General features: G+C 32.8%; 52 protein-coding genes, 1 tRNA gene and 4 pseudogenes (2 of these 57 cut by a window edge). 31 read left to right on the top strand and 26 right to left on the bottom strand.

Annotated features, from left to right (window positions below):
- From AC0L3M_RS15140 to AC0L3M_RS15110, 7 genes are all read left to right on the top strand, one after another.
- On the top strand, window positions 1-318 hold the 3' portion of the coding sequence (locus tag AC0L3M_RS15140) for a hypothetical protein (protein ID WP_145006546.1). 27 nt of this gene lie to the left of the window's left edge; the window shows 318 of its 345 coding nt (coding positions 28-345); its start codon lies beyond the left edge, outside the window; it ends in the stop codon at window positions 316-318.
- 129 nt (window positions 319-447) lie between these two features.
- Window positions 448-1,017, top strand: coding sequence for a hypothetical protein (locus AC0L3M_RS15135; protein WP_473431288.1), 570 nt, complete (start codon window positions 448-450; stop codon window positions 1,015-1,017).
- 109 nt (window positions 1,018-1,126) lie between these two features.
- Window positions 1,127-2,074 (top strand): nucleoid-associated protein, encoded by a 948-nt coding sequence (locus AC0L3M_RS15130; protein ID WP_473431287.1) that lies wholly within the window; start codon window positions 1,127-1,129, stop codon window positions 2,072-2,074.
- Window positions 2,047-2,175: a hypothetical protein gene (locus tag AC0L3M_RS15125; RefSeq protein ID WP_473431286.1), complete on the top strand. Its 129-nt coding sequence runs from the start codon at window positions 2,047-2,049 to the stop codon at window positions 2,173-2,175. The genes AC0L3M_RS15130 and AC0L3M_RS15125 overlap by 28 nt, the downstream gene beginning before the upstream one ends.
- A 17-nt stretch (window positions 2,176-2,192) precedes the next feature.
- A complete protein-coding gene (locus AC0L3M_RS15120; protein WP_473431285.1) occupies window positions 2,193-2,918 on the top strand; it encodes a glycosyltransferase family 2 protein in 726 nt (241 codons plus the stop codon).
- A gap of 2 nt (window positions 2,919-2,920) precedes the next feature.
- Window positions 2,921-4,378, top strand: coding sequence for a hypothetical protein (locus AC0L3M_RS15115; protein WP_473431284.1), 1,458 nt, complete (start codon window positions 2,921-2,923; stop codon window positions 4,376-4,378).
- Between the two features lie 78 nt (window positions 4,379-4,456).
- Window positions 4,457-5,098, top strand: a complete 642-nt coding sequence (locus tag AC0L3M_RS15110) for a hypothetical protein (RefSeq protein ID WP_339809535.1) — start codon at window positions 4,457-4,459, stop codon at window positions 5,096-5,098.
- 2 nt (window positions 5,099-5,100) lie between these two features.
- Here AC0L3M_RS15110 and lipB read toward each other — a convergent pair whose 3' ends face one another.
- Both lipB and AC0L3M_RS15100 read right to left on the bottom strand, forming a co-directional pair.
- Window positions 5,101-5,799: a lipoyl(octanoyl) transferase LipB gene (lipB, locus tag AC0L3M_RS15105; protein WP_473431283.1), complete on the bottom strand. Its 699-nt coding sequence runs from the start codon at window positions 5,797-5,799 to the stop codon at window positions 5,101-5,103.
- A 29-nt stretch (window positions 5,800-5,828) separates the two neighbouring features.
- Window positions 5,829-5,987, bottom strand: a complete 159-nt coding sequence (locus AC0L3M_RS15100) for a YqaE/Pmp3 family membrane protein (protein ID WP_084553703.1) — start codon at window positions 5,985-5,987, stop codon at window positions 5,829-5,831.
- 102 nt (window positions 5,988-6,089) lie between these two features.
- Here AC0L3M_RS15100 and lysS point away from each other — a divergent pair, with 102 nt between their 5' ends.
- The 4 genes from lysS (at window position 6,090) to AC0L3M_RS15080 (ending at window position 9,996) form a co-directional block, all read left to right on the top strand.
- Window positions 6,090-7,784, top strand: coding sequence for a lysine--tRNA ligase (gene lysS, locus AC0L3M_RS15095; RefSeq protein WP_473431282.1), 1,695 nt, complete (start codon window positions 6,090-6,092; stop codon window positions 7,782-7,784).
- 142 nt (window positions 7,785-7,926) lie between these two features.
- Window positions 7,927-8,802: a hypothetical protein gene (locus AC0L3M_RS15090; RefSeq protein ID WP_473431281.1), complete on the top strand. Its 876-nt coding sequence runs from the start codon at window positions 7,927-7,929 to the stop codon at window positions 8,800-8,802.
- A 226-nt stretch (window positions 8,803-9,028) separates the two neighbouring features.
- Window positions 9,029-9,523 carry a hypothetical protein gene (locus AC0L3M_RS15085; RefSeq protein WP_145006460.1) on the top strand — a complete coding sequence of 165 codons (495 nt, stop codon included), beginning with the start codon at window positions 9,029-9,031 and terminating at the stop codon, window positions 9,521-9,523.
- Between the two features lie 131 nt (window positions 9,524-9,654).
- Window positions 9,655-9,996 carry a hypothetical protein gene (locus AC0L3M_RS15080; protein ID WP_145006457.1) on the top strand — a complete coding sequence of 114 codons (342 nt, stop codon included), beginning with the start codon at window positions 9,655-9,657 and terminating at the stop codon, window positions 9,994-9,996.
- Between the two features lie 91 nt (window positions 9,997-10,087).
- Here the strand turns inward: AC0L3M_RS15080 and hemL are convergent, their stop codons facing one another.
- The 4 genes from hemL to AC0L3M_RS15060 are packed head-to-tail and all read right to left on the bottom strand — an operon-like array spanning window position 10,088 to window position 13,426.
- Window positions 10,088-11,365, bottom strand: a complete 1,278-nt coding sequence (gene hemL / locus AC0L3M_RS15075; RefSeq protein WP_145006454.1) for a glutamate-1-semialdehyde 2,1-aminomutase — start codon at window positions 11,363-11,365, stop codon at window positions 10,088-10,090.
- A 5-nt stretch (window positions 11,366-11,370) separates the two neighbouring features.
- Entirely contained in the window at window positions 11,371-12,183 is an 813-nt protein-coding gene (locus AC0L3M_RS15070) for a glucosaminidase domain-containing protein (protein WP_473431280.1), read from the bottom strand.
- A gap of 3 nt (window positions 12,184-12,186) precedes the next feature.
- Window positions 12,187-13,098 (bottom strand): 1-aminocyclopropane-1-carboxylate deaminase/D-cysteine desulfhydrase, encoded by a 912-nt coding sequence (locus tag AC0L3M_RS15065; RefSeq protein WP_473431279.1) that lies wholly within the window; start codon window positions 13,096-13,098, stop codon window positions 12,187-12,189.
- On the bottom strand, window positions 13,088-13,426 hold the full coding sequence (locus tag AC0L3M_RS15060; RefSeq protein WP_292947324.1) for a hypothetical protein: 339 nt from the start codon (window positions 13,424-13,426) through the stop codon (window positions 13,088-13,090). The genes AC0L3M_RS15065 and AC0L3M_RS15060 overlap by 11 nt, the downstream gene beginning before the upstream one ends.
- A gap of 47 nt (window positions 13,427-13,473) precedes the next feature.
- Here AC0L3M_RS15060 and AC0L3M_RS15055 point away from each other — a divergent pair, with 47 nt between their 5' ends.
- The 3 genes from AC0L3M_RS15055 to AC0L3M_RS15045 are packed head-to-tail and all read left to right on the top strand — an operon-like array spanning window position 13,474 to window position 16,204.
- Window positions 13,474-13,641 carry a DUF5522 domain-containing protein gene (locus AC0L3M_RS15055; protein ID WP_292947327.1) on the top strand — a complete coding sequence of 56 codons (168 nt, stop codon included), beginning with the start codon at window positions 13,474-13,476 and terminating at the stop codon, window positions 13,639-13,641.
- Window positions 13,642-13,655: 14 nt separating this feature from the next.
- Window positions 13,656-15,635, top strand: a complete 1,980-nt coding sequence (locus AC0L3M_RS15050; protein ID WP_473431278.1) for a urocanate hydratase — start codon at window positions 13,656-13,658, stop codon at window positions 15,633-15,635.
- Between the two features lie 23 nt (window positions 15,636-15,658).
- Entirely contained in the window at window positions 15,659-16,204 is a 546-nt protein-coding gene (locus AC0L3M_RS15045) for a DUF4136 domain-containing protein (protein WP_341588953.1), read from the top strand.
- 57 nt (window positions 16,205-16,261) lie between these two features.
- Here AC0L3M_RS15045 and AC0L3M_RS15040 read toward each other — a convergent pair whose 3' ends face one another.
- The 6 genes from AC0L3M_RS15040 to AC0L3M_RS15015 form a co-directional block, all read right to left on the bottom strand.
- The gene (locus AC0L3M_RS15040; protein ID WP_473431277.1) at window positions 16,262-17,161 is read right to left on the bottom strand and encodes an ExbD/TolR family protein; all 900 of its coding nucleotides are present in this window, start codon (window positions 17,159-17,161) and stop codon (window positions 16,262-16,264) included.
- Between the two features lie 82 nt (window positions 17,162-17,243).
- Window positions 17,244-17,573, bottom strand: coding sequence for a thermonuclease family protein (locus tag AC0L3M_RS15035; RefSeq protein ID WP_227471000.1), 330 nt, complete (start codon window positions 17,571-17,573; stop codon window positions 17,244-17,246).
- Window positions 17,574-17,662: 89 nt separating this feature from the next.
- Entirely contained in the window at window positions 17,663-19,972 is a 2,310-nt protein-coding gene (locus AC0L3M_RS15030) for a M1 family metallopeptidase (RefSeq protein ID WP_473431276.1), read from the bottom strand.
- A gap of 63 nt (window positions 19,973-20,035) precedes the next feature.
- On the bottom strand, window positions 20,036-20,536 hold the full coding sequence (locus AC0L3M_RS15025) for a DUF6702 family protein (RefSeq protein ID WP_473431275.1): 501 nt from the start codon (window positions 20,534-20,536) through the stop codon (window positions 20,036-20,038).
- 124 nt (window positions 20,537-20,660) lie between these two features.
- Window positions 20,661-21,473, bottom strand: a complete 813-nt coding sequence (locus tag AC0L3M_RS15020) for a peptidase associated/transthyretin-like domain-containing protein (RefSeq protein ID WP_473431274.1) — start codon at window positions 21,471-21,473, stop codon at window positions 20,661-20,663.
- 68 nt (window positions 21,474-21,541) lie between these two features.
- Window positions 21,542-22,156, bottom strand: a complete 615-nt coding sequence (locus AC0L3M_RS15015) for a carboxypeptidase-like regulatory domain-containing protein (RefSeq protein ID WP_473431273.1) — start codon at window positions 22,154-22,156, stop codon at window positions 21,542-21,544.
- A 109-nt stretch (window positions 22,157-22,265) separates the two neighbouring features.
- On the opposite strand from AC0L3M_RS15015, the gene pepE reads away from it, so the two are divergent.
- Window positions 22,266-22,973, top strand: coding sequence for a dipeptidase PepE (pepE, locus tag AC0L3M_RS15010; protein ID WP_473431272.1), 708 nt, complete (start codon window positions 22,266-22,268; stop codon window positions 22,971-22,973).
- Window positions 22,974-23,097: 124 nt separating this feature from the next.
- Here the strand turns inward: pepE and AC0L3M_RS15005 are convergent.
- Window positions 23,098-23,170: transfer RNA gene (locus tag AC0L3M_RS15005), tRNA-Gly, on the bottom strand.
- Between the two features lie 171 nt (window positions 23,171-23,341).
- Here AC0L3M_RS15005 and AC0L3M_RS15000 point away from each other — a divergent pair.
- The 7 genes from AC0L3M_RS15000 (at window position 23,342) to AC0L3M_RS14970 (ending at window position 35,909) form a co-directional block, all read left to right on the top strand.
- The gene (locus AC0L3M_RS15000) at window positions 23,342-29,428 is read left to right on the top strand and encodes a hypothetical protein (protein ID WP_473431271.1); all 6,087 of its coding nucleotides are present in this window, start codon (window positions 23,342-23,344) and stop codon (window positions 29,426-29,428) included.
- Complete coding sequence (locus AC0L3M_RS14995) at window positions 29,421-30,569, top strand: gliding motility-associated C-terminal domain-containing protein (RefSeq protein WP_473431270.1); 1,149 nt, start codon at window positions 29,421-29,423, stop codon at window positions 30,567-30,569. Before AC0L3M_RS15000 ends, AC0L3M_RS14995 begins: the two co-directional genes overlap by 8 nt.
- A 202-nt stretch (window positions 30,570-30,771) precedes the next feature.
- Window positions 30,772-31,245: a GNAT family N-acetyltransferase gene (locus AC0L3M_RS14990; protein ID WP_473431269.1), complete on the top strand. Its 474-nt coding sequence runs from the start codon at window positions 30,772-30,774 to the stop codon at window positions 31,243-31,245.
- Entirely contained in the window at window positions 31,242-31,970 is a 729-nt protein-coding gene (locus tag AC0L3M_RS14985; RefSeq protein WP_473431268.1) for a M15 family metallopeptidase, read from the top strand. Before AC0L3M_RS14990 ends, AC0L3M_RS14985 begins: the two co-directional genes overlap by 4 nt.
- Before the next feature lie 22 nt (window positions 31,971-31,992).
- The gene (locus AC0L3M_RS14980) at window positions 31,993-32,760 is read left to right on the top strand and encodes a M48 family metalloprotease (protein WP_145006400.1); all 768 of its coding nucleotides are present in this window, start codon (window positions 31,993-31,995) and stop codon (window positions 32,758-32,760) included.
- Between the two features lie 80 nt (window positions 32,761-32,840).
- Complete coding sequence (gene gpmI / locus AC0L3M_RS14975; protein WP_473431267.1) at window positions 32,841-34,358, top strand: 2,3-bisphosphoglycerate-independent phosphoglycerate mutase; 1,518 nt, start codon at window positions 32,841-32,843, stop codon at window positions 34,356-34,358.
- A 1,086-nt stretch (window positions 34,359-35,444) separates the two neighbouring features.
- The gene (locus AC0L3M_RS14970; protein WP_473431266.1) at window positions 35,445-35,909 is read left to right on the top strand and encodes a BT0820 family HAD-type phosphatase; all 465 of its coding nucleotides are present in this window, start codon (window positions 35,445-35,447) and stop codon (window positions 35,907-35,909) included.
- Here AC0L3M_RS14970 and AC0L3M_RS14965 read toward each other — a convergent pair.
- Window positions 35,842-37,113: an acetyl-CoA hydrolase/transferase family protein gene (locus AC0L3M_RS14965; RefSeq protein WP_473431265.1), complete on the bottom strand. Its 1,272-nt coding sequence runs from the start codon at window positions 37,111-37,113 to the stop codon at window positions 35,842-35,844. The two genes, AC0L3M_RS14970 and AC0L3M_RS14965, sit on opposite strands and share 68 nt — an antisense overlap.
- 121 nt (window positions 37,114-37,234) lie before the next feature.
- On the opposite strand from AC0L3M_RS14965, the gene map reads away from it, so the two are divergent.
- The 4 genes and pseudogenes from map (at window position 37,235) to AC0L3M_RS14945 (ending at window position 40,003) form a co-directional block, all read left to right on the top strand.
- Window positions 37,235-38,053: a type I methionyl aminopeptidase gene (gene map, locus AC0L3M_RS14960; protein WP_341587443.1), complete on the top strand. Its 819-nt coding sequence runs from the start codon at window positions 37,235-37,237 to the stop codon at window positions 38,051-38,053.
- Window positions 38,054-38,059: 6 nt separating this feature from the next.
- Entirely contained in the window at window positions 38,060-38,842 is a 783-nt protein-coding gene (locus tag AC0L3M_RS14955; protein WP_473431264.1) for a DUF3050 domain-containing protein, read from the top strand.
- A gap of 5 nt (window positions 38,843-38,847) precedes the next feature.
- Window positions 38,848-39,613, top strand: a pseudogene (locus AC0L3M_RS14950) (class I SAM-dependent methyltransferase).
- Window positions 39,614-39,633: 20 nt separating this feature from the next.
- Window positions 39,634-40,003 (top strand): annotated as a pseudogene (locus AC0L3M_RS14945) (DUF423 domain-containing protein).
- Window positions 40,004-40,006: 3 nt separating this feature from the next.
- On the opposite strand, the gene AC0L3M_RS14940 reads toward AC0L3M_RS14945, so the two are convergent.
- From AC0L3M_RS14940 to AC0L3M_RS14895, 10 genes and pseudogenes are all read right to left on the bottom strand, one after another.
- Window positions 40,007-40,990 (bottom strand): FAD:protein FMN transferase, encoded by a 984-nt coding sequence (locus AC0L3M_RS14940; protein WP_473431263.1) that lies wholly within the window; start codon window positions 40,988-40,990, stop codon window positions 40,007-40,009.
- Window positions 40,991-41,032: 42 nt separating this feature from the next.
- Complete coding sequence (locus AC0L3M_RS14935) at window positions 41,033-41,407, bottom strand: Na(+)-translocating NADH-quinone reductase subunit F (protein ID WP_186439233.1); 375 nt, start codon at window positions 41,405-41,407, stop codon at window positions 41,033-41,035.
- Between the two features lie 53 nt (window positions 41,408-41,460).
- Window positions 41,461-42,222 carry a DUF4846 domain-containing protein gene (locus AC0L3M_RS14930; protein ID WP_473431262.1) on the bottom strand — a complete coding sequence of 254 codons (762 nt, stop codon included), beginning with the start codon at window positions 42,220-42,222 and terminating at the stop codon, window positions 41,461-41,463.
- A gap of 174 nt (window positions 42,223-42,396) precedes the next feature.
- Window positions 42,397-45,267, bottom strand: coding sequence for a T9SS type A sorting domain-containing protein (locus tag AC0L3M_RS14925; protein WP_473431261.1), 2,871 nt, complete (start codon window positions 45,265-45,267; stop codon window positions 42,397-42,399).
- A gap of 157 nt (window positions 45,268-45,424) precedes the next feature.
- Window positions 45,425-46,738 (bottom strand): NADH:ubiquinone reductase (Na(+)-transporting) subunit F, encoded by a 1,314-nt coding sequence (gene nqrF, locus AC0L3M_RS14920; RefSeq protein WP_473431260.1) that lies wholly within the window; start codon window positions 46,736-46,738, stop codon window positions 45,425-45,427.
- A gap of 1 nt (window position 46,739) precedes the next feature.
- A complete protein-coding gene (gene nqrE / locus AC0L3M_RS14915) occupies window positions 46,740-47,453 on the bottom strand; it encodes an NADH:ubiquinone reductase (Na(+)-transporting) subunit E (RefSeq protein ID WP_473431259.1) in 714 nt (237 codons plus the stop codon).
- A gap of 7 nt (window positions 47,454-47,460) precedes the next feature.
- On the bottom strand, window positions 47,461-48,105 hold the full coding sequence (locus tag AC0L3M_RS14910) for an NADH:ubiquinone reductase (Na(+)-transporting) subunit D (RefSeq protein WP_339809152.1): 645 nt from the start codon (window positions 48,103-48,105) through the stop codon (window positions 47,461-47,463).
- A 2-nt stretch (window positions 48,106-48,107) separates the two neighbouring features.
- On the bottom strand, window positions 48,108-48,869 hold the full coding sequence (locus AC0L3M_RS14905; protein WP_473431258.1) for a Na(+)-translocating NADH-quinone reductase subunit C: 762 nt from the start codon (window positions 48,867-48,869) through the stop codon (window positions 48,108-48,110).
- A 2-nt stretch (window positions 48,870-48,871) separates the two neighbouring features.
- Window positions 48,872-50,086 carry an NADH:ubiquinone reductase (Na(+)-transporting) subunit B gene (locus tag AC0L3M_RS14900; RefSeq protein ID WP_473431257.1) on the bottom strand — a complete coding sequence of 405 codons (1,215 nt, stop codon included), beginning with the start codon at window positions 50,084-50,086 and terminating at the stop codon, window positions 48,872-48,874.
- Window positions 50,086-51,440 (bottom strand): annotated as a pseudogene (locus AC0L3M_RS14895) (Na(+)-translocating NADH-quinone reductase subunit A). Before AC0L3M_RS14895 ends, AC0L3M_RS14900 begins: the two are co-directional and overlap by 1 nt.
- Window positions 51,441-51,599: 159 nt before the next feature.
- Between AC0L3M_RS14895 and AC0L3M_RS14890 the strand changes: the two are divergent.
- The 3 genes from AC0L3M_RS14890 (at window position 51,600) to pruA (ending at window position 55,097) form a co-directional block, all read left to right on the top strand.
- Window positions 51,600-52,850, top strand: a complete 1,251-nt coding sequence (locus AC0L3M_RS14890) for a type IX secretion system plug protein (protein ID WP_473431256.1) — start codon at window positions 51,600-51,602, stop codon at window positions 52,848-52,850.
- 88 nt (window positions 52,851-52,938) lie between these two features.
- Window positions 52,939-53,325 carry a Co2+/Mg2+ efflux protein ApaG gene (apaG, locus tag AC0L3M_RS14885; protein ID WP_145006328.1) on the top strand — a complete coding sequence of 129 codons (387 nt, stop codon included), beginning with the start codon at window positions 52,939-52,941 and terminating at the stop codon, window positions 53,323-53,325.
- Window positions 53,326-53,468: 143 nt separating this feature from the next.
- Complete coding sequence (gene pruA, locus AC0L3M_RS14880; RefSeq protein ID WP_292947142.1) at window positions 53,469-55,097, top strand: L-glutamate gamma-semialdehyde dehydrogenase; 1,629 nt, start codon at window positions 53,469-53,471, stop codon at window positions 55,095-55,097.
- Window positions 55,098-55,181: 84 nt separating this feature from the next.
- On the opposite strand, the gene gldC is transcribed toward pruA, so the two are convergent.
- Entirely contained in the window at window positions 55,182-55,514 is a 333-nt protein-coding gene (gldC, locus tag AC0L3M_RS14875; RefSeq protein ID WP_090841916.1) for a gliding motility protein GldC, read from the bottom strand.
- Window positions 55,514-56,475: pseudogene (gene gldB / locus AC0L3M_RS14870) on the bottom strand (gliding motility lipoprotein GldB). Before gldB ends, gldC begins: the two are co-directional and overlap by 1 nt.
- 91 nt (window positions 56,476-56,566) lie before the next feature.
- Between gldB and nadE the strand changes: the two are divergent.
- A complete protein-coding gene (nadE, locus tag AC0L3M_RS14865) occupies window positions 56,567-57,355 on the top strand; it encodes an NAD(+) synthase (RefSeq protein WP_473431255.1) in 789 nt (262 codons plus the stop codon).
- A 102-nt stretch (window positions 57,356-57,457) separates the two neighbouring features.
- On the top strand, window positions 57,458-57,671 hold the 5' end (the start) of the coding sequence (locus AC0L3M_RS14860) for a response regulator (RefSeq protein WP_145006316.1). Its footprint extends 410 nt past the window's final position; 214 of the gene's 624 nt are visible here — the first part of the coding sequence; its start codon is at window positions 57,458-57,460; its stop codon lies off the right edge, out of view.

The following is a 57,671-nucleotide window of genomic DNA, read 5'->3' as shown; positions in this document are numbered from 1 at the left end:
ACTTACAAAATGGCTTTGGGTTATCAAAATTCTGCAACATGGAATGGTAAAAAAATTAAAATCCAAGGTTACATTACTTGTTATGACAAAGACCACAGATTTATTATGTACTTCTTACATGACTCAAGTCCTGTACCTGATCCAACTTATATTCCTGCCAACAAAGTTGGAGCCATATTTTTACCATTTAAAGACATGCCAATGTATGTTGATATGGTTAGAAATGAAAAACCAGTGTATGCATACTTAAATTCTACTCACCCTGAATGGAATAGCATAAAAACCTCTAACGAGCCTGTTGGTGAAGAAGAAAGCTAGAATTAGTCAATTTAGTTAAAAAGCCGAAAAAAATATTTTTCGGCTTTTTTTTATCTCTTATGTTAACCTTTACATTTTTGATCTATTAATAGGAAAACAAAAACTATTAATCATTTAAACAAAAACACAATGAAACATTTATTATTAAAATCAAAATTTGTCCTATTAGCAATTATAGTTGCTTTTAACTTTTCATGCTCAACAGAAGATGGTGCAGATGGTCCTGCTGGTGCAGACGGTATTGATGGAATTAACGGAACAGATGGTATGGACGGAAATGCTAATGTACAAAGCATTACTCTTGATGCTTCAACCTTTGCAGGTAATTACACCTCTGTAGCCATTCCAGAAATAACACAAGACATATTAGACAATGGTGTCATACTTACTTATTTAAATAACAATCCAAATAATTGGGTACCTGTACCATGTCCATTTGATACCATTGCATTTGACTTTTCTGTTCACGTAATACACTATCTTGGCGGTATTGATTTTGATTATGGTGACGCTTCAGGATCAAGCTATACTATAGCTGCAGGAGACTTAAATTCTTTAAGAGTTATTATAATTGAGTCTTCGTCTAGTGCAAGATTAACAGCCAACAGTAAACAACAAACTTACAACCAATTAAGTCAAGCTGGAATTGACATTACTAACTATTATCAAGTATGTGATTATTATGGTATAGCTTATTAATTTTACATTATAACACAAAAACAACCGAAGCAAAGTCTTCGGTTTTTTTGTGTTGTATTTAGGCTATATTTAGTAACATTGTATTTTAAAACAAACACCATTTTTAATAATGATTAATCGTAACAAAGCCTCTATTTTAAAGTGTATTATTCACAAAGTAGGAAACAAACATAACGACACAAAAAATGCCTTTTCTGAAAAAGAACTTATTTTTGATGAAGCCAGTTATGAGTTAATGGTTCCTTTTTTACTAAGACCATTTACAAGCTTAGTCCAAAGTCACAGATTTAATCATCATGCCAATATCGAGCTAAATGAAATTAATGCTTACACTAAAGAAATTTTTGCAGATGACGAAACTTTTGTGGACGTCTCCAAAAATGTAGTTAAACATTTATATGAGCAATCAACCTCTGCACAAATTAAAACTGGAGACGTAATTGTTGCCTATTTTGATGGTATTGAACATAATGAAATGGTTGTGGACGCTATTGGAATTTTTAAAATAGAAAACAAAACCAACTTTTTTCAGACCTATTTAGAAGATAACAGTTACGACGTTTTAGTCCAAAAAGGGATCAATGCTAAAAAAGTAGATAAGGGTTGTTTAATTTTAAATACAGGAGATGCCGAAGGTAAAGTTGTGTTAACCGTAGACAACAATAATTATGATGCTGCGTATTGGATAGATAAGTTTTTAAACATAAAATATGCAGATGACTACAATAGTCATACACAAAACTATCTTGAGTTGTGTAAAGAATTTTCGACAGAAATAATTAAAACAACCTATGGAGCCCAAGAACATAACACCTTTTTAGCTAAAACTATTGACTTTTTTAAAGAAAATGAAATAGTAAATGTCGAGCGATTTAAAGACGAAGTGTTTTTGGAAGACAAACACATGGATTTATTTGAAAGCTATAAAAAAGATTTTGAATCCGAACAGAATGTGTTAATCAGAAATCAATTTGATGTCTCAGAAAAAGTTTTAAATAAAGAAAAGAAAAAATTAAAACCGAAATTAAATTGGATACAAACATCCAAATTAAACTAGACATAGACGCTCCAGATGCAAGTGCAGAATACCTTGAACGTGGTTATGACGAAGAGAAAAAAATGCATTATTATAAAGTGTTTTTTAACGTCGAAGCCTAAAACCAAACGCTATAAACATGTCTATTAAAACCTTGTCTATTATAATTCCTGCTTATAATGAAGAAAGCACTATCACACCAATACTGGACAAGATTAATAGTGTGACATTGCTATTTGGTATAAAAAAGCAAATTGTAATTATTGATGATTGCTCTACAGATCAAACAAAAAAAACCATTGAAACTTTTATTGCTAATAATCCTAATTTAGATATTAAGTTTTTTAAGCAAAAAGTAAATCTAGGTAAAGGTGCAGCACTCCATGAAGGCATTAAACAAGCAACTGGAGATTATATTATAATCCAAGACGCAGATTTAGAATATGACCCAAACGAGTATAACGTCCTATTAAAACCAATCACAGACGGATTTGCGGACGTCGTGTATGGTTCAAGATTTATGGGTAGTAATCCACATCGTGTATTGTTTTTTTGGCATACTATAGGAAATAAGTTTTTAACCTTTTTCTCTAATGCAGTAACCAATTTAAACCTTACAGACATGGAGACTTGCTATAAAATGTTTAAAAGCGAAATTATTAAATCTGTTAACCTCAAAGAAAAACGCTTTGGTTTTGAACCCGAAGTAACTGCTAAAATTTCTAGGATACCTTACATACGTATTTACGAAGTCGGTATTTCATATTATGGAAGAACCTATCTGGAAGGCAAAAAAATATCATGGAAAGACGGTTTTAGAGCCTTATATTGTATTACTAAATATGGGCTATTAAAAGGTAAATAGTGATGACAAAAAAATTAATCATTTTAATTTCTATTGCATTCACCTTACTATTCGCTTATTTTAGTTGGCCTTATAAATTAGGTGTCACGCCAGACTCTGTGTCCTATATTCAAATAGTAAAAAGTATTTTACTAGGTAATGGTATCGTAAACGAAAACGGAATACTAATTACGCATTGGCCTCCACTTTATCCATTATTAGTAGCTTTAACGACCAAGCTATTTAATTGCAGTATACTTACAGGCGCCTTTATATTAAATGTAGGACTGCTTTCTACAATTTCATTAATTTTTTACAACCTTTTAACAACACTAAAAATTGACAAAAAAGTCATTCCTTTTATTGTTATTTTACTTTTAACCTCCTACACATCGCTAGTCTTTATTTACTTTTTAAGCGAAGGGTTATTTATGGTTTTACTACTGTTAGTAACATTGCTTTTTATTAAATGGGTTAATACTAGTAGCTACAAATATCTTATTTGGGCTGGAGTAATATCTAGCGCGTTATTATTAACTAGATATGCAGGCTTAGGATATATTGGTGGTTTTGGGTTTTATATTTTAATATTCCATAAATCTAAAATTAAACCAAGATTAAAAGCGGTTTTAATTTATACAATCTCTTCGTTAAGTCTATTTATTCTCTGGCTTATTTACTGCTACTATTTTAACAATTCTAACACCATAAGAAATATCGATTTCTTTGGTTTCAGATTTAGAAGATTATTATCGTTAACCAAAACAATAATTTACTGGTTTTTATATAATGGCTATATAGCAACAATCATTTTAAGCGTCATAGTTATTAGTTTTTTTAAATTTAAAACCATACAAAAAATAATAATAGTACAAGTTAAATCCTTTACACCTATCATTTTATTATTGGTAACTTTAATGTGTTCTTATACAGTATTTATAGTAATTTCTATTTCTTTTTTTGATGAAAACGTGCCTGTTAACACCAGAATATTCTTTCCCTTTTATTTTATCATACTAACACTAGTCGTTTTAATTTTAAACCCAATTCTAAAACCGAAACAATATCAGCCAATAACCATAGTCCTTTTTATAATACTATTACTATCCAATATTTTAAACACCTACAAATTAAGAGTCAATCATTATCAAAACGGTACGCAGTATAGTGCAGAAGTATGGAAAAACTCCCAATCTATTAACTACATAAAGTCCCAAGACACATTAAATCTTTATACCAATGCACACGATATCATGCGTTTTTATAAAAATGTAAATAACCATAAACTTCCATTTGTAAATACAAAAACTTACGATAGTACTTTACAAAAAATGACCCAAGATATCAAACAAGGTAAAGCTCAAATCTTGTTTTTTAATAATATAAATCGACGCTATTTTATATCTAAACCGGATGTATTAACCCATTTTAAAGATTTTAAAATTCACTATTTTAAAGATGGTATACTAATCAAAAACTGATAGACCATTTTTAAATGTAAATACTTTTAACTAAATTGATTGCTAATTAAGCTAATAATCAATAACTAACCGTTTTACATGAAATCCCTTTTATACCTAGCCTTTATTTTAAGTTCATTTATTGCTAACGCACAATATCACACTGCCAAAATACTAATGACAAATGGAACCGTTAAAGATGGCTTAGCTAGACTACCTTCTAATAAAATGTTGGATGGTAAAGTAGAATATAAATCTAGTGCAAAAGCAAAAGTTTTAAAAATTGACGAAGACACTATTTCTCAAATTTTATATACAGCTAAAAACGGAAATAAATTTTTGTTTGTCAGAAACACTGTTGTCCATTTATTTAAATCCTTTGGAAAAGAAATAGTATCCGAAAAAAAGAATAAACATTGGATGTTATTAATATATGCCAATGATGCTATTAAAGGATACTCGCTTGCACAACGCTATAAGTTGGATAAAAAAGGAATCATGAAATCCATAACTGGAGCACACTCTATTTGGGAATTTGTTTACTTTTTATACCAACGTCCAACAGAGGACAAAGCCTATATAGTAAGTGGTAAAGGGTTTACTAATGGTCAAGTAAAAAAAGCAATGGGTATTTATTTTAAAGATTATCCTGCACTTGTAAAACGCATACAAAACAAAGAGTGGAAACACTTTAGTTTAACAGAGATTGCAGAGGCTTACCTAGACTATGTTAAGGACTAAATTTATATAAAGTTAGCTTCAAACATAGCGCTAAAATGCTTTAATATTTTAGATTTCACTTCTGCTTCATCCACAGACTTAACACCTAATTCTACTTGCATGGAAGTTACTGCTTTACCTTTAATTCCGCATGGAATAATATTATCAAAGTAACCTAAATTAGCATTGACATTAAGTGCAAAACCATGCATTGTAACCCAACGACTAGCTCTAACTCCCATTGCACAAATTTTACGCGCAAAAGGGGTTCCTACATCTAGCCAAACACCTGTTTCTCCTTCACTACGTGTTGCTTTTAAACCATATTCATCTAAAGTTAAAATAATAACTTCTTCTAAAAAACGTAAATATTTATGGATGTCTGTAAAAAAATTATCTAAATCTAAAATAGGATAACCTACCAATTGTCCTGGACCATGGTATGTAATATCTCCTCCTCTATTAATTTTATAAAACGTTGCACCTTTCTCTTTTAATTGGTCTTCGTTTAGTAATAAATTAGACATGTCACCACTTTTTCCTAAAGTATAAACATGAGGATGCTCCACAAACAAAAAGTAGTTATTAGTTTCTAAACCAGCAGCTTCTCTTCTATTTTTAATTTTAGTATCTAAAATACCTTTAAACAATTCTTCTTGATAATCCCAAGTCTCTTTAAAGTCTTTAGTCCCTAAATCTTGTATTTGTACGTTCTTATTCATTACAAAGTTTAATACTGCAAAGATACAATTTATCTTTCAGGGTTATTCAATATTATTAAAGCTGCAATGACACCTGGTATCCATCCTAAGCACCATAAAATAAACACAATTAAAATCGAGCCACAACCCTTACCAATTACTGATAGTGGAGGACAAATTATACACAATAAAACGCGCCAAAAAGACATGATTAAAAATTTAATAGATTGATGATATACTTATTGGACGTTAACTCTTATTTTTTGTTACAAACCATTATCTTTGCGTCTTAAATTTATTACAATAAAACTATGTCACAATTATCTGAGCTAGAGCTCGTACGTAGAGAAAAACTTGCAAAATTACGTGAGTTAGGTATCAACCCTTATCCAGCAGATTTATATCCTGTTTCTAACAATTCCAAACAAATTAAACAGGAGTTTAAGGAAGGTAAACAGGTTGTTATTGCAGGTCGTTTGATGTCTAGACGTATTCAAGGTAATGCTAGTTTTGCAGAGCTGCAAGATAGTGAAGGTCGTATTCAGGTTTATTTTAACAGAGACGAAATCTGTACAGGTGAGGACAAAACAAAATACAACACTGTTTATAAAAAACTTTTAGATATTGGAGATTTTATTGGTGTAGAAGGTGAGCTTTTTACCACTAAAGTTGGCGAAAAAACAGTAATGGTTAAAAACTTTACCGTTTTAAGTAAAGCTTTAAAACCCTTACCGCTGCCTAAAACAGATGCCGAAGGTAATACATTTGATGCTTTTACAGATCCCGAACAACGTTATAGACAACGTTACGCGGACTTAGTTGTAAACCCTAAAGTAAAAGAAGTTTTTGTAAAACGTACTAAGTTATTTAACGCGATGCGTGACTTCTTTAATTCGTCTGGATATTTTGAAGTAGAAACACCAATATTACAACCTATTCCAGGTGGTGCTGCTGCACGTCCTTTTATTACACACCATAACAGTTTAGACATACCATTATATATGCGTATTGCTAACGAGCTGTATTTAAAACGACTTATCGTAGGTGGTTTTGAAGGGGTTTATGAGTTTTCAAAAAATTTCCGTAACGAAGGAATGGATCGTACACATAATCCAGAATTTACAGCAATGGAAATTTATGTAGCTTATAAAGACTACAATTGGATGATGGATTTTTGCGAACAATTACTAGAGCATTGCGCAATAGCTGTAAACGGAACATCTGAAGCTACATTTGGTGAACATAAAATAGATTTTAAAGCGCCTTATGCTAGAGTCACTATGGCAGATTCTATTAAACACTTTACAGGTTTTGATATTAATGGTAAAACAGAAGATCAAATACGTACTGCTGCCAAAGACATGGGTATTAGCGTAGATGCAACCATGGGTAAAGGTAAATTAATAGACGAAATTTTTGGAGAAAAATGTGAAGGTAACTACATACAACCAACCTTTATTACAGACTATCCAAAAGAAATGAGTCCTTTATGTAAAGAGCATAGAGATAATCCAGAATTAACAGAACGTTTTGAGTTAATGGTTTGTGGTAAAGAAATAGCAAATGCATATTCAGAGCTAAATGATCCAATTGACCAACGCGAGCGTTTTGAGCACCAATTAAAATTAGCTCAAAAAGGAGATGACGAAGCTACCGAGTTTATAGATGAAGACTTTTTACGTGCATTAGAGTACGGAATGCCTCCAACATCAGGAATGGGAATTGGTATGGATAGATTAATTATGTTTTTAACCAATAATAAATCAATACAAGAAGTCCTGTTTTTTCCACAAATGAGACCTGAGAAAAAAGCAGTTCCAATGACAGAGGACGAAAAAGCACTATTCGCATTAGTAAAAGCAAGTAGCCCAATAGACCTTAATACACTTAAAGAACAATCTGGTTTAAGTAACAAAAAGTGGGACAAAACTATTAAAGGATTAACCAAATTAGGTATCGCTAAAGTCAATAAAACAGACGATGGATTATTTGTTGAAACTATATAAATACAGCATTACAAAACACCACTTTTAAATATATAAAAAGGAATTACATACATGTAATTCCTTTTTTTATTCCCAACATTTAAACTTACAGACATTATAATTCGTTCATTTTCTTTATTTTCACGATTCAAAACCACTAACAATGAATAAATTAACCACATTAGTACTAACACTATTACTTTGTTTTTCCTGTAGCAAAAATGAAGATGTTGACACCATAGATATACCAGTAACGACTACTCCACGACCTATTGCACAATTATTACCTAACCTATCACAACTTAATCTTTTTGAAGGACCACCTAAAGATTTAACACCATCTCCTTATAGTTTTACATACACTTTAAACACACCACTTTTTACAGATTATGCACATAAAGCACGTTTTATTGTATTGCCTGAAGGCGAAACATTAGCAGCTGTAGGCAATGGAATGCCAGAGTTTCCAGACAACTCGATAATAGTAAAGTCTTTTTATTACAATTTAGATGAAAATGATTTAAGCCAAGGCAGAAAAATTATCGAAACCAGGTTACTAATAAAACAAAACGGAACATGGATCGCTGGCGATTACCACTGGAACGAAGCACAAACCGAAGCAGTTTTAGAAAACAACGCTGCAACAGTACCAGTGTCTTTTATTGATAAAAATGGAACAACTGTAGCAGTAAATTATCAAATTCCATCAAACTTAGACTGTGTAACCTGCCATTCAAACAATGACCAAGTAAAACCATTAGGACCCAAATTACGCTCCATTAATTACAATAATCAACTACAAAACCTAATAAACAACAATCAAATTACTGGTATATCAGATATTTCCACAATAACAACTTTACCAAATTGGGAAGATGATGCCACCTACTCCTTACAAGATCGTGCTAGAGCATATTTAGATGTTAATTGTGCCTCTTGTCACCAACCAGGAGGTTATTGCGATGTACAAACCACTTTAGATTTGAGATATGAAACCCTTTTTGAAAACACATCCATATTAGAAAAAAAGGTGAAATAAATTCTAGAATGGTCAACTATCAAGAATTGTTTAGCATGCCATTATTGGGCACTACCTTTGTCCATACAGAAGGCTATTTCTTGATTAAATCCTATTTAAACACATTGTAATTAACTGTCGACCAATCTTTTTAAACTGTTAATTAAAGATTAAAAAAACTAAGGCGTTTAAACCATTCTCAAATTTGCACGTCTTAGTAGTATAACAATTTAAAAAACAAAAAAAGATGAAAAGATTAGTAATACTAGCATTAGCTTTAATAACATTTCAAGCAAATGCACAAGACAACAAAAAAGAAAAGCGTCAAGAAAATAAAAAAGAACGTTTAGAGCAACGCCAAAACTTAGACCCTCAAGATATGGCACAGTTACAAACAAAAAAAATGACGTTACATTTAGATTTAACAGAAGCCCAACAACAAAAAGTGATGGCTTTAAATTTAGAAAGTGCTAAAAAACGTAAAGAAAACTTTGATAAGCGCTTAGCTGAAAAAGATAATAAAGAGCGTGTAAAACCTACTAAAGAAGAAAAGTTAGCACGCATGAATGCTAAATTAGATGCACAAATTGAAGCTAAGAAAAAAATGAAAACAATCCTTACTGCTGAGCAATACACTAAGTGGGAAAAATCTTTATCAAAAAGAGAACATGGACGTAAGCACATGAAAAAGGGTTCAAAAAACAAAAAAGATCATAAAAAAGAGGATAAATCTGACAATTAAATCTATGATTTAGTATCAAATATTAACTTTTAAAGGTAAAAAAGCACTGATTGTCTATTCAGTGCTTTTTTATTTGTAATTATTAATCAAATAGTGTTACTTTGAGAGTATAATTAAATAACACTTACACAATGAAAAAAATAATTACACTTTGTCTTTTCGTTTTTGGTTTAACACTAGCAACAACAACTGCTAATGCACAACAAAAATTTAGTGCAGAAATAAATAATGCAGCACAAGCAAAAACTGCAGAAATTGGAAGACTTGTTAAAGCTTATGAGCCAACTCAGGAATTAATGTTTGTTGCTTATCAAGAATTTTACTCAAAATCGGAAACATTAAACAACTCATTTGAAGTTGGTACAAGTGAATATAATACGTTTAGCAAAAAAATTAACGAGCGTTTATCACTTCAACTTAAAGAAATTTTAAATGACGAACAGTACACTAAATTTTTAGAGTTGTCTAACTAATAAAACAACAGAGTAGTAATACACTTATATAAAAAAAGCCGATTATAAAATAATCGGCTTTTTTATGTTTTATAGTTATTGTTTAATGCTGTTAACTAAATACTGCTTTACATGCTGCAATAGTTTTATCTAAATCTTCATAAGATAAAGCATCATTTAAAAACCAACTTTCAAAAGCACTTGGTGCCAAATAAATACCTTGGTTAAGCATGCCATGAAAAAAGGTTTTAAACGTGTCGTTATTTCCTTTAGCAGATGTTTCAAAATCTACAACCTCATCTTCACAAAAGTGAACAGAGATCATAGAGCCAACTCTGTTTATTGTATGAGTAATGTTTAATTCTGTTAAAACGGTTGCAATACCTTTATGTAAATAGGCTGTTTTTTTTGCTAAACTTTCAAAAACATCACCAGAATTTAACTCGGTTAACATAGCTAATCCTGCTGCCATAGCTAATGGATTACCACTTAATGTTCCGGCTTGATACACTGGACCTAAAGGTGCTAGATGATTCATTATTTCAGCTCTAGCTGCAAAAGCACCAACAGGCAATCCTCCACCTATCACTTTACCAAAACATACAATATCTGCTTTAATACCTAGTAATTCTTGTGCACCACCTTTGGCTAATCTAAAGCCAGTCATCACTTCGTCAAAAACTAACAGTATGTTATTAGCATCACAAAGGTCACGTAAACCTTCTAAAAACCCAGCTTTTGGAGGAATACATCCCATATTTCCAGCAACAGGCTCGATAATTATACAAGCTATTTCGTTTTTATTAGCATTAATTAAAGCTTCGACATTTGCCAAATCATTATACTTTGCTAATAAGGTATCTTTTGCTGTACCTTGGGTAACTCCAGGACTATTAGGTGATCCAAAAGTTACTGCTCCACTTCCTGCTTGAATTAAAAATGAGTCTGAATGACCATGATAACAACCAGCAAATTTGATTATTTTGTCTTTGTTTGTATATCCTCTAGCCAATCTAACAGCACTCATGCAGGCTTCTGTCCCAGAATTAACAAAACGTATTTTGTCAATATTTGGTACCATTGACACAGCTAACTCTGCAATTTGAGTTTCAATTTGAGTTGGCATTCCAAAGGATGTTCCTTTTTTTGCTTTATCAATAACTGCATCTACCACTGGTTTGTGTGCATGACCTAAAATCATTGGTCCCCAAGATGCGATGTAATCTATTAATTTGTTATCATCTTCATCATATAAATAAGCACCTTTAGCTTCTTTAACAAAAATAGGTGTTCCACCTACTGCTTTAAATGCTCTTACAGGTGAGTTTACTCCTCCTGGTATTACTTGCTCTGCTTCTGCAAACAAAGCACTACTACGTTTATAAATCATAGACTTTAAAAATCTTTTGGAATTGGTTTTACAAATAACACTTGACCTACAAATAGGTTATCGCCTTCTAAACTATTTAAAGACTTAATAGTATCTATAGTTAGGTTATATTTTTTTGATATCGAATATAATGTATCGCCTTTTACAACAGTATGCTTGTCGTTTGCTACATTTTGCTTACCTAAAACTACAGCATCAAAACGATATAATTGATAACGCTCTATTAGGCTTATTAATTTATCTGGATATTTTCTATCTGTAGCATAACCTGCAGCTCTAAGCTCTCTGGCCCAACCTTTATAGTCATCTTTTTCTAGCGTAAATAGTTTTGAATACCGTTTACGTTCTGTCAAAAATAGTGAGTGATCTCTAAACGAGTATTTAGAGTTTTTGTACTTACGAAAACACTCTTGAGAGGCATCATCATCATGATAAATTTTTGCACCTGTCCACTCATGACATTTAATTCCAAAGTGGTTATTAGCTTCTACAGACAAACGACCTTGTCCAGAAGCAGACTCTAATATTCCTTGTGCTAAAGTAATACTTGCAGGTATATTATAATTACGCATTTCATCTTGAGCTATATCACTATAAATTGCAATATATTCGTCCGTTTTACTAGCATACACTTCAGGTGTTTCTTTTATTGGAGTGGCTACTACAATAACATCTTCTTTGGTGTCTTTTTTAGCATCCTTTTTATTTCGTACAACCCTAACTGTTTTTTGTCTACCTTTTTTTGTAGTCACTTTTTTTGAAGAGCCACAACTTACAATTAATAAAGTAAGACAAAGCATGGTAATTATTTTTTTCATCAATTATAAAATTAACTGTTGTTGTTTTTGTTTTAATCTTTTATTCATACCTACAATACCTTGCAAACCTCCAGTATGAATCACTAATATTTCAGAATTTGGCTTAAAATAATCACGTTTAATTAAATCGTAAATACCAAACATCATTTTTCCTGTGTAAACAGGGTCTAATGCAATATTATTTTGCTTTTTAAAGCTATTAATAAACGTTACTAATTCTGCATTTATTTTAGCATAACCACCAAAATGGTAATCTGTCATTAATTGCCAATTATCTTGTTTTGCAAATTTACTAATATCTTCTTTTAAAAAGTCACCTTTTAAAGCTGAAAAACCTAAAACTTTTTGTGCTGTGTTTGAATTATTAATCAAGCCTGATAAGGTACCTCCTGTTCCTACGGAAGCACATATGTAATTAAATTTACGGTCTGTTTCCGTCAAAATTTCTTCGCATCCTTTAACAGCCAAATCATTGGTTCCGCCTTCAGGAATTAAATAAAAGTCACCAAATTCTTTTTTAATTTTTTCGTAAAAGGACTGTGTTCCTTTTAGTCTAAATGCTTCACGACTTATAAATTTAAATTGCATACCACAAGACTGTGCAAACTTTAACGTTGGACTATCCAAGACCTTGTCGTTAAGCTCTTCACCTCTAATAATTCCAATTGTCTTTAAACCATAAACACGTCCAGCTTCTGCTACTGCAGCAATATGATTAGAAAATGCACCACCAAAAGTCAGTAATGTATCATGATTAAGCGTTTCCGCGAAAGCGATATTATATTTTAACTTTCTATATTTATTACCAGATATAATTGGATGAATTAAATCCTCTCGCTTTATATATAACGAAACAGAACTTTTAAATGGAAGTTCTATTTTTTGATTAACACTAAGTTCTGGTTTAAATTTCATGCTTGCTAAGATACTTTAAAAATTGCCAAAAACGTCTAGTTTTTAGATACTCAAGATTTAAGTCATTACAATAGGCTTCTCTTTCAAAGCTTATATTTTTGTAAGCTAAATACCAATTTTTGTGTTGGATATACCTAAAAACAAACTCTAAACCATACCAGATATAAAACGGTAATATTAATAACTCTAATTGCTGTTTTAAGTGAATTTTTTCGTGATTGACCAAGGTCTCACTCTGTTTTAAAACTTTAGATTTTAAAAATATAAACGGAAAAACAGTCATACCTGTATAACCTTTAGGTACTAAATATTTAGATACTATTATCATGATTACTGTCTTTCAAAATATATTCCAATTTACGTTATCTTTGTGATATGAAGAAGATAATTCCAGTTGAAGAAGGCGATTTTTACCTTACACCTGAAGGTTACCGCTGTTTTACAGAACAATACCATTTAAAACGTGGGTACTGCTGCCAAAGTGGTTGTAGACATTGTCCTTACGGATTTGACGCCAAAACTAACGCAATTAAAAACAAGTAAAGTAACTAACTACTATGACATTTAAAGAGCAAATATTACAAGGAATTCCTGATAAATTACCCAAAGCAAAACCTTTTGATCCCTCCATAAATCACGCACCTAAACGAAAAGCAATATTAAGTAGTGAGGAGACAAAATTAGCTTTACGAAATGCCTTGCGTTATTTTGACAAAAAACATCACGAAACACTATTACCTGAGTTTAAAGCAGAGCTAGATACTTATGGTCGTATTTATATGTATAGATTTAGACCAGACTATAAGATGTATGCTAGACCAATATCTGAATATCCTGCACAATCCAAACAAGCTGCTGCTATAATGTTAATGATTCAAAATAATTTGGATTATGCAGTTGCACAACATCCACATGAGTTAATTACTTATGGTGGTAATGGTGGTGTATTTTCCAATTGGGCACAATATTGCTTAACCATGAAATATTTGGCAGAGATGAATGATGAGCAAACTTTAGTCATGTACTCTGGTCATCCAATGGGATTATTTCCTAGCCACAAAGAAGCTCCAAGAGTTGTGGTTACTAACGGAATGATGATACCTAACTACTCCAAACCAGATGATTGGGAAAAATTTAATGCTTTAGGTGTTACGCAATATGGTCAAATGACTGCTGGAAGTTATATGTACATTGGTCCACAAGGTATTGTGCATGGTACCACTATTACAGTTTTAAACGGATTTAGAAAAATTAAAAAAGAGCCTAAAGGTAATTTATTTGTAACCTCAGGACTTGGCGGAATGTCTGGCGCACAACCCAAAGCTGGTAACATTGCTGGCTGCATTACTGTTTGTGCAGAAGTCAATCCAAAAATTACACAAGTACGTTTAGATCAAGGTTGGATTGATGAGAAGATTACAGATTTAGACCAATTAGTCTCTCGTGTTAATAAGGCTAAAGCCGAAAAAGAAACCATTTCTATTGCTTATTTAGGAAATATTGTAGAGGTCTGGGAAAAATTTGATAAAGCCAATATACATATTGATTTAGGTAGTGATCAAACCTCATTACACAACCCTTGGGCTGGAGGTTACTATCCTGTAGGTATTACTTTTGACGAAGCTAATATTATGATGGCCAATCAACCTGAGTTATTTAAAGAAAAAGTACAAGAAACATTGCGTCGTCATGCTGACGCAATAAATAAACACACCGCAAAAGGCACTTACTTTTTTGACTACGGAAATGCCTTTTTACTAGAAGCATCAAGAGCAGGAGCAGATATTATGGCTAAAAACGGTATTGATTTTAAATACCCTAGTTATGTACAAGATATTATGGGTCCTATGTGCTTTGATTATGGTTTTGGCCCATTTAGATGGGTTTGCGCTTCTGGTAATCCTGAAGATTTAGCAAAAACGGATGCTATAGCTTGTCAAGTTTTAGAAGACATAAAGCAACATTCGCCAGAACAAATACAACAGCAAATGGCTGATAACATCCAATGGATAAAAGGTGCACAACAAAACAAACTTGTAGTAGGGTCGCAAGCAAGAATATTATATGCAGATGCAGAAGGTCGCATGAAAATCGCTGAAGCGTTTAATCAAGCTATAGCAAAAGGCCAAATTGATACCGTTATATTAGGTCGTGATCACCATGATGTTTCTGGTACAGATAGTCCTTATCGCGAAACCTCTAATATTTATGATGGATCACGCTTTACAGCAGATATGGCTATCCAAAATGTTATAGGAGACAGTTTTAGAGGTGCCACTTGGGTAAGCATCCACAATGGTGGTGGTGTTGGTTGGGGTGAAGTTATAAATGGTGGATTTGGTATGGTTCTTGATGGTAGTAAAGAAGCATCAAAAAGATTAAAACAAATGTTGTTCTGGGATGTAAATAACGGAATATCAAGACGAAGTTGGGCTAGAAACGAAGAAGCTATTTTTGCTATTAAACGCGCTATGGCGTCTGAGCCAAACCTAAAAGTAACTTTACCTAATCTTGTTGATGATGCTTTATTAAATTAAGTTAAACTATAAATATTATCGCCATGAACAAAACATTACGAATTTTACCAGCATTGCTATTACTTATAGCATTTACTTCATGTAGCTCAGTAAAAGTAGCAGCAGATTATGATAAAGCTGTAGATTTTAACAACTACAAAACTTTTGCTTTTTTTAAATCAGGAATTGATAAAGCCGAAATTAATGATATTGACAAACGTCGCATCCTTAGAGCTATTGAATCTGAGTTACTAGCTAAAGGGTATACTAAATCTCAAAATCCTGACTTACTAGTTAGTATTTTTACTAAATCCAATCAACGTGTTGATGTTTACAACAACAATTGGGGAGTTGGTGCTTGGGGTTGGGGTGGACCTCGTTGGGGATGGGGTTGGAATATGCAACCTACAGTATCTACTACTACTCAAGGTGTTTTGTATGTTGACTTAATTGACGCTAATAAAAAAGAATTAGTTTGGCAAGGTCAAGGTACTGGATACTTATCTAAAAATGTAGATAAAAAAGAGGAACGTATTAAAGAGTTTGTAACTAAGATTATGGAAAAATACCCTCCAGGAATGGAAAAATAATAATAGTTTAAAATATAAAAAAGCGACTACTTTAAATAAGTAGTCGCTTTTTTTAACCTACAATTTAATATTAGCTTTTTTGTGAATTTTGATTATCTCATTGGATAATTCCAAATAGGGTTTGGTAACCCATCCTTTTTTTGATAATTGTCTATGAAGCGTGATAAACTTAAAATAATTTGAATAAGTCAATGCTGGATCAAAACTAATAAAAGCAAAATCTTTTGCATTTAAGGTTTCAATAAACTGAGCGTTATCGGTTATTTTAATAATATTCTTTCCATATTTTAAACCACTGTTAGATAACACTAATTTATTATAGCTTTTCCCTTCTAAAACCTCATCAACAACCTCTTGTTGATTAGTATAAACTCTATAACCTAACGCAAAAATCTCATCAACAGGTGGTGGAGGTGGTGGCGGAAACATTAAAAAAGAATCTGATTCATCTTTACTTAGACTAGCGATACTATCGTTATAGCGTTTATTTTTAGCTTCTTCTTTTTTAGTAAGCACCTTTTTTATTTCTTCTAAATGAAAGAAGGACTGATGATTCTTTATTGAGAAACCAGATACTATATCTTTATCTTTTATGGTATTAGTTTTAAAAACTAAATTGTAAAAATTAGCAGAAGCTAACTCGGTTTTAATTTTATCTAAAATACTGTATTTAACAGATTGATCAATATATAAGAATACTTTGACTTGAAATTTTTGCAACCCCTCTAATTGACTTCTATTATACGATAAGGTTTTTGCTAAATCAGATAATGCAATCGCTTCATCTTCTAAATAAATGGATTCATGTTTATCTACATAAAGACTATAGATTGGTGTGACATTAGTTTTAGATATACTAATTGCTTCTTCGCCTTTAGGCAACTGTATGGATTGTATTTGTGCGTTTAAACCAAACACGCAAAATAACATTATACTAATTGTTATTTTTAACTTCATAATAAACTTACTACAATTTATAAATAAATGGATAGGTTGTATTTAATACTTTATCAAATACTAATGACATTTAAATTAAAGATTACAACAAATAAGGTTTGGCATGACCATTATCTACCAACCACTGATTTAGTTCTAATCCATCTTCTAATATAATATTAGCTAAATAACGTCCATACTTACCTTGCTTATCTTTATAGGATCGAATAGTAACTTCTTTATCCAATATCATACTTCTAACAATATCTCTAACCTTCCTCCCTTCTTCTTTTTCTGCTCCTCTCATTTCCGGTGTGTCAATACCGTACAGACGTAATTTCATTTCTTGAGAATGTAGAAACCCTAAATCTACAACTGCTGTTACGGTGTCACCATCGTAAACTGCTATTATTTTCGCTTTGTATGTGTACATAATATTATTTTATAATGCTAAATATACAAAATAAAAAAGCCCTTAAAACTTAATTTTTAAGGGCTTACAATAGTATAACAAACTAGTACTTAGTTTTTGTTTTGCTGTTTAAAGTTATCAAACTCACTAGCCTTCATTTCTCTTGGCCAAGAATTGTTAGACGTGTCAACATCTGCAGTTTCTAATTTAGGGTCTACAGTAATGCTTACAATCTCTTTTTCTGTTGCTAAGGTTTTGCTTACTTCTTTATCATTAAGTCTCCAGATTTGTGCTGGATACGTTTCTGTTTTAGATGTACCATCAGCATAAGTATACTCAACTATAATTGGCATCACTAATCCTCCTGGCTTTTCAAAAGTTACTTTATAAAAGAATTTTGGTTCTTTTATTTTAGCACGCTCTTCAGCTGTAAAGTTGTCCATTACATACTCATTTAAAGTAGTAGAGTTTTCCAAAGCAGACTTTCCTTTTAAGTTAGTATCAAAATCATCCGCACCTTCTTCTACAAAAAATACTAAAGGTGGTAAGTCACTTAACTTCATCCCTCTTTGTTCAGCCATTTTTTTAATTTCAGCATTTGGCTCGTTAGATACAAAGTATTTTTTAACTTCTTTAACACCTATGTCTACGTAGTCTGTTGTATAAAACCAACCTCTCCAGTACCAATCTAAATCAAAAGCTGAAGCATCTTCCATTGTACGGAAAAAATCTTCTGGTGTTGGGTGTTTAAACATCCATCTGTTAGAGTATTCTCTAAATGCATAATCAAATAATTCTGGTCCCATTACAGTTTCACGTAAAATATTAAGTGCTGTTCCTGGCTTACCGTATGCATTATTACCAAATTGGTAAGTATTTAATCCTTTAGTCATAATTGGAGCAATGTAATCTTGATCTCCACCCATGTATCTTACAATGTTTGCTGCTGGTCCACGACGTGATGGATATGCTGTTTGTCCTTCCGATAAAGCATCTGGATACCATTTTCCAAAATCTTGTTCTGCTACATATTGTACAAATGTGTTCAAACCTTCATCCATCCAAGTCCATTGACGCTCGTCACTATTTACAATCATAGGAAAAAAGTTATGTCCTACTTCATGAATAATTACAGACATCATTCCAAATTTAGTTCTGTCACTATAATTTCCGTCTTTATCAGGACGACCATAATTCCAACAGATCATTGGATACTCCATTCCTTGCTCTTTAGCATGAACAGATATTGCTTTGTGGTAAGGGTAATCAAAGGTCATACGAGAGTAAGACTTTAATGTACTTGCTACTGCTTTAGTTGACCAGTCTTCCCATAATGGGTTTCCTTCTTTACCATATAATGATACTGCCATAACGTCTTTATCACCAATCTTAACACTCATCATGTCCCAGATGTAACGTCTTGATGTAGCAAAACCAAAGTCACGTACATTTTCTGCATATAACTTCCATGTTTTAGTTTTAGTTGCTTTTGTACTTAGTTTAGCAATTGCTTCATCTTGAGTTACAATTACTACAGGCTCATCATAAGATTTTTGTGCTTTTTCATAACGTTTCATCATTTCTTTTGAAAACACATCTTTTCTATTAGTCAACTTTCCTGTACCATCTAAAATATGATCTTCTGGAACTGTAATGTTTACTTCAAAGTTTCCGAAAGGTAACGCGAACTCATCACGTCCCCAAAACTGAGAATTTTGCCATCCTTCGACATCATTGTAAACTGCCATCCTTGGATAAAACTGAGCGATAACGTATGCTCTGTTATCATCCTCAGCAAAATACTCGTAACCAGAACGACCTCTACCATTTACGTGGTCATTAATATTATACCACCATTTGATTGAAAACGAAAAAGATTCTCCTGATTTTAAAACTGAAGGCATCTCTACACGCATCATCGTTTGATTAATCATATGCGCTAATGCGTTACCTTTAGTATCTTTTACTTCTTGGATGTTAAATCCACCATCAAAAGACTCGGTTAAGTATTTATTAGCAAAATTACCAGGTGTATCAGCTGGTTGCGCAGCGTCATCTTGAATTAAAGGTGTTAAAGATGTTTTAGCACGCATGTTTTGATCCAACTGTACCCATAAATAATTTAAATTATCTGGTGAGTTATTGGTGTAAGTAATGGTTTCAAAACCATAAAGCTTTGCGTTTTTATCATCCAATTGGATGTCCATTTTGTAATCTGCTTGTTGTTGGTAGTATGCAGAACCTGGAGCACCTGATGCTGCTCTGTACATGTTTGGTGTTGAAAACTCGTCATACAACTGTTTAAACTTGTTGTTGTTGGTATGACCTGGTTGACGTTCTTTCTTTTCATTTTGGTCCTGTGCAAAAGCACTTACGGACAAAAATAAAGCTGAAAGAAATAAATACTTTAGTTTTTTCATTGTGATAGTTTGTTACTTTAAGAACGTGAATTTAACAAAAATTAACGTTGTTTAAAATCTTTGTTAAAAGTTTAACAAACCTTTATCTTTCTCTGCTATCAACACAAAGGTTTTATTTTTGTCGTTAATATTGGTGCGTACAATGTTTTTTTGATCGTCAAATAGATCAAACAACACTTTATTTTTTATTTGAAAGTTCTTGATTGATGGAATGTTTTCTATTTCTAGATAACAATACATTATATCGTCATCGTATTTTTTTCCTATAAATGTTATTTTTTTTGGCTCATCATTTATCGAAATTTCCATTTTTTCTAACAAATACTTTTTCACGTATTGATCTATAACCTCCTCGTTACCACCATTATTTAAAGTAATATTACTATCGTAACGTTTACGTATTAATTTTTCAAAATCGTCTACAAAAATTCTTGAAATAATTTGAAGTGATTGTTTCTCTTTTACGTATTCAATTTGCGTGATACTTACATAGTATTTGTGCACTGATGTAAATGATAATAGCGCAAATGCGGTTATAAATAAAAGCTGTTTTAGTGTTTTCATAAGTATAATGTAGTTACAAATCTAATGGATTAATGGCAAAAAGTATTCCAAATAATTATTTATTCTTTAGTGTTTAAATTTGTTTTGTATTGGTCTAATTTCTTTTGAAAAAAAGCTAAAGCATCTAAATTACTTTTGCTACAAACACTTCTAAAGTCTGGATCTTCTTGTACAAAGTAAAAAAATCTATGTGGTGTTTTTGATCTAAAGGATTGTCTTTAAAAAAAGCTTCTTTCAGGTCGTTTTTAAGTCTTACTAATAAGGCTTCATCATTTTCTAATCTTACAATTTCTTTTAGCTTTTTGGTACGACCTGATATACCGTTTAATAAAGGATTTAATGGTATAAAACCTCCTCCTGTTGTTGCTTCATGTAAGACTCTTTCGGCAGATGTTTTTTGTTTTCCTTGGTATCCAGGTATGCCTACATCATAAAAATTGATTACTGGTTTAGCCTCTAAAAGCAACAAATCGTCTTCTAGATCTCCTGATAAAGACCTTTTTAAAAACACTTCATCTAATTGATTGGTTTGTAATTTTAAAGTGACTGCAATTGTTTTTGAAGTTATATCTTCTTGATTAACCACTTTGGTTAGCAATGTATATTGTACTGCAGAAAATATAATGGTATCGTTTAATTTAGCCTTGATAACAAAGCTTCCGTCTTTGCTTGATGTTGCATTAGTTAAAGACGTTTTATTTAATATATGAATACTTTCAATATCGTCTTCAGCAGTGATTGTCCCATTTAGCTCAACAGTCTGAGCGTGTATCATTTGAACACTTACAAATAACAAGAAACATAAAAAAAGCCTACTTTTTTCAACTTTCTCTTTTAAAAAGTTTTTGCTTTCTGTATTAAGATGCTCTATTAATTGCATTTCGTTACCTTTATTCAATAAATTAACATCAAAATTATTACTTTCAACATAGGCCATAAAGGCTTCTACTTTAGCTTCGGGAATATCAAAATTGTCTGTAAAATATTTATGATCATAAGTATCACTTAAAGTTGAAGATTGGTATAAAACCTCTTTGGTCTCCTTTTTATTTTTATTTTTTTACTAAAAATCAAATCCACTAAGCTACCTAAAATTAACATTCCGTTGGCTTGGTATCGCAACCTATCGTTCTGACTCATAGCTGCCAAATTTTCTACTTTACTATATTCATCATCAGCAAACTCGTAAAGACTGATATCACCAATTCCAAAATAAATAGCATCTAAATCTGGATTAAAGGTTTCAACGTTTGCAATGTCTTCATCTAAAACTCCGGACAAATCGTATGGTAAAATAACAACCTCATCTAGCTTATTAATTTGTTCTACTAAAAAGACATTCATTTGTTTAGAGTCTAACACCTCCTGAGCGACTAATACCGTAAAGTCTTTAAATTGTAAAGCCGAAATACTAATTTTATCATTAAGTTTTGCACTAATAGTAAACTCTCCATCTACATTAGTTACTGTTCCTTTATTTGAAGACGAATTATAAATGGTTATGCCTTCTAAATCTGGAGACGCGACAATAACTTTACCTTTAAGCTCGACTCTGGTGCTGTCTTGAGCATTAGCAAAACTAAAAGTTAAAAGAAAAAATGCAATAATATATGATTTCATGTTGGTTGATTTTAGGTAAATTAAAAACTTTTAGACTAAATTATTATGTTAAGCAGCTATAATCTTTTGTTAAAAGCTTCTAATACCTAAATTTACAAAAACTAAAATTATGAAGCAATTAATTATCGCAAGTACTTCAACCCTTCATTCTGGTCATTATTTAGACTATTTATTAGACAATTTAAAAATTCATTTTAAAAATACAGACGACATTGTTTTTATACCTTATGCTAGACCAAGTGGTATAACGCATGATGAATACACTAAAAAAGCAGCAAAAGCTTTTGCTAAAATTGGTATTACAGTAAAAGGATTACACGAATTTAAAAATCCAGTAGAAGCTATTACTAATGCTAAGGGTATTTTTACAGGTGGTGGAAACACCTTTGTTTTAGTTAATGCGTTGTATAAATTTAAGTTGATCAACCCCTTAAAAGCTGCTGTTAAAAACGGAATCCCTTATTTAGGTACAAGTGCTGGAAGTAACATATGTGGTCTAACCATGTGTACTACCAATGATATGCCAATTGTTTATCCGCCAAGCTTTAAAACGCTAAGCTTTGTACCATTTAATATTAACCCTCATTATTTAGATCCAGATCCTTCTAGTAAACATATGGGAGAAACTAGAGAAACTAGGATAAAAGAGTTTCATAAATTTAACACACAACCAGTTGTTGGACTTAGGGAAGGTAGTTGGTTAGAAGTAAAAGGGCAGTCTATTCAATTAAAAGGTGTATTAAATGCTAGAGTTTTTGAACATGGAAGTGAGCCTTATGAAATTGAAACAGACACTTTTTTAAATGAATTAAAATAAAACTAAAGGATGAGCTTTATTGAAAGCTAATTTTAAACCTTACAGAATATAGTTAGATGATATAGGATTAATAACATCTGACTGTATTCCAAAAAAAAGCTCCATCGTTATGATGAAGCTTTTGAGCGAGAGACCAGGTTCGAACTGGCGACATTCAGCTTGGAAGGCTGACGCTCTACCAACTGAGCTACTCTCGCATTTCCGGTGGCAAAAATAGTACTAATTGTTAGATTAACAAGTATTATTTCAATTTTTATTTTGTTTTTTATCGATTATTTTAAACACTTCATCGATACACAAAACGTAAAGGACTGTTTTTACGTAGATATAGAGTTATAAAACATATGTTTACATAAAAAACCCCTTAGATGAAAAAAATTCTACTAATTCTGACAATCCTAATCACGACAAATGCTTTAGCCCAAGTCAAGATTGGTGATAATCCTCAAAACATTGACCAAAATTCAGTACTTGAATTAGAAAGCACAACCAAAACGCTTGTCGTTACAAGGATTACAACTGCACAAATGAATGCTATCACACCTCTTGAAGGCGCAATAGCCTATAACACTGACGAAGATTGTTTATTTCAGTTTAATAATAATGCATGGAATAGTCTATGTGTTGATGTCATGGCTAATGAAACGGTTACTTCTATTGTATCTAATAACGATGGCACACTAACTTATACAGACGAATCTGGAACAAACACTATAATTTCTTTAAGTGATGCAGATGCAGATGCAACTAACGAATTACAAACGGTAGAATCGACTGATGGTTCTGTTGCTGTAACTGCTAATGGTAATGACTTCGATTTAAGCGTTACTCCTTTTGATGATACCGCTTTACAATCTCAAATCACAGAAAACGCTGATGATATTGATGCTATTGAAGCAGAACAGATTACTCAAAACACAACTATAGCTGACAACACTGCAAACATTACAACAAATACTGATAGTATTGATACTTTAGAGGCTGAACAAATCACGCAAAACACAGCTATTACTGCTAACGAAACTGCAATAGCGGATCATATTACTGCTGATGAAGATACTGATGCAACTAACGAAATTCAAACTGTAGAATCGACTGACGGTTCTGTTGCTGTAACTGCTAATGGTAATGACTTCGATTTAAGCGTAACTCCTTTTGATGACTCAACATTACAATCTCAAATTACAGAGAACGCTGATGATATTGATACTTTAGAAGCTGAGCAAATCACGCAAAACACTGCTATTACTGCTAACGAAACTGCAATAGCGGATCACATTACTGCTGATGAAGATACTGATGCAACTAACGAATTACAAACTGTAGAATCGACTGACGGTTCTGTTGCTGTAACTGCTAATGGTAATGACTTCGATTTAAGCGTTACTCCTTTTGATGATACCGCTTTACAATCTCAAATCACAGAAAACGCTGATGATATTGATGCTATTGAAGCAGAACAGATTACTCAAAACACAACTATAGCTGATAACACTGCAAACATTACAACTAACACAGATAGTATTGATGCTTTAGAAGCTGAGCAAATCACGCAAAACACTGCTATTACTGCTAATGAAACTGCTATTGCTGACCATATCACTGCTGACGAAGACATTGATGCAACTAATGAGTTACAAACTGTAGAATCTACTGATGGTTCTGTTGCTGTAACTGCTAATGGTAATGACTTCGATTTAAGCGTTACTCCTTTTGACGATGCTGCATTGCAATCTCAAATCACAGAAAACGCTGATGATATTGATGCGATTGAAGCTGAACAAATCACTCAAAACACAACTATAGCTGATAATACTGCAAACATTGCAACTAACACAGATAGTATTGATGCTTTAGAAGTTGAACAAACATCGCAAAACACAGCAATTACTGCTAACGAAACTGCTATTGCTGACCATATCACTGCTGATGAAGATACTGATGCAACTAATGAATTACAAACTGTAGAATCTACTGATGGTTCTGTTGCTGTAACTGCTAATGGTAATGATTTCGATTTAAGCGTTACTCCTTTTGATGACTCTGCATTGCAATCTCAAATCACAGAAAACGCTGATGATATTGATGCTATTGAAGTAGAACAGATTACTCAAAACACAACTATAGCTGACAACACTGCAAACATTACAACCAACACAGATAGTATTGATACTTTAGAAGCTGAGCAAATCACGCAAAACACTGCTATTACTGCTAATGAAACTGCTATTGCTGACCATATCACTGCTGATGAAGATACTGATGCAACTAATGAATTACAAACAGTAGAATCTACTGATGGTTCTGTTGCTGTAACTGCTAATGGTAATGATTTCGATTTAAGCGTTACTCCTTTTGATGACTCTGCATTGCAATCTCAAATCACAGAAAACGCTGATGATATTGATGCTATTGAAGTAGAACAGATTACTCAAAACACAACTATAGCTGACAACACTGCAAACATTACAACCAACACAGATAGTATTGATACTTTAGAAGCTGAGCAAATCACGCAAAACACTGCTATTACTGCTAATGAAACTGCTATTGCTGACCATATCACTGCTGATGAAGATACTGATGCAACTAATGAATTACAAACAGTAGAATCTACTGATGGTTCTGTTGCTGTAACTGCTAATGGTAATGATTTCGATTTAAGCGTAACTCCTTTTGATGATACCGCTTTGCAATCTCAAATCACAGACAACGCTGATGATATTGATGCTATTGAAGCAGAACAATTAACTCAAAACACAACTATAGCTGATAATACTTCAAATATTACAACAAATACTGATAGTATTGATGTTTTAGAAGCTGAGCAAATCACGCAAAACACAGCAATTACTGCTAACGAAACTGCTATTTCTGGCCATATCACTGCTGATGAAGATACTGATGCAACTAATGAATTACAAACGGTAGAATCTACTGATGGTTCTGTTGCTGTAACTGCTAATGGTAATGACTTCGATTTAAGCGTTACTCCTTTTGATGATACCACTTTACAATCTCAAATCACAGAAAACGCTGATGATATTGATGCTATTGAAGCAGAACAGATTACTCAAAACACAACTATAGCTGATAATACTTCAAATATTACAACTAACACAAATAGTATTGATGCTTTAGAAGCTGAGCAAATCACGCAAAACACTGCTATTACTGCTAATGAAACTGCTATTGCTGACCATATCACTGCTGACGAAGACATTGATGCAACTAATGAATTACAAACTGTAGAATCGACTGATGGTTCTGTTGCTGTAACTGCTAATGGTAATGATTTCGATTTAAGCGTTACTCCTTTTGATGATACCGCTTTACAATCTCAAATCACAGAAAACGCTGATGATATTGATGCGATTGAAGCTGAACAAATCACTCAAAACACAACTATAGCTGATAACACTTCAAATATTACAACTAACACAGATAGTATTGATGCTTTAGAAGCTGAGCAAATCACGCAAAACACTGCTATTACTGCTAACGAAACTGCTATTGCTGACCATATTACTGCTGATGAAGATACTGATGCAACTAATGAGCTTCAAGATCTTTCACTAAACGGTCCAGAATTAGTTCTATCTAATCCCGCAACTGCCGATAACGCTGTAGATTTAACAGGACAAATTACGTTACCAATGTTTGCAGATGGAGTAAATGCTAATGACGAAATTTACTGGGATGGTTCACAATGGGTCTATGGTCCAAGAGTAGCAACAGTAAACGGAAGTGTTCCGGACGAAAGCGGTAATGTAAACATCCCAATTGGAAACGTATATACTGGACCAACTACCTCAACAGGAGATTTTGATACCATTGAAATTGGTGGAACACCACAAGAAGGAGATATATATGTAGTAAACAGTGACTCTCCAGATCCAGCTCAAGTAGGAAACACCTACATATATGATGCAGATAATATGGAATGGATTGCAATTGATCCTTTTAACGCAGCGCTGTATGATCCTAGATATGTAAACGTAACTGGAGATACTATGGTGGGAAATCTAGACATGAATGGAAATACCGTTACTGATCTTGGAAACCCTATTAACGCAACTGATGCAACTCCTAAGTCTTATGTAGATAACATTCAATTAATTGATAACAATAACGGGACATTTAGCTTAATTAAACCTGATGGAACTATTGATATAGTTAGTAAAGCTACTTTAACAGAAAACACAGATGGAAGTTTCACATTTGATAATAATGATGGAAACCCGATTACTTTCGACATTTCTTCATTAGAAACGACGACTTCTCTTACTGATAACGGAAATCAAACTTTTACTTATATAAATGAAGACAATGTCTCTACTACGTTTTCTATTGTAGATAATGATAATGATGCAACTAACGAATTACAAACAGTAGAATCGACTGATGGTTCTGTTGCTGTTATTGCTAATGGTAATGACTTCGATTTAAGCGTTACTCCTTTTGATGATACTGCATTGCAATCTCAAATCACAGAAAACGCTGATGATATTGATGCTATTGAAGCGGAACAGATTACTCAAAACACAGCAATTACTGCTAACGAAACTGCAATAGCGGATCACATTACTGCTGACGAAGACATTGATGCAACTAATGAATTACAAACAGTAGAATCGACTGATGGCTCTGTTGCTATTACTGCTAATGGTAATGACTTCGATTTAAGCGTAACTCCTTTTGATGACTCAACATTACAATCTCAAATTACAGAGAACGCTGATGATATTGATACTTTAGAGGCTGAACAAATCACGCAAAACACAGCTATTACTGCTAACGAAACTGCAATAGCGGATCACATTACTGCTGATGAAGATACTGATGCAACTAATGAGTTACAAACAGTAGAATCGACTGATGGCTCTGTTGCTATTACTGCTAATGATAATAACTTTGATTTAAGCGTAACTCCTTTTGATGATACTGCATTGCAATCTCAAATCACAGACAACGCTGATGATATTGATGCTATTGAAGCAGAACAGATTACTCAAAACACAACTATAGCTGATAATACTTCAAATATTACAACTAACACAGATAGTATTGATGCTTTAGAAGCTGAGCAAATCACGCAAAACACAGCAATTACTGCTAACGAAACTGCAATAGCGGATCACATTACTGCTGACGAAGACATTGATGCAACTAATGAATTACAAACAGTAGAATCGACTGATGGTTCTGTTTCTGTAACTGCTAATGGTAATGACTTTGATTTAAGTGTCACACCTTTTGATGACTCAACATTACAATCTCAAATCACAGAAAACGCTGATGATATTGATGCTATTGAAGCAGAGCAAATCACTCAAAACACAACTATAGCTGATAACACTGCAATCATTACAACTAACACAGATAGTATTGACACTTTAGAAGCAGAACAAATCACGCAAAACACAGCAATTACTGCTAACGAAACTGCAATAGCTGATCATATTACTGCTGATGAAGATACTGATGCAACTAATGAATTACAAACTGTAGAATCAACTGATGGTTCAGTTGCAATTACTGCTAATGGTAATGACTTCGATTTAAGCGTTACTCCTTTTGATGATACTGTGCTTCAATCTCAAATCACAGAAAATGCTGATGACATTGATACTATTGAAGCGGAACAAATCACTCAAAACACAACTATTGCTGACAATACTGCAAACATTACAACTAACACAGATAGTATTGACACTTTAGAAGCAGAACAAATCACGCAAAACACAGCAATTACTGCTAACGAAACTGCAATAGCTGATCATATTACTGCTGATGAAGATACTGATGCAACTAATGAAATTCAAACGTTATCTATTAGTGGACAGGATGTCACTCTTAGTAATGGTGGAGGAACAATCAACATACCTGTAACATCAGGACCTGAAGGACCTCAAGGACCTCAAGGTGCTCCAGGAGTTGATGGTGCAGATGGTGCTACTGGTCCTCAGGGTATTCCAGGAACTGATGGTGCTGATGGAGCAACTGGTCCACAAGGTCCTGTTGGTCCTTCAGGTACATATATTGGACATTTTATAATCTCTGCAACAGGAAATCAAACAATCACTGGTCTTCCTTTTCAACCTTCTCAAATTAGCTTTCAAGCATATCCTAATGTAGAAAGTGAAAATATAAATGCTGATAATGGCTTAGGAAATAACAATAATGGATTTAATAATTCTTTTGGATCTATGACAGGATATGTAAGAGGTACGACGCAACAAGTTATTTATGTTGGAGGTAGCGGTTCTTCAATTAACGATATCTCTCGTTACGCTTCAAGTTCTCATTGTATTGGAATAAGGTACTCTAATAATAATGGAGATAATTTAGGACTAACTTCAGCTAGTTTTGTTTCATTTAATCCTACTGGGTTTACTGTAAACGTAGATAATAGAACTGAAAACATACTTGTAATCTTCACAGCATATGAATAAGTTACATCACATTATAATAGTGTTAGCGATTTTATTTTCTCAAAATGGAAATGCACAAACTGCATTTCATAATTTTGGAAACGTTCAAATACACAACCAAGGACAAATTGGATTTCATACTAACCTAGAAAATGATGGCGCATTTAATGAAAACTTAGGAGTTGCTGGATTTTACAACGAAGACAATCCGTTAACCATTTCAGGAACTAGCATTCCAAGGTTTTTTGATATGGAAGTTGCGGTTGACAATCATTTATTTTTAGACATAAGTACGCAAGTAACAAATGGCTTAGACTATTTAATTGGAGACATCATTACACCACGTGAAACTCCAGAAGTTTCGCTTGAATACTTTGACAATGCCATTTACACGCTGGAAGATGACCTAAGACATGTCGACGGTTATGCTACAGTAATTAGCACTGAAGCATTCAACTTTCCTATAGGACAAGATGATAAACTTAGACCGTTAATTACTCCGTCTCAATTAGCACTAGAAAAATTTACTGCAGCTTATTTTAATGAAGACCCTAACTTCCCTTCTACTTTCAGCAACACCTTTGACACAAACAATTCTGAGGGAATTATAAATGCTGTCAGCACTGAAGAATTTTGGGACTTTAATGGACGTAAAGCAACTTATATTACATTAACTTGGGACCAAGAAAGCCAAATAAACAACTTAGTTACGGATCTTATAAATTTAAGAGTTGTTGGTTGGAGTAAGGCTGAAAACAGATGGTTAGACCTTGGTAATTCCGCAACAACTGGAACCCTTAATAATGGTACTATAAATTCATTTGTTTTTACTCCTGAAGATTATGAAATTATAACTTTTGGAGCCTTAATTGGTAGCGATGGACTAACAGTCTACAATGGTATAAGTCCAAATAATGATGGATTAAATGAAAACTTTATAATAGAAGGTGTCGAGTTATTTAAAAATAATCTACAAATTTTTAACCGATGGGGAAGAATTGTATACGAAACCGAAAATTACGACAATACCTTTAATGGCGTATCTAATAAAACTGTAGTTGGTAATCAAGGTGAAAAATTACCTGTCGGCACTTATTTTTACGTATTAAAACTTACTGATGACAACAAGAGTTATTCAGGATATATTTATATAACTTATTAAAATCTAGAAGTTTTTTATAATAAAACTAATACCCTTTGCCATAATGAATTTATGCAAAGGGTGTTTTTTTCCTAGTATTAGTTTATTTTTTTATAATGCTTGTGATTTTAATTAATATAAAGCAAAAAACCATAGCAATAATTTAAGTCAAAATTAGTTAATTTTGACATGTGACTTTCACAAGACTAATAGACTTAAACAAATGCAACCTAATTTAAATCAGATTATAAATACCGATATAATTATAAAACAAATTTCTGGTAAAGCAACCATACCTATTAGACATGCTGTACTAAGACAAGGCAAACCTATTGAAGCCTGTTATATTCAGCAAGATGATTTAGAAAACACATATCATTTTGGATTGTATTATAAAAACAATTTAGTTGCTGTATGCACATTTGTTGCGGATTGCTCTCCTCTATTTAATGATAAAACACAATACAGACTGCGCGCTATGGGTGTTTTAGAAAACTATCAAGGCATGCATTTTGGCAAACAGCTACTAAATTATGGCGTTCAGTTTTTACAAACTAAGAAAATTGATAGACTATGGTTTAATGCCAGAATTAAAGCTTTAAACTTTTATAAAAACAATGGTTTTGAAACTATTGGAGAAATTTTTGAGATCCCAGAAGTTGGACCACATTATGTCATGCACAAATCTATAAAATGAAAAAAAACACACTATTAAACTTTATAGTATTTATTGTAATTTCAATAGCTACATTACCACAACTTGCATTTAATCAATCTAGTATCTCTGAACAAGAATTAATAGGAAAAGGTAACCCTCAATTATTTGGAAACGGATATAATCTAAGAGAAGAAGCCCATGTAGCCTTTAAAAAAATGCAAGCTGCAGCTTTAAAAGACGGAATTAGTATTGGTACAGTTTCTAGTTACAGAAGTTTTGCGCATCAAAAACGCATTTGGGAACGCAAATTTAAAAGTAATAAAGCAAAAGGATTATCTAGTCATGATAATATCAAAAAAATAATAGAATACTCTACAATTCCTGGGACATCACGTCATCATTGGGGAACAGATATTGATATTTACCAAACCAATGTTAAGCAGCCAAACAATGTTTTATTGCCTAAAAACTATCATAACAATGGTCCATATTGTAAGCTAAAAGAATGGATGGATACTAACGCTTCAACTTATGGTTTTTATTTAGTATATACTGACAATGCTAATCGTAAAGGCTTCAAATACGAACCTTGGCACTTTAGCTACAAAGCACTTTCAACTCCATATTTAAAAGCTTACAAAAACTTAAATATCACTGAAATATTAAAAACTGAAGGATTATCCGGAATCGATTCATTTACAGCAGATTTCATCAATAAATACATCTCTCAAAATATTTTAGATATTAACCCAAAACTTTTGTAAATTGTAACGTTAACACATTGATATAATGAGAGGAAACTTAAAAGGACGACTATTAATTGGCTTATGTATTGCTGCTTTTTTCGGCTTTAAATATTGCAGTCAACAAGAAATAAATCCTTACACAGGAAAAAAACAAGCCATATCCATGACACCAGATCAAGAAATCCAAATGGGATTGCAAAGTCGTGACCAAATGGCTGCTCAACATGGTGGTTTATATGCCAATGAAAATTATCAAGCTTTAGTAGACAATGTTGGAAACAAACTAGTCAACAACAGTATTGCTAAGGACACACCTTATAAATATGAATTTCACTTACTAGCAGATCCAAATACTATTAATGCATTCGCATTACCAGGAGGACAAATATTTATCACGTACGCCTTATTTTCTCAATTAGAAAACGAGGACCAATTAGCTGGCGTTTTAGGTCACGAAATTGGTCACGTATTAGGAAAACATAGCGCAGAACGTATTGCTAATTCTGAGCTTTGGCAAGGTCTATCAACTGCTGGATCTGTAGGTGCTGATGCTGGAGGTTTTATACAACAGTACGGAATGACAAAATTACTAACCAATGGTCGTGATGATGAGTTAGAAAGCGATGATTTAGGTGTTCGTTTTATGCTGCGTGCAGGCTATAATCCAGAAGAAATGATAGATGTCATGGAAATTTTAAAACGTGCTGCAGGACCTAACAGACAACCAGAAATGCAAAGCACACATCCTGACCCAGACAACCGCATTGAACATATTAGAGCGTCTATTAAAAAGTATAGTCTTAACTAAAACGATATAGTAAATAAGCCATAAAGTCCTGCAGTTGCAGGACTTTTGTTTTTATATTTGTATAAACAAAATCTAATAAAATGAACAAAAAAGTAATCTTAATGATTTTAGATGGTTGGGGTAAATCTCCTGACCCAAAAGTCTCTGCAATAGATAATGCTAACACACCTTTTATAGATAGTTTATATCAAAATTACCCAAATGCACAATTACGCACAGACGGATTACATGTTGGCTTACCAGAAGGTCAAATGGGTAACAGCGAAGTTGGTCATATGAATTTAGGTGCAGGACGAATTGTATACCAAGATTTAGCAAAAATCAACTTAGCAATTGATAACAATACATTAGCACAAGAACACGTATTAATTAACGCTTTTAATTACGCTAAAGCGGAAAATAAAAATGTTCATTTATTGGGATTATTAAGTGATGGTGGAGTCCACTCTCACATTAATCATTTAAAAGGACTTATTACTGCAGCAGAAGCTTCTGGTGTAAAAAACACTTATATTCATGCCTTTACAGATGGTCGTGATGTAGATCCAAAATCAGGAAAAGGGTTTATTCAAGACATCGAAGATTTCACTCTAAACACTAATACAAAACTTGCTAGTTTAACAGGTCGTTACTATGCAATGGATCGTGATAATCGTTGGGAACGCATTAAATTAGCATACGATGCTTTAGTTAATGGTACAGGAGAAATATCAAATAACTTACCACAAAGTGTGCAGAACAATTATGATGCAGATATTACAGACGAATTTATAAAACCAATCATAAAATCAAATGCTGAAGGGCTTCCGTTAACTACCATTAAAGAAGACGATGTTGTTATCTTTTTTAATTTCAGAACAGATCGTGGACGCGAACTAACAGATGCGTTATATCAAAATGACCATCATGAGCAAAACATGCATAAATTGAAATTGCACTACGTGACAATGACAAATTATGGTGATGCTTTTACAGGAATTAATGTGGTGTTTGATAAGGATAATATTACTGAAACCTTAGGTGAAGTATTAGAAAAACACAATAAAACACAAATAAGAATTGCCGAAACTGAAAAATATCCTCACGTAACATTTTTCTTTTCTGGAGGACAAGAAACGCCTTTTAAAGGTGAAAGTCGCATCTTAAAAAATTCGCCTAAAGTTGCAACTTATGACTTAAAACCAGAAATGTCTGCGTTTGAGTTAACAGATGCTTTAGTCCCAGAATTAGAAAAAGAAACTACGGATTTTGTTTGCTTAAATTTTGCAAATGGTGATATGGTAGGTCATACAGGCTCTATGTCTGCTGCAATACAAGCTTGTGAGGTTGTGGACAAATGTGTAGAAAAAGTAGTGACTACTGCGTTAGCACATGGCTACACAACGTTACTAATAGCAGATCATGGTAATTGCGAAACAATGATTAATCCTGATGGATCACCAAATACAGCACATACCACTAATCCAGTGCCACTTATTTTAATTGATAAAGAATTAAAAACAATTAAAGATGGTGTTTTAGGTGATATGGCTCCAACCATTTTAAAATTAATGGGTGTAGAACAACCAAAAGCAATGACTTGTCATAGTTTAGTATAGCAGCAATTCAATATTAAAAATCAATAAACGTTCTATTATAATCGATAGGACGTTTTTTGTTTCCAAAATTAAAACTAATAATAAATCAAACATTTATAATGTTTTAGTATTACTTAACTCCTCTTTCTTTTTATTTCTTTTAAAGAGAAATAAAAATTCATTCTCCTCTTAAAATAAGAGGAGAGCTAAAAACAACCCAATTTATAACACACCTTATTCTACTCATACGTCAGTTCGAGTGCTTTTTGAGGCACGAAAAAAGTATATCGAGAACTCCGTTTTAAACTCATTATTTATTTAAGACAGCTTACTTAACAACTAATTTTCTAAATCTAAAATTGATAAAACAACCCAATCCTATTTATCTTCATTTGTTTAAAGTGAAATAATAACATTCTCCTCTTTAAATAAGAGGAGAGCTAAAAAACAACACAATTTATAATACACCTTATTTTGCTCATACGTCAGTTCGAGTGCTTTTTGAGGCACGAAAAAAGTATATCGAGAACTCCGTTTTAAACTCATTATTTATTTAAGACAGCTTACTTAACAACTAATTTTCTAAATCTAAAATTGATAAAACAACCCAATCCTATTTATCTTCATTTGTTTAAAGTGAAATAATAACATTCTCCTCTTTAAATAAGAGGAGAGCTAAAAAACAACCCAATTTATAACACACCTTATTCTACTCATACGTCAGTTCGAGTGCTTTTTGAGGCACGAAAAAAGTATATCGAGAACTCCGTTTTAAACTCATTATTTATTTAAGACAGCTTACTTAACAACTAATTTTCTAAATCTAAAATTGATAAAACAACCCAATCCTATTTATCTTCATTTGTTTAAAGTGAAATAATAACATTCTCCTCTTTAAATAAGAGGAGAGCTAAAAAACAACCCAATTTATAACACACCCTATTTTACTCATACGTCAGTTCGAGTGCTTTTTGAGGCACGAAAAAAGTATATCGAGAACTCCGTTTTAATTAATTTTGAGTTTCATTCTAATTGAAGTACCACTATTAAGATTACCCTTTACTTTATCAATAATTATTGTATTTTTGGATTCAATTTTTATATTAAATGAAGCTTTCCAAAGGACTTATAATTGCAGTAGATTTTGACGGAACCATAGTAGAAGACGCGTATCCTGGTATTGGACAAGAACGTCTTTTTGCTTTTGAAACCTTAAAACGCCTGCAAGCTGATGGTCATCGATTAATTTTATGGACTTACAGACACGGGAAAAAACTTGACGAAGCTGTTGCTTATTGCCAAGAAAATGGTATCACGTTTTATGCTGTAAACCAAAGTTTTCCTGAAGAAACCTTTAACAATGAAGTAAGTAGAAAAATCCACGCAGACCTATTTGTAGACGACCGTAATATTGGTGGTATATTAGGTTGGGGAGAAATCTATCAGATGTTAACTAACGACACTCCCCAAATACCTAAACCAAAGAAAAAAGTTGGTTTAAATTTTAATACTTTATTAAATCAAAATATTGCCTATCAATCAGATCTCTATGATCTGGATGTGCAATGTTAACTAATGCTTTGACACGTTCTTTTATGGTTTTTCCATATAAATTAGCAACACCATATTCTGTAACTACATAATGCACATGCGATCGTGTTGTTACTACGCCTGCTCCGGGTTTCAATGTTGGGACAATTCTGCTAATTCCATTTTTAGTAACCGATGGTAGTGCTATAATTGCTTTTCCGCCATCACTTAAAGATGCACCTCTAATAAAGTCCATTTGTCCTCCTACACCAGAATACATATGTGCACCAATACTATCTGCACAAACTTGACCTGTAACATCAACTTCAATTGCACTATTAATAGCTACCATTTTAGGGTTTTGTTTTATAATGGAAACATCATTAGTATAATTTGATGCTCTCATTTCTACAAAAGGATTATCGTCAACATAATCATACAACCGTTGTGATCCGACTAAAAAGGTAGATAAAGCACGACCTCTATTAATAGCTTTATAGTTTCCGTTTATTACATTTTTTAAAATTAAGTCAATTACACCATCCGAAAACATTTCGGTATGCAACCCTAAATCTTTATGGTTTGTTAATCTAGTCAACACAGCATTTGGTATAGACCCTATTCCCATTTGTAAAGTGCTTCTGTCTTCGATTAAATTAGCCACATAATCACCTATAGTATTTTCTATGGCATTTGGTAACACCATGTCATGTCCAGGTAAAGGTTGATGACTTTCAACAAACGTATCAATTTCTGACACATGTATAATTCCTGCGCCATGTGTTCTTGGCATAAATTTATTTACTTGAGCAATAACTGTTGTTGCATTATCAATTGCTGCTAAAGTAGCTTCAACAGAAACACCTAAAGAGCAATACCCATGTTTGTCTGGTACAGATACGTGTATAAAAGCCACATCCAAATTAATAATGTTTCTTTTAAACAAAACAGGTAATTCACTTAAAAAAACAGGCGTATAAGATCCATTTCCTGCTCTTAAAGTATGTCTTACATTTTTTCCTATAAAAAAAGAATTAACATGAAAACTGTCTTTTAATTCTGGGTTAGCGTAAGGTGCTTCTCCTTCGGTATGTAAGTGACAAACCTCTACATGCTTTAACTCTTCATGTCTTTTAGTCATCGCCTGAATTAACGACTGAGGTGCAGCTGCTGCTGCCTGAATATAAACACGATCATTAGATTTTATAACTTTTACAGCGTCTTCCGCTGTGACTGATGTAAACATAATTGTAATTTTTAGAGTACAAAAATAATACATCAAAATACTTTAAAACCTGCTAAATGTCATGTCTTCAAAATTAAAAAAGCAGTTTATTTTAAGTATATTTGCACATATTTTTTTAACCATGATTATAGTAAAAACAAAAGAAGAAATAGAATTAATGCGCGCAGCTGCATTAGTTGTTTCTAAAACATTAGGTGAAGTTGCTAAAGCAGTAAAACCAGGTGTTACCACTTTACAATTAGATAAAATTGCTGAAGAGCACATCAGAGATTTAGGTGCTGTTCCAGGGTTTTTAGGATTATACGATTTTCCTAACACCTTATGCATGAGTCCAAACTCTCAAGTGGTGCATGGTATTCCTAATAATACGCCTTTAGAAAATGGAGACATTATATCTATAGATTGTGGCTCAATTTTAAATGGTTACTATGGTGATCACGCCTATACTTTTGCTGTAGGTGACATTGATCCTGAAACCGAAAAATTACTACAAGTGACTAAAGAGTCTTTATACGTTGGTATTAAAGAATTTAAAGTTGGTAATCGCGTTGGAGATGTTGGTTATGCCATTCAAAAATATTGCGAAGATCATGGCTATGGCGTTGTACGTGAATTGGTAGGTCATGGTTTAGGTACTAAAATGCATGAAGATCCAGAAATGCCAAACTACGGTAAACGTGGTCGTGGTAAAAAATTTATAGAAGGTATGGTTGTGGCTATTGAGCCTATGATTAACCTTGGTACGCAACGTATTAAACAACATAGAGATGGTTGGACAATTACCACATTAGATGGTAAACCAAGTGCACATTTTGAGCATGATGTTGCTATCGTAGATGGTAAACCTGAGTTGTTATCAACCTTTGCCTATATTTATGATGCTTTAGGTATTGTTAGTAACGAAGAAGATGAATTTAGACAAAACCCTTTAGTTCTATAATTTAAAATGATGTCCATTAGTTATTTAGAAGATCAGCTTCAGCCTTTAAGACAAGCATTAAATACCCACAAATTATATTCTGTTTTATCAAACATTGAGGATATTAAGGTGTTTATGGAACAACATGTGTTTGCTGTTTGGGATTTTATGTCGTTATTAAAAGCGCTTCAAAATCAATTAACTACAACAACTTTACCTTGGGTTCCTGTTGCAAATCCATCCACTGCTAGATTTATAAATGAAATAGTTTTAGGTGAAGAAAGTGATATAAATGAGTTAGGCCAAGCAAAAAGCCACTTTGAAATGTATCTAGAAGCGATGCAACAAGTTGGAGCTAATACAGCTCAAATTGATTATTTAATAGTACAATTACAAAGTGGGTTTTCAATTGACGAAGCTTTAAAAACAGTGCAGTTAAACCCTGAAACTTTAGCGTTTGTAAATTTCACATTTGAAATAATTAAAACAAATCAAGCACATAAAATAGCAGCAGCATTTACTTTTGGTCGTGAAGATGTTATACCTGATATGTTTTTTCAGATTATAAATCAATCTAAAGCCGATCAAAATAGCTTTAACAAACTAACCTATTATTTAAATCGTCATATCGAGTTAGATGGTGATGAGCATGGTCCTTTATCTTTAAAAATGATTGAAGAACTTTGTGCTAATGATGCCAATAAATGGGACGATGTTTTAGACGTTTCTAAACAAGCACTAAACTATCGTATTAAGTTATGGGATGGTATTTACAACTTAATAACAGCACACGTAGCAGTTGAAGCTTAAGTCCTTTGAAAAAACTATTTAAACTTATATTAAATCTAATACCTAGACCTTTACTAATAAGGCTTAGTTACATAGTGCGTCCTATTCTAGCTTTTTTTAAAAGGAGATACGTTTACAGACCCAATTGATGGCAAAAGCTTTAAAAGCTTTTTACCATATGGTTATGGCACACAACGCAATAACGTCTTGTCTCCTTCTACCCTAAGTTTAGAGCGTCATAGGTTATTATGGTTATACTTACAAAACGAAACCGATTTTTTTACAAATCAAAAAAAGGTACTACATTTTGCACCAGAGCAATGTTTTTTAAAACGTTTTAGAGCCTTAGACAATATTGATTATACAACAACAGATTTATTATCTCCAATTGCAGATGTTAAAGCAGACATTTGTAATCTTCCGTTTGAGGATAACAGTTATGACATTATTTTATGCAACCATGTGCTAGAACATATTCCAGATGACACTAAAGCTATGCAAGAGTTATATCGTGTTATGAAACCTGGTGGTTATGGCATATTTCAAATTCCGCAGGATTTGACTAGACAAACTACTTTTGAAGACAATACCATTACTGATAAAAAAGAACGTGCTGAAATTTTTGGCCAATACGACCATGTACGTGTCTATGGATACGACTACTTTAACAAACTTAGAGACATTGGTTTTATGGTGAATGAAGTGGATTATACTGGCAAACTTTCCGCGAAAGCGATAGAAAAATACTGTCTTGCAAAAGGCGAAATTATTCCTGTCGTTTACAAAAACTAATAACCTAACATTATAAATTTATGACTGCACAAATATTAATTGCAACAGGTGCTGTATTTGGTATGCTATCTGTTATTTTTGGAGCATTTGGAGCTCATGCTTTAAAAAAGATTTTATCTAAAGATCAATTACATAGTTTTGAGGTTGGTGTTAAATACCAAATGTATCACGCTATAGTTTTATTAGCTATTGGCTATGGTCAAGGACCAATGACTGCTGCTATTTTATTGGTGTTTTGTTATTGGAATATTACTGTTTTCGTTTAGTATTTATGGTTTAATTTTATCTGATGCTAAAGGTAAAAAATTAAAATTTTTAGGTCCTATTACACCAATTGGTGGTTTACTTTTAGTGACAGGTTGGTTGTTATTGATAGTTAATGCTTTTTAAAAATTAATTAGTTTTAAATCCATTAAATGCTTTAGACTCCAATTCTCCTTTATCGTTTTCAAAAATTAAGAACGCTTTTAACTCAGGATGTTTTGCCATAAAGTAATCTACTTTTTCCATTCCCATTGCCTGAAAAGCAGTAGCATAACCATCTGCCATCATACAGGTTTTAGCTATAACAGAGACACTTAAAATATTGGTTTTAGATGGATAACCTGTTTTAGTATTAATAATGTGTGCGTATTTGTTTCCGTTTTCGTCAATTTTAAATTTACGATATGTCCCAGAAGTTGCCATAGCCTGGTCTTTTAAAACTAATGTTTTATTGTAGCTTTGAGAGCCATCATAATTGGGGTTTTCAATACCAACAGTCCAACCTTTAGCTTTGCTAACATTAATACCTTTTGCTCTTAACTCTCCACCAATATCTACGATATAGTTTTTAATATTTTTGGATTCTAAAAAATCTGCAATTACATCTACTCCATACCCTTTAGCTATAGCGTTAAAATCTATAAAAGAGGCCTCTGGTTTTTTTATTTTACGATCAACTAATCCAACTCTGTTTAAGCCCACAAAACGCATTAAACTATCAATTTTAACACTATCCAAAGTCATTGTGTTTTTTTCTGAACCAAAATTCCAAGCATTAACAATCCTTCCAATGGTTGGATCTAAAACACCTTCGGTTTCGCGATAAATTTGCTTTGATGCTTTAAAAACGGTTGTAAAATGATTATCTACTTCAACTTCTTCATTTCGGTTTAACCGTGAAATATCAGAGTTATCTTGATAATTAGACATGGATTTATTAATAATTGCAAACAGACTATCAAACTGTTTATTATAACTTGTACCATCTAAATCAAAATACTGTATACTATAACTTGTCCCAAAAACAGGACCAGATACTTTAAGTAATTGTGGTTCTTTTTTACAAGAAAAAACAATAAATAGGACAGAAAATAAAAACGTGTATTTTTTCATATAGGCTATGCTGTAAGTTTAAAAGACTACTAATTTTAGGTCTTAATTTAAGTTGGTTTCAATTAATTGAATCCCATTATACTCGATTAAATATTCTTGATTTAAATAAACAGGCAAGTCTTCTCCTTTTGGGTTACCCAATCCAACGCCAGCATATAATATTTTAGAATTATTATCTGTAGCGTGCTTTTTAAATGACTCCATCCAAATAACGTCGTAATTATTAGCATTATCAGGTAATAGCACAGCGCGAACAACCACAAAAAAGTATTGTTTATTTTTATCCATAACTACAAATTGCGGATTACTTTTAAGTTGACTATTAATTGCTATAAACTCAAAACCACGTTTCTCTAGGTCTTTACCTACATGATTCATGGCTAGATTATGTAACTCTTGTTTTGATAGTGCTTTCATATTACAAAAATAAAGTTTATTTCGCTTTCGCGGAAAAAAAGCCGACTAACAAATTACTTAAATCTTGCAAATTTAGAGTTATAGAAAGTAAAGTTAGACACTGGAATTACAGCATCCAATTTTAAGTCATACCAAGGAGACATAGAAGCATCCTCAAGATTTTTTACTAAATGAACACTTTGTGCAGGCGTGTTAACTTGAAATAATAAAAACAAGCTTTCACCTTTATCGTTAACAACTTGATCTGCTAACATTACAATATGACCTGGACTACCACCTAAAATAAGCATGTCGCCTATTTTTAAATCTTCTACTTTGGTTATTGGCTCTAACTCGTTAAAAAGTGATAAGGTGCCAGAATACGTATATATTAAATTTAAATAGTTATAAAAATTAGCCTTGCTATTATTTGCTGTTGCTGTCTTACTAAAAGTGACTTTATTACCATTTATTTTAGGTCTATATCCTTTAGCATAATCTGACCAAGAACAGTAATGACCTGAGGTAAAATTAAACCCTATTTGGTCTTTTTTATTGGTTTCCCAAAGGTATTCACTTCTTATCCTAATTAAAGCATCTGCACATTGTTGTAATCCATTTTTAGGTACACTAATATCTAATATGCCTTCATGTCCTTTTTGCCAATAATAAACAGAATTATCATAATTAATAATTTTACTGTCATAAGGTTTTAAAGCATAATTCCTGAGATAATCCTGAAAGCTTCCAATCGGATAATCAACTCTTTTATATCCTTTTGGAGGATTTACCCTAGACGCAATAGTTAAACTATCCTTGTTAATACTTGATTGCATTACACTTTTAGATAACTTATTTACAAATAGCTTAACAGGTTTTGGGCTAAGCTTGTAGACTAAAAGTAACAAGGTTATAAATATTAAAAGAGTAAGAATTATTTTTTTATACTATTTATAAACGAAAAAGCCCAATACTTTCGTATTGGGCTTTTATCTAAAATTATCTTAAAATTACTTTACAATAATCTTTTTAAATACAGATTTATTACCTGCTTCAACTTTAAGAATATAAATTCCTGTTGCTTTAGCATTTAAATTTATTGTCTTATTAAATAAAGATCCTGTATTAGTATACTTGTCGTTTAATATTTGACGTCCTCTAATGTCATATACTGTAAGTGTTACATCCTCACCAGTACTTATTGATAATGTAACCTCTCCCGAAGTTGGGTTTGGATATACGCTAAATTGATCAAAAGCAAACTCTACAGTAGATAAACTAGCTTGAGGTACACCAAAATAGAATGTTCCATCTATTCCGTTTGTAAATGTTCCAGATACAATAAATTCTGATCCAAAAGCTGTTACTGCTGCTGGTACAACTTCTACTTCTGTACCATGCTCTCTAATAATACTTAAAGATGATGCTGTTTGTCCTGTAGCAGCTTCCCATCCAGCTATTTCTGCACTAGTAAAGTAAAACTCGATTACTGCATCAGTACTTGTTACAGCATTTGTTGGTGTAACAGTAAACGTTTTATCTGCAAAAAAGTTTGGTGTAGTATTACCATTATAACTTTGTGCGCTATTACCAGCTCTAGATACAAATACATCTAAACAACCAAAATCTTCAATTCCATTATTAGTAATATCTAACATTAAATCAGAACTTATAGCATCACTAGATGTTACTGTTCCTGAAGTTGATAAGCTTAACTGATCTAAAGTTGCAGAATTCTCTACTGTTTGGATAGAAGTCCCTGTGGTAGCATCTACACTTAATGTATCAAATAATAATAAACCATCACCAGGTGTGTTATGGTGTCTGATTACAATTTGTCCTGTTGTACCTGCATAAGGTGTTAAATCATGTGTTCTAATCTCTGTTCCTGTAGCTGGAACTATTCTGTCATTTTCTAATACAAATTCCTCTAAATCAGCATATGCTGTTGGAGTACTTATAGTAGTATAATACACAGAGTAATGTTCTTGATAGACACCACTTGTATTGTAAGATCCAACAACATACGATACAGCAACATCAGTTGCACTAGCTGGAATAGTAAATGCTGCAGACACTAAATATTGGTCTGGAGTATATCCACCAGTTCCTGTACCTAAAAGTGTTCCATTAGACTCAGAAAGAGCAGTATCTCCAACAACATCTCCAAAACCATCTAAGCCACCAACACCTGCATACCATGCGTTACCATCTCCATCTCTATCATATACTGATAATCCAGTACCATCATCAAAATTATTAGAATACACATTAACAGTAGTTGTTAATGCTGCTGCTGCATCATCATTTAAAATTGTTAATTGATGAGTCGCTGCAGAAGCCAATGTACTTCCTGTAGTAGTAACGTTTAAATTAAGTATAACTGTTTCATCAGCTTCTACAAAACTATCATTATAAACTCTTAAAGTAATTACATTACTTCCTGTTGCAGTAGTTGCTCCTGTTGCAAAAACAACCGAGTTATTTACTAATTCAAAATCTTCGCCTTCAACTGCTGTACCTGTAGCAACTAACGTAGCAGTAGCTGTAGCATCACCACCTTCAGATATATTTAAATCAAAAATATAATCTACAAAATCACAATCGCTACCTTCTAATGCTGACGTTGGTGCTGTTGTAGTAAAACTAATAGTTGGTTGAGAAGGATTACATACGTTAGATGCATTTAACTCCATACGTCTAGGACTAGACTGCATGACAGCAACAATTCTATCTTTTTGATTTTGTGTAAAAGTATCCATACACGCATCTGGCGTATAATCCATATAGTTTTGTACTTGGTCATTTCCTAAACCATCACTAACACAGTTATCCACTGTTACGCAAGAGTAATTTGGTTGATTAGAATCTGGTGTATCTGCACAAAAATCTCCTGCTGAACTACCTCCAACACAGTTAGAATTATCTCCCCAAATATGACGTAAACCTAACCAGTGTCCAACTTCATGTGTCATTGTTCTACCTAAATTATACGTTGGGTTAAGCATAAATGTACCATCATCTTCAGCTAATGTACCCATTGAGTCAAAAGCTGCAACTACACCATCTGTATTAGCAGCTCCTCCACTTGTATTCAATCCTATTAAACCAGAATTACTAGGAAACTGTGCGTATCCTAACAAACCTCCTAAACCAGGATTAACATTATCATCTAAAGCATTTCCACCTGGACGTATAGTCCACATATTTAAATACATTGTTGGATCCCACTGTGTATTTGTTTTCATAGTTTCCACATCAGATCTAATTTCCCAATCTCCAGTATTAGATGGCGTTTGGTTATTACTATATGGCGTTATTACGTGTCTAACAACTCCTGTTGTTGGATTACCACTTTCATCTTGTTGCGCAATACAAAAATTTATCTCAACATCAACAGCTGCTCCAGTACTATTTACACCTCCTGGTGTACCTGCTAATCTTCTATAATCCTCATTCATTACCTGAATTTGAGATAACGCTTGTGCGTCTGTAATATTTTCTCCTGTACCCAAAGCATCACCATCGTGAACAACGTGGATAATTACAGGTATATTATATACAACTTGCTGGCTTCTACCACTTGCTCTGTCTGCTTGAATTTGAGACAACTTTGGCGCTAACCATTCTTCAAATTGAGCATCATTTGCTCTATTTGGATATTTTTGTTGAAGTAAAAGTTCGTTTTCATCAGTTAAACATTTAGCATAACCAGTGACTTCGATAGACTGTTTAGTAGCTTCTGTTAATTCAAAAGGACCTCCATTAATTTGAAGGTTTGAATTTAAACTAGAATTACTACTTTGAATTTGCGCTACTGCGGAAACACTAGCACTCAAAAATAAAAAGGAAAATAAACCTTTAAGTGTAATTTTATTCATATTGATGTTTTAATAAACGTTAAAATGTTACTTTTTGCCGAATTTACGGAACATAATAAAAAAATACGAAACTTTAACACACTATTTTGGTATACCAAAAAAAAGCCAGAACTGTTAAGTTCTGGCTTTAAAATATAATAATTAGAAGTTGAGCATTTTAGCCTCCAAAATCATCAAATCTGATGTTTTCATCATCGATACCAAAATCTTCTCCCATTTTTTGTACTGCTTGATTCATTAATGGTGGTCCACAGAAATATAACTCTATATCTTCCGGAGCATCATGCTTAGATAAATATTGATCAATCACAACTTGGTGAATAAATCCAACAAACCCATCACCTGACTCATCATTAATATCTGATTTCAATTTCCAATTATCAGCTTCCGTTGGGTCTGATAATGCAATAAAGAACTTAAAGTTCGGGAAATCTTTTTCTAAAGCTCTAAAATAGTGAATGTAGAATAATTCTGCTTTAGAACGTCCACCATACCAATACGTTACTTTACGACCAGTTTTGATAGTTCTAAATAACTCATATAAATGAGAACGCATTGGAGCCATACCTGCCCCTCCACCAACATAAAGCATTTCTGCTTCAGACTCGTTGATAAAGAATTCACCGTAAGGTCCAGAAATTGTTACTTTATCTCCAATTTTTTGGTTAAAGATATAAGACGATGCTACTCCTGGATTTACATCCATCCAGCCACCTTTAGCACGATCAAAAGGAGGTGTTGCAACACGTACATTAAGCATAATTTTTCTTCCTTCGGCAGGGTAAGAAGCCATAGAGTAAGCTCTTTCAACTAACTCATCATTTTTCATCACTAATGGTCTTAAACCAAATTTATCCCAATCTGCTTCAAACTTATCTGGCTCTCCTGGGTGATCCTCTGGATGTGCAGTAATATCCATTTCTGAATAATTAACTGTACAATTTGGAATTTCAATTTGAATATATCCACCTGCTTTGTAGTTCATATCCTCAGGGATCTCCACTACAAACTCTTTAATAAAAGTCGCTACGTTGTAGTTAGATACAACAGTTGCTTCCCATTTTTTAATCCCGAATACTTCTTCTGGAATGGTAATTTCCATGTCTTGTTTAACCTTTACTTGACAAGATAAACGTGCACCATGTGCTAGTTCTTTTCTTGAGAAGTGAGGTGTTTCTGTAGGCAAAGCTTCACCTCCACCAGATAATACGTGACATTCACATTGGATACAAGTTCCACCACCACCACAAGCTGATGGTAAGAAAATTTTATTGTTTCCTAATGTTGATAGTAACGTACCTCCTGAAGATACTTCTATTTCGCGTTCGCCATTTATTAAAATCTTTACTGGACCAGATGGCGATAATTTTTGTTTAACAAACAACAGTAAACTTACTAATACTAATGTAATTAATAAAAATGCTGCTACGGTTGCTAATACTGTCCCTAATGTTCCTGCTGCTAAAATCATGTTACTCTACTATTTTAGTATTGTTAGCTAATTCTTTTGACTCAACAGTTTTAGTCTCTACTTTAACTGTCTTTTCTTTTTTAGGTGCTTCTTCATCTCCTCCAGTCAACATACCTCCAAAACTCAAGAAACCAATTCCCATTAATCCTGTAATGATAAATGTGATTCCTAATCCTCTTAATGGTGCAGGTACATTACTGTATCTAATCTTTTCTCTAATTGCTGCAATTGCAAGAATAGCTAAAAACCAACCAATACCTGAAGAGATTCCATAATTAAATGCTAAACCTAAAGTTTCGATTTCTCTTGACTGCATAAATAATGATCCTCCTAATATTGCACAGTTTACTGCGATAAGTGGTAAGAAAATACCTAAAGAGTTATATAATGATGGCGAAAACTTTTCTACCACTATCTCTACTAATTGTACCATTGTTGCAATGGTAGCGATAAACATAATAAATGATAAGAAACTTAAATCATAATCTGCATACTCTGCTCCTAACCAAGATAGAGCACCTGGTTGTAAAATGTATTGATCTAGTAACCAGTTTAATGGTACTGTAATTGCTAATACAAATATTACTGCTGCACCTAATCCAACAGCTGTTGCTACTTTTTTAGATACTGCTAGGTAAGAGCACATTCCTAAGAATACAGCAAATACCATGTTGTCTATAAAAATCGACTTGAAAAATAATTCTAAATGTTCCATAATATTTTTAGTCTTCGATTAATGCTTTGTTTCTACTACGTTGTACCCAAATGATAAGTCCAACAATTATTAATGCCATTGGAGGCATTAACATAAAACCGTTGTTTTCGTATCCTATTGAATATACTCCTGTTTTCTCGATTGGATCTCCTAATACTGGTATTCCGAATAATGTACCAGACCCTAAAAGTTCTCTAAAAAAACCAACAATTATTAAGATGACTGCATAACCTAAAGAGTTACCAATTCCGTCAAGGAAAGATCTCCAAGGTTTGTTTGCTAAAGCAAAAGCTTCAAAACGTCCCATAATAATACAGTTTGTGATAATTAATCCAACAAATACCGAAAGTGTTTTACTTAACTCATAAGCAAAAGCCTTTAATACTTGATCAACAATAATTACTAAAGCAGCAACTACAATAAGTTGAACAATAATTCGGATTTTAGAAGGTATGATGTTTCTCATTAAAGAGATAACTACGTTTCCTATTCCTAATACAAACATTACAGCAATACCCATTACCAACGACGCTTTTAACTCTGCGGTAATTGCTAAAGCAGAACATATACCTAATACTTGGATTGTAATTGGGTTATTATCTGCTAAAGGATCTGTTATTAACTTTGCGTCTTTTTTTGAAAGTAGTCCCATAATTAATTGCTAGCTAGTTTTTTTAAGTTCTCGAAGTAAGATTGATATAATCTTAAATCTTTTTTAATCATTGCTGTTACACCATCACCTGTGATAGTTGCTCCTGCTAATGCATCAACTTCGTAATCATCTTTAATTTCGTTTTTAGGATCATTATTACCTTTAGCTACAGTAATCCCTTTAAAGACACCTGCGTCAGTTAGTAATTTTTCACCATAAAAATCATCCATGAAGTAACGTTGCTTAATGTTTGCTCCTAAACCAGGTGTTTCTCCTGCGTGGTCAAAAAATGTACCCTGAACAACCATGTTTTCGTCCATTGCAACATAACCCCAAATAGCATCCCAAAGTCCTTTTCCTCTAATTGGTGCGATATAGAATGTTTTACCATCCTTTTCACCAACAAATAAAGGCAAACGTCTTGTTCCTCCTGTTTTAGCTTTAGCTTGTTCTTTTTTGATATCTATTAAATAAGCTTCATTATCTTCCTTAGCTACACCATTTTCAATAACTAATTGCTTAGTAATGTATTTTGAAAAATCTGCTGCAACTTTATCTGTAGAAACAAAAGTTATGTCTCCATCACCTTCGTTACCATTAACTCCCATAGCATACAGAATATTCTGTTGCTTTTCCATTCTTCTGTTTTCAGCAATATTTGGTTTTAAGGTTGCTGCAGTAAAGGCTAATAAAGACCCTACAACAAGCACCATTACAATTGCAAATATTACAGTATATGAATTTTTATCTGTGTTCATTGCCATGATTATGCTGTTTTAACTTTTAAACGTTTCATTCTGCGTTTTACGTTTCCTTGTATTACGTAATGGTCAATAGTTGGTGCAAAGACATTCATTAATAGAATAGCTAAAAACACACCTTCTGGATACGCTGGATTAAATACACGAATCATTATTGAAATGAAACCAATTAAAAATCCATAAATCCATTTACCTTTATTTGTTTGAGATGCTGTTACTGGATCCGTTGCCATGTAAACAGCACCAAATAAAATACTACCAATAATTAAATGTTGCCAAAATGGTACATTCATTAATCCGTAAAATTTGCTAGATTCTCCAATCCACTCAGCAGAAACAACTCCGTTAAATATTAATCCCATTGTTAAAGCACCTATTAAAGTAGACACTATAATTCTCCAGCTTCCAACCTTTGTAAAGATTAAAAATAAAGCTCCAATGATGATTAATAACTTAGACGTTTCTCCAACTGATCCTGGAATAAATCCAAAAAACATATCCATATAATCAATACCTGCTAAACTACTATTTTGTGCATAAGCACCAAGTAATGTTTCTCCTGATATTGCATCTGCAGTACCTGCACGCTCAACCGCTTCATGTACCCAAACTTTATCTCCTGACATCCATGTTGGATATGCAAAAAACAAGAAAGCACGAATGGTTAATGCTGGGTTAAGGATGTTCATCCCTGTTCCTCCAAATACTTCTTTACCGATAACAACACCAAAAATTACTGCTACAGCTAACATCCATAATGGAATATCAACAGGAACAATTAATGGTACTAGCATACCTGTTACTAAGTAACCTTCTTCTACTTCGTGTCCTTTAATTACTGCAAAAATAAACTCTACAATAAGACCAACTCCATAAGATACAATTACCAATGGTAATACTGTCCAAGCTCCAACTACAAAGTTATCCCAAGTGATAAAATTTGCAAATAATGACGCTTCTCTAGTTATACCTGCTGCTGCATCAATAGCTGCATAATGTTGGTAACCTGCATTAAAAATACCAAATATTAAACATGGTATTAATGCCATGATTACAATATTCATTGTACGTTTTAAATCATCTGCTGCCTTAATGTGCGTTCCACCATGAGTGGTTTCATTTGGCAAGTATAAAAAAGTATGAATTGCGTTAAACGCAGGAGCCATCTTGGTCCCTTTATACTTTTCTTTTAAATTATGTAAATTACTTTTTAAGCCCATTATCCTATTTCTTTAAGCATTAAGTCTAAACCTTCTCTAATTATCTTTTGGTGTGGTTGTTTTGACACACATACAAATTCTGTTAAAGCAAAATCTTCTGGTGCTACTTCATACATACCTAAAGCTTCCATTTCGTCTAAATCTTTGTACATACAAGCTTTTAAAATTTGCATTGGAAAGATATCTAGAGGAAATACTTCTTCGTAATTACCTGTAATAACAAAAGCTCTATGCTCACCATTAGTATTGGTATTTAAGTCAAACTTTTTATTTGGTGTTAACCATGAAAAAGTTAAAGCTCTAGAAGTAGAAACTTTATTAAAAACTGGCTTGTTCCATCCAAAAAACTCGTAATCATCACCTTCAGGGATTACAGAAATTGTATTACTATAATAATCTAAATTCCCATCTGGCTTAACTTGTTTTCCTGTTAATACATTTCCAGAAATGATACGATCATTACCGTTTTTATCCACACCATTGTCATAAATCATAGTTGCGATTTCGCTTCCTAATTTAGTTTTGAAATAACGTGGTTTTTTAACTGAAGAACCTACTAAAGCAACAATACGCTCTGCATTAAAGCGTCCTGTTAACAATAACTCACCAATAATAACAAGGTCCTGAGCATTAACTGTCCAAACAACCTCACCTTTATTAACTGGATCTATTTTGTTAATCTGGGTTCCAACATTTCCTGATGGATGCGGACCAGACACCTTGTGCAAAGTTATATCTGAAAGTCCTGCTAATGGCGAATTACCATTTTTTGCAACACTTACATGTACTTTACCATTAGTTAATTTACTTAAAGCAGTAACAGCAGCTTGCAGCTCAGCCTCCTTCCCTTGTAGGACGTAATCTAAATCTGCGACTAAAGGTGCACTTGCATAAGCTGATATAAATATAGCTTTAGGCATGTTTGCAGGATTTGCAATAACATCATATGGACGTTGTTTTACAAAAGCCCAACATCCTGACTCTAATAAACGTGATTTAATAGCTTCAGCATTAGCTGAATTTAAATCTAGCTTACCATAATCCTGAAACGCTTGTTCCTTGTCTGCTTGAATTTTTACTGAAAGTATTTTTCTTTTTCACCACGAGCTACCTCAATAATCTGTCCTGAAACAGGAGATACAAATTTTACAGCTTCATTAGACTTATCGTAAAAAACAGGTTGTCCTGCCTTTACTTTATCGCCTTCTTTAGCCATTAATTTTGGTGTAACTTGATGAAAATCTTCAGGTCTAATTGAATAATAATTGCTAACAATAGCGTTTTCGGTAACCTTTTCGGCTGCTCCGACTAATTTAATATCCAGACCTTTTTTAATCTTAATGTCGTTTGACATATTATAAATCTATTGGTTAATAGTTATACTGATTGTGATTTTTATAGGCTTAAAAATCCGTGCAAATTTAATAATAAATAGATAATTAATTGACTATTTATAAAGAAAAACTTTTAGGTATAGATTTTGTTTATCTTTGTTATATAAAACTGCCTACAAATGCTTAATAACATTAAACATATTTTTTTAACTTTTTTAATCACTACTGTTAGCTTTGCACAAGTTAAAGAAATAATACCGCCTGATTATGTAAAGTCAATCTATTTTAATGGAGGAACATCAGAAAGTCAATTACCAATCATTCCACTTGGTCAACCTTTACTTTTAGAATTTGACGTATTAAATGGTAATGAAGATGATTATTATTACGAGATTAAGCACTATAATTTTGATTGGACGCCTTCCATATTAGTTGAGTCAGAATATTTAGATGGTTTTGACGAACAACGTATTAGAGAATACGAAAACTCTTTTAACACTTTACAAACTTTTTCTCATTATAAAGTTAGCATTCCAAACCAATTTACAAAAAGCATTAAACTTACCGGAAACTATATTATCACTATTTATGATGATTATGATGATATTATTTTTAGCCGAAAATTTATGGTATACCAACAACAAGCTAATGTTGGCCTACAAATTAGACGCTCTCGTGACGTTTCAACAATCGAACAAAAACAATCTGTAGACATCACAATAAGTTCGGGTCAATTACAATTTGTAAATCCTACCGAGACTGTAAAAACTGTAATAATTCAAAATAACAATTTAAAAACCGCTATTACGGATTTAAAACCTCAATATATTTTAGGTAACGAGTTAAGCTACAGATACAATGAAGCCTCTAGCTTTTTTGGAGGCAATGAGTTTTTAAGTTTTGAAAACAAAGAAATACGAGCAGCAAATAATGGCGTACAATATATTAGCTTAGAAGATCTATATCAAACCTATTTATACACCAACACCTCTCGCGCTGACCTAGAATACACCTACAATCCAGATATAAATGGAAACTTTTTTATAACAGCTTTAAACTCGGACAAACCAGAAACCGAAGCAGATTATGCTTGGGTACATTTTGCTTTACAATATCCAACTATTGAAGAAGGTCAATCCATTCATGTTTATGGAAATTTTAATAATTATGATATTGAACCACAAACTAAACTTGAACATTATGAAGAAGAAGGTGTTTACAGTATTGCTATAAAATTAAAGCAAGGTTTTTATAATTATAAATATGCAATTGTTGATAAAAATGGCAACATAGACGAACATACTATTGGAGGTAGCTTTTGGCAAACAGAGAACAACTATAAAGTTTTAGTGTATTACAAAGAATTAGGAGCTAGATATGACAAAATTATTGGTTTAGGCGAAGCTAATTCGGTTGGGATTACCAATTAACACTCATTAAAAGTAAGTTTTATCCCATTATATCGACCAAATAAATATATAATTTTCTTATTTTTACAATAAGCAACTACATACTAACATGGTACAACAAGTTACAAAAGGGATAAAAATATCCGTAGACACTAAATTTGAAGGCACGTTTTATAAAAACTATAAAATTAACTTTGCTTTTGGATATGACGTAACCATTGAAAACCAAAGTAAGGATGTTGTCCAGCTTAATGCTAGACATTGGACTATTTTGGATGCACTTAATAATATTGAGATTGTAGCAGGAGAAGGCGTAATTGGACAAAAACCAGTATTACAACCTGGTGAGAGCCACACCTACTCTTCTGGCTGTTTACTTACCTCTCCATTTGGAGCCATGAAAGGTTTTTACAGTATGATAAATTACTCAACAGCTAAAAACTTTGAAGTCATTATTCCTACTTTTAAATTAAGCGCTCCATTTGCACTTAACTAAAACTACACACTCTGATTCTTTCTATATAAAAGAACCATTCTTCCTTTAACTACAAATATTTTACGGTTTTACTAACCGTAATAACCCAACAAAAAATTGTAACTTTGTAGTATTATTTTTAAACTAAAAACACAACACTTATCATGGGAAAAGGATTTTTCAATGTACCAATTGCGGTGAATGAACCTGTAAAAAGTTACGCTCCTGGCTCTCCAGAAAGAGCAGCAGTTTTAGACGCTTATAAAACAATGTTTAACAGCAAAATTGATGTACCTATGTACATTAATGGACAAGATGTTACAACAGAAAAAACACATACAATGTCTCCTCCACATGACCATAAACATGTTGTTGGAACACACGCTATTGCGGAAAAAAAACATATTGACCAAGCAATATCAACTGCTTTAGAAGCTAGAACAGCTTGGGCAGACACACCTTGGGAACATAGAGCTGGAATCTTTTTAAAAGCAGCCGAATTAATCGCAGGTCCTTACAGAGCAAAGATTAATGCTGCTACAATGATAGCACAATCAAAAACTGTACACCAAGCAGAAATCGATGCTGCTTGTGAGCTAATTGACTTTTTACGTTTTAACGTACAGTACATGACAGAGATTTATCATGACCAACCAGAAAGCACAAGTGATGCCTGGAACCGTCTAGAATACAGACCTCTTGAAGGCTTTGTATATGCTGTAACACCTTTTAACTTTACTGCAATTGCTGGAAACTTACCTGCTTGTATGGCATTAATGGGTAACGTTGTTGTATGGAAGCCAAGTGATTCTCAAATATATTCTGCTAAAGTAATCATGGATGTATTTAAAGAAGCAGGTGTACCTGCAGGTGTAATTAACGTTGTATTTGGTGACCCAGTCATGATTACAGATACCGTTTTAGCTAGTCCAGATTTCTCTGGTTTACACTTTACAGGTTCTACTTATGTATTTAAAGAGTTATGGAAACAAATAGGTAACAACATACACAACTATAAAACGTATCCTAAAATTGTTGGAGAAACAGGAGGAAAAGATTTTATAGTTGCACATAAAACTGCACATCCAAAACAAGTAGCTACTGCAATTGTAAGAGGTGCTTTTGAGTTTCAAGGACAAAAATGTAGTGCAGCCTCTAGAGCTTATGTTTCGAAAAGTATTTGGAACGAGGTTAAAGGTTATGTAATTGAAGATGTTAACTCATTTAAAATGGGATCTCCAGAAGATTTAAGCAACTTTGTTACTGCTGTAATCCATGAAGGATCTTTTGATAAGTTAGCTAAATATATAGATCAAGCTAAAGCAGATAGTAATGTAGAAATTATTGTTGGAGGAAACCACGACAAAACTAAAGGTTACTTTATCGAGCCTACAGTTATTGTTACTGAAGACCCTAACTATACTACAATGCGTGAAGAGTTATTTGGTCCAGTAATGACAATTTATGTCTATGATGATGATAAATTTACTGAAACATTAACATTAGTTGATCAAACAAGCGAGTATGCTTTAACTGGAGCAATTTTAGCACAAGACAGATACGCAGTTGTACAAGCAACCAAAGCGTTACAAAACTGTGCTGGAAACTTCTATATTAATGACAAACCAACAGGTGCTGTTGTTGGACAACAACCATTTGGAGGTGCAAGAGCATCTGGAACAAATGATAAAGCTGGTAGCGCTTTAAACTTATTACGTTGGGTATCTCCAAGAATGATTAAAGAAACTTTTGTAACTCCTGTAGATTACAGATATCCTTTTTTAGGAGAATAGTACTTTAACTATACTATCACACATAAAAAAACGCGGACCAAATGGTTCGCGTTTTTTGTTCTATTCACTTTAGTAAAAATAAATTTACTTTTTAAGCTCTAATTTTTCTGCAAAGTAATCACAAAAATCTTTCATTGTAGCAGTCATTTTTTCGTCCTGAGTTGCTCTATTAAAAGTATCACTCATAGCTACTAATGTTTGATGAAAAAACACTTTCATTTCATCCACTGGCATATCCTTTGTCCATAAGTCAATTCTTAAAGATTCCTGCGCTACATTATCCCAAACGGATAGCATCATTGCTTTAGCTTCAGCATTTTTAATACCTCCATCTTGTGCTGTCCAATTTAATTTTTCAGGCACTCTGTTTTCGTCTAACTCTACTTTTAAAGTTATTTCTGATGTTATTTTAGCCATTACTGTCTTGGTTTATATTTAGATTTATTAAATACGATTTGTGCTGGAGTATTAAGCAACTCTGTTAATGTAACAGAGTTATTATCCATGTAGGCTTTTACAATTTGCCAGCCAACAAATTGCCCTACTTTACCTGGTGACTCATTATCTATTTCTGCTAAATAAAATTTTGAGAAAGGTGCTGGATTGATAAAACGATTAGGTAATTTAGAGTCTGTGCTGTACAACAACTCTTTGTCAATAAAGTATTGCCAAATTTGCTCTTGATTGGCATATACCCAATCTAATTGCAATTGTGTGTATCCTATTTTTTGAGCATCAGTTTTAAATGGTATAATCTTATCTTTTATATACAAAAGCTTCCCTGAATAGATCATCTCTTCTAACAGGTTTGTACGTTTAGAGTTTAGCACCATCTTCTCTGCATAAGCATTTGCCAAGTCTACGACTATCTGATCCGCAGTCATGTTAGCAGAAATATAAGTTTGTAAGCCTTGATAAAAAAATGATCTGACCCTAAAAAGGTATCTAACTCTAAAATAGCAATAGTATCTGTTACAATTACCTTGTTGCGGTAATCAACATCAGAAGTCGATGTGATAACTCTAGGCGTCTTAAAATTTGGAAAATAATACTTTAAGTGTTTAAACAATTGCTTAATTTCCTGCGTTTCTGTTTTTAAGTCTGGAAATATTTTAATAGTCTCTTCGCTTAATTGATTTTGCAAAGTATCATTCATTTTTTGTATCCAAAATTGGTCGTCAAACTGTTTAGGAAACATAAATGGATAAGCCATTTTTAATTGCGGTAAATCTTCTGGCTTAGCTTCCGCGAAAGCGATATCAAAACGCTCTACAGCAAGATTTATATCAATCTTAGCTATTTTGGCTGCTTCTTTATTATCATCTTGACAAGAAAACAATGTAAAAAACAATGATATTATTAAAATGAATACTCTCATAAAACTTAAGGTCTCTTAATTTTTATTACTAAAGGGATTACTTTATTTTTGTTAGGCAAAGGTACTATACTTTGCTTTAAATTCTTTGATTATGCAAACAGAAAAAGTTGTAAAACATATTGTAGATTGGTTAAAAACATATGCTAATAACGCAAAAGTAAATGGTTTTGTTGTAGGTATTTCTGGCGGAATTGACAGTGCTGTAACCTCTACCCTTTGTGCACAAACTGGTTTAAAGGTGCTTTGTGTTGAAATGCCTATACATCAGGCTGCCAGTCACGTCTCTAGAGGTCAAGAACATATTGAGCAATTAAAAAAACGTTATCCCAATGTGGAAGGGATTATATCTGACCTAACACCTGTTTTTGAAGAGTTTAAAACAGAAGTATCCCTAGAAGGTAAAAAAGAAGTGGTGGATATGGCTCTTGCCAATACACGTGCAAGATTACGTATGACGACATTATATTATCACGCTGGTTTACTAGGTTTATTAGTTGCTGGTACTGGAAATAAAGTAGAAGATTTTGGTGTTGGGTTTTACACAAAGTATGGTGATGGTGGAGTAGATTTAAGTCCTATTGCAGATTTAATGAAAAGTGAAGTGTATAAGTTAGGTGAATTTTTAAATGTTCCAGAATCCATAATTAAAGCTGCACCTAGTGATGGTTTATTTGGAGATGCACGAAGTGACGAAGACCAAATTGGTGCATCTTACCCAGAATTAGAATGGGCTATGAAAATGAAAGATGAAGGGAAAACTATATCTGACTTTGAAGGAAGAAAATTAGAAGTCTTTAAAATATTTAAACGATACAATACCAACAACTTACACAAAATGGTTGCAATTCCTGTCTGTAATATCCCTAAAGATTTAATCTAATAGTCCGTAATCCTATAATTTTATATACCTTTACGACGCTATTATTATTTCTATAACTCAAGTCTTTTTTTAATTAAAAAGGCCCTAAAAAACTAATTGACCATGGTTAAACTAATGGTTGCGGATAATCATCCTATAGTAACTAAAGGATTAGAATTGGTATTTGCTAACTCTAGAGACATAAAATTTGTCGCATCGGTTGCAGATGGCGAAGCTATTTTTGACGCACTAAAACAGTACACAACAGACATCTTAATTTGCGAAATTGACTTACCTAAACTTAATGGTATAAGTGTATTACGTCGCATTAAAAAAG

It is taken from the genome of Olleya sp. KJ81-1 (genome assembly GCF_055808135.1).
This window is presented reverse-complemented; position numbering and strand designations above follow the sequence as displayed.

Bases quoted from the DNA above. Each gene is read 5' to 3' on its own strand.
- AC0L3M_RS15135 (WP_473431288.1), top strand. From the start codon at position 448: ATGAAACATTTATTATTAAAATCAAAATTTGTCCTATTAGCAATTATA.
- AC0L3M_RS15130 (WP_473431287.1), top strand. From the start codon at position 1,127: ATGATTAATCGTAACAAAGCCTCTATTTTAAAGTGTATTATTCACAAA.
- AC0L3M_RS15120 (WP_473431285.1), top strand. From the start codon at position 2,193: ATGTCTATTAAAACCTTGTCTATTATAATTCCTGCTTATAATGAAGAA.
- AC0L3M_RS15115 (WP_473431284.1), top strand. From the start codon at position 2,921: ATGACAAAAAAATTAATCATTTTAATTTCTATTGCATTCACCTTACTA.
- AC0L3M_RS15110 (WP_339809535.1), top strand. From the start codon at position 4,457: ATGAAATCCCTTTTATACCTAGCCTTTATTTTAAGTTCATTTATTGCT.
- lipB (WP_473431283.1), bottom strand. From the start codon at position 5,799: ATGAATAAGAACGTACAAATACAAGATTTAGGGACTAAAGACTTTAAA.
- AC0L3M_RS15100 (WP_084553703.1), bottom strand. From the start codon at position 5,987: ATGTCTTTTTGGCGCGTTTTATTGTGTATAATTTGTCCTCCACTATCA.
- lysS (WP_473431282.1), top strand. From the start codon at position 6,090: ATGTCACAATTATCTGAGCTAGAGCTCGTACGTAGAGAAAAACTTGCA.
- AC0L3M_RS15090 (WP_473431281.1), top strand. From the start codon at position 7,927: ATGAATAAATTAACCACATTAGTACTAACACTATTACTTTGTTTTTCC.
- AC0L3M_RS15085 (WP_145006460.1), top strand. From the start codon at position 9,029: ATGAAAAGATTAGTAATACTAGCATTAGCTTTAATAACATTTCAAGCA.
- AC0L3M_RS15080 (WP_145006457.1), top strand. From the start codon at position 9,655: ATGAAAAAAATAATTACACTTTGTCTTTTCGTTTTTGGTTTAACACTA.
- hemL (WP_145006454.1), bottom strand. From the start codon at position 11,365: ATGATTTATAAACGTAGTAGTGCTTTGTTTGCAGAAGCAGAGCAAGTA.
- AC0L3M_RS15070 (WP_473431280.1), bottom strand. From the start codon at position 12,183: ATGAAAAAAATAATTACCATGCTTTGTCTTACTTTATTAATTGTAAGT.
- AC0L3M_RS15065 (WP_473431279.1), bottom strand. From the start codon at position 13,098: ATGAAATTTAAACCAGAACTTAGTGTTAATCAAAAAATAGAACTTCCA.
- AC0L3M_RS15060 (WP_292947324.1), bottom strand. From the start codon at position 13,426: ATGATAATAGTATCTAAATATTTAGTACCTAAAGGTTATACAGGTATG.
- AC0L3M_RS15055 (WP_292947327.1), top strand. From the start codon at position 13,474: ATGAAGAAGATAATTCCAGTTGAAGAAGGCGATTTTTACCTTACACCT.
- AC0L3M_RS15050 (WP_473431278.1), top strand. From the start codon at position 13,656: ATGACATTTAAAGAGCAAATATTACAAGGAATTCCTGATAAATTACCC.
- AC0L3M_RS15045 (WP_341588953.1), top strand. From the start codon at position 15,659: ATGAACAAAACATTACGAATTTTACCAGCATTGCTATTACTTATAGCA.
- AC0L3M_RS15040 (WP_473431277.1), bottom strand. From the start codon at position 17,161: ATGAAGTTAAAAATAACAATTAGTATAATGTTATTTTGCGTGTTTGGT.
- AC0L3M_RS15035 (WP_227471000.1), bottom strand. From the start codon at position 17,573: ATGTACACATACAAAGCGAAAATAATAGCAGTTTACGATGGTGACACC.
- AC0L3M_RS15030 (WP_473431276.1), bottom strand. From the start codon at position 19,972: ATGAAAAAACTAAAGTATTTATTTCTTTCAGCTTTATTTTTGTCCGTA.
- AC0L3M_RS15025 (WP_473431275.1), bottom strand. From the start codon at position 20,536: ATGAAAACACTAAAACAGCTTTTATTTATAACCGCATTTGCGCTATTA.
- AC0L3M_RS15020 (WP_473431274.1), bottom strand. From the start codon at position 21,473: ATGGCCTATGTTGAAAGTAATAATTTTGATGTTAATTTATTGAATAAA.
- AC0L3M_RS15015 (WP_473431273.1), bottom strand. From the start codon at position 22,156: ATGAAATCATATATTATTGCATTTTTTCTTTTAACTTTTAGTTTTGCT.
- pepE (WP_473431272.1), top strand. From the start codon at position 22,266: ATGAAGCAATTAATTATCGCAAGTACTTCAACCCTTCATTCTGGTCAT.
- AC0L3M_RS15000 (WP_473431271.1), top strand. From the start codon at position 23,342: ATGAAAAAAATTCTACTAATTCTGACAATCCTAATCACGACAAATGCT.
- AC0L3M_RS14995 (WP_473431270.1), top strand. From the start codon at position 29,421: ATGAATAAGTTACATCACATTATAATAGTGTTAGCGATTTTATTTTCT.
- AC0L3M_RS14990 (WP_473431269.1), top strand. From the start codon at position 30,772: ATGCAACCTAATTTAAATCAGATTATAAATACCGATATAATTATAAAA.
- AC0L3M_RS14985 (WP_473431268.1), top strand. From the start codon at position 31,242: ATGAAAAAAAACACACTATTAAACTTTATAGTATTTATTGTAATTTCA.
- gpmI (WP_473431267.1), top strand. From the start codon at position 32,841: ATGAACAAAAAAGTAATCTTAATGATTTTAGATGGTTGGGGTAAATCT.
- AC0L3M_RS14970 (WP_473431266.1), top strand. From the start codon at position 35,445: ATGAAGCTTTCCAAAGGACTTATAATTGCAGTAGATTTTGACGGAACC.
- AC0L3M_RS14965 (WP_473431265.1), bottom strand. From the start codon at position 37,113: ATGTTTACATCAGTCACAGCGGAAGACGCTGTAAAAGTTATAAAATCT.
- map (WP_341587443.1), top strand. From the start codon at position 37,235: ATGATTATAGTAAAAACAAAAGAAGAAATAGAATTAATGCGCGCAGCT.
- AC0L3M_RS14955 (WP_473431264.1), top strand. From the start codon at position 38,060: ATGATGTCCATTAGTTATTTAGAAGATCAGCTTCAGCCTTTAAGACAA.
- AC0L3M_RS14940 (WP_473431263.1), bottom strand. From the start codon at position 40,990: ATGAAAAAATACACGTTTTTATTTTCTGTCCTATTTATTGTTTTTTCT.
- AC0L3M_RS14935 (WP_186439233.1), bottom strand. From the start codon at position 41,407: ATGAAAGCACTATCAAAACAAGAGTTACATAATCTAGCCATGAATCAT.
- AC0L3M_RS14930 (WP_473431262.1), bottom strand. From the start codon at position 42,222: ATGCAATCAAGTATTAACAAGGATAGTTTAACTATTGCGTCTAGGGTA.
- AC0L3M_RS14925 (WP_473431261.1), bottom strand. From the start codon at position 45,267: ATGAATAAAATTACACTTAAAGGTTTATTTTCCTTTTTATTTTTGAGT.
- nqrF (WP_473431260.1), bottom strand. From the start codon at position 46,738: ATGATTTTAGCAGCAGGAACATTAGGGACAGTATTAGCAACCGTAGCA.
- nqrE (WP_473431259.1), bottom strand. From the start codon at position 47,453: ATGGAACATTTAGAATTATTTTTCAAGTCGATTTTTATAGACAACATG.
- AC0L3M_RS14910 (WP_339809152.1), bottom strand. From the start codon at position 48,105: ATGGGACTACTTTCAAAAAAAGACGCAAAGTTAATAACAGATCCTTTA.
- AC0L3M_RS14905 (WP_473431258.1), bottom strand. From the start codon at position 48,869: ATGGCAATGAACACAGATAAAAATTCATATACTGTAATATTTGCAATT.
- AC0L3M_RS14900 (WP_473431257.1), bottom strand. From the start codon at position 50,086: ATGGGCTTAAAAAGTAATTTACATAATTTAAAAGAAAAGTATAAAGGG.
- AC0L3M_RS14890 (WP_473431256.1), top strand. From the start codon at position 51,600: ATGCTTAATAACATTAAACATATTTTTTTAACTTTTTTAATCACTACT.
- apaG (WP_145006328.1), top strand. From the start codon at position 52,939: ATGGTACAACAAGTTACAAAAGGGATAAAAATATCCGTAGACACTAAA.
- pruA (WP_292947142.1), top strand. From the start codon at position 53,469: ATGGGAAAAGGATTTTTCAATGTACCAATTGCGGTGAATGAACCTGTA.
- gldC (WP_090841916.1), bottom strand. From the start codon at position 55,514: ATGGCTAAAATAACATCAGAAATAACTTTAAAAGTAGAGTTAGACGAA.
- nadE (WP_473431255.1), top strand. From the start codon at position 56,567: ATGCAAACAGAAAAAGTTGTAAAACATATTGTAGATTGGTTAAAAACA.